The sequence below is a fragment of the Streptomyces venezuelae genome, assembly GCF_008642375.1.
GTDB lineage: Bacteria > Actinomycetota > Actinomycetes > Streptomycetales > Streptomycetaceae > Streptomyces > Streptomyces venezuelae_G.
The window spans coordinates 7,939,504-7,996,659 of sequence record NZ_CP029194.1 but is presented as its reverse complement, the minus strand read 5'-3'; the positions used below and the strand labels follow the sequence as shown (position 1 = coordinate 7,996,659).

47 protein-coding genes (2 of these 47 cut by a window edge) are annotated in these 57,156 nt (G+C 72.5%); 25 read left to right on the top strand and 22 right to left on the bottom strand.

Annotated elements, in window-relative coordinates; genetic code table 11:
* The 6 genes from DEJ46_RS36345 to DEJ46_RS36320 all read left to right on the top strand — a co-directional run.
* Nucleotides 1-751: the 3' portion of an MBL fold metallo-hydrolase RNA specificity domain-containing protein gene (locus DEJ46_RS36345; protein WP_150273269.1), read on the top strand. 677 nt of this gene lie to the left of the window's left edge; the window shows 751 of its 1,428 coding nt (coding positions 678-1,428); the start codon falls outside the window, past its left edge; it ends in the stop codon at nt 749-751.
* Nucleotides 752-817: 66 nt separating this feature from the next.
* Complete coding sequence (locus DEJ46_RS36340; RefSeq protein ID WP_150273268.1) at nt 818-1,471, top strand: CBS domain-containing protein; 654 nt, start codon at nt 818-820, stop codon at nt 1,469-1,471.
* A 53-nt stretch (nt 1,472-1,524) separates the two neighbouring features.
* Nucleotides 1,525-2,859: a nicotinate phosphoribosyltransferase gene (locus tag DEJ46_RS36335; RefSeq protein WP_150273262.1), complete on the top strand. Its 1,335-nt coding sequence runs from the start codon at nt 1,525-1,527 to the stop codon at nt 2,857-2,859.
* A gap of 114 nt (nt 2,860-2,973) precedes the next feature.
* The gene (locus tag DEJ46_RS36330) at nt 2,974-3,879 is read left to right on the top strand and encodes a potassium channel family protein (protein WP_150273261.1); all 906 of its coding nucleotides are present in this window, start codon (nt 2,974-2,976) and stop codon (nt 3,877-3,879) included.
* A gap of 48 nt (nt 3,880-3,927) precedes the next feature.
* Nucleotides 3,928-4,530, top strand: coding sequence for a CBS domain-containing protein (locus DEJ46_RS36325; protein WP_150273260.1), 603 nt, complete (start codon nt 3,928-3,930; stop codon nt 4,528-4,530).
* A gap of 5 nt (nt 4,531-4,535) precedes the next feature.
* Nucleotides 4,536-5,195, top strand: coding sequence for a DUF4389 domain-containing protein (locus DEJ46_RS36320; protein ID WP_150273259.1), 660 nt, complete (start codon nt 4,536-4,538; stop codon nt 5,193-5,195).
* On the opposite strand, the gene DEJ46_RS36315 is transcribed toward DEJ46_RS36320, so the two are convergent.
* The 8 genes from DEJ46_RS36315 to DEJ46_RS36280 form a co-directional block, all read right to left on the bottom strand.
* Nucleotides 5,165-7,906, bottom strand: a complete 2,742-nt coding sequence (locus DEJ46_RS36315) for a cation-translocating P-type ATPase (protein ID WP_150273258.1) — start codon at nt 7,904-7,906, stop codon at nt 5,165-5,167. The genes DEJ46_RS36320 and DEJ46_RS36315 overlap by 31 nt on opposite strands.
* Complete coding sequence (locus DEJ46_RS36310) at nt 7,899-8,489, bottom strand: hypothetical protein (protein ID WP_150273257.1); 591 nt, start codon at nt 8,487-8,489, stop codon at nt 7,899-7,901. The genes DEJ46_RS36315 and DEJ46_RS36310 overlap by 8 nt, the downstream gene beginning before the upstream one ends.
* Before the next feature lie 47 nt (nt 8,490-8,536).
* Nucleotides 8,537-9,040, bottom strand: a complete 504-nt coding sequence (locus tag DEJ46_RS36305; protein ID WP_150273256.1) for a flavodoxin domain-containing protein — start codon at nt 9,038-9,040, stop codon at nt 8,537-8,539.
* Nucleotides 9,040-9,495, bottom strand: coding sequence for an Hsp20/alpha crystallin family protein (locus tag DEJ46_RS36300; protein WP_150273255.1), 456 nt, complete (start codon nt 9,493-9,495; stop codon nt 9,040-9,042). The genes DEJ46_RS36305 and DEJ46_RS36300 overlap by 1 nt, the downstream gene beginning before the upstream one ends.
* 215 nt (nt 9,496-9,710) lie before the next feature.
* The gene (locus DEJ46_RS36295; protein ID WP_150275082.1) at nt 9,711-10,124 is read right to left on the bottom strand and encodes a CBS domain-containing protein; all 414 of its coding nucleotides are present in this window, start codon (nt 10,122-10,124) and stop codon (nt 9,711-9,713) included.
* 103 nt (nt 10,125-10,227) lie between these two features.
* Complete coding sequence (ppsA, locus tag DEJ46_RS36290; RefSeq protein WP_150273254.1) at nt 10,228-12,630, bottom strand: phosphoenolpyruvate synthase; 2,403 nt, start codon at nt 12,628-12,630, stop codon at nt 10,228-10,230.
* Nucleotides 12,631-12,763: 133 nt separating this feature from the next.
* Complete coding sequence (locus tag DEJ46_RS36285; protein ID WP_150273253.1) at nt 12,764-13,774, bottom strand: universal stress protein; 1,011 nt, start codon at nt 13,772-13,774, stop codon at nt 12,764-12,766.
* Complete coding sequence (locus DEJ46_RS36280; protein WP_150273252.1) at nt 13,771-14,676, bottom strand: universal stress protein; 906 nt, start codon at nt 14,674-14,676, stop codon at nt 13,771-13,773. Before DEJ46_RS36280 ends, DEJ46_RS36285 begins: the two co-directional genes overlap by 4 nt.
* A 224-nt stretch (nt 14,677-14,900) precedes the next feature.
* Here DEJ46_RS36280 and DEJ46_RS36275 point away from each other — a divergent pair, with 224 nt between their 5' ends.
* Nucleotides 14,901-15,758 carry a universal stress protein gene (locus DEJ46_RS36275; protein ID WP_150273251.1) on the top strand — a complete coding sequence of 286 codons (858 nt, stop codon included), beginning with the start codon at nt 14,901-14,903 and terminating at the stop codon, nt 15,756-15,758.
* A 59-nt stretch (nt 15,759-15,817) separates the two neighbouring features.
* On the opposite strand, the gene DEJ46_RS36270 is transcribed toward DEJ46_RS36275, so the two are convergent.
* The 3 genes from DEJ46_RS36270 to DEJ46_RS36260 all read right to left on the bottom strand — a co-directional run bounded on the left by DEJ46_RS36270 (nt 15,818) and on the right by DEJ46_RS36260 (nt 20,282).
* On the bottom strand, nt 15,818-18,538 hold the full coding sequence (locus tag DEJ46_RS36270) for a heavy metal translocating P-type ATPase (protein WP_411757803.1): 2,721 nt from the start codon (nt 18,536-18,538) through the stop codon (nt 15,818-15,820).
* Between the two features lie 137 nt (nt 18,539-18,675).
* Complete coding sequence (locus DEJ46_RS36265; protein ID WP_150273250.1) at nt 18,676-19,383, bottom strand: helix-turn-helix domain-containing protein; 708 nt, start codon at nt 19,381-19,383, stop codon at nt 18,676-18,678.
* A complete protein-coding gene (locus DEJ46_RS36260) occupies nt 19,383-20,282 on the bottom strand; it encodes a universal stress protein (RefSeq protein WP_150275079.1) in 900 nt (299 codons plus the stop codon). The genes DEJ46_RS36265 and DEJ46_RS36260 overlap by 1 nt, the downstream gene beginning before the upstream one ends.
* 369 nt (nt 20,283-20,651) lie before the next feature.
* Between DEJ46_RS36260 and DEJ46_RS36255 the strand changes: the two genes are divergently transcribed.
* Entirely contained in the window at nt 20,652-21,251 is a 600-nt protein-coding gene (locus DEJ46_RS36255) for a CBS domain-containing protein (protein ID WP_150273249.1), read from the top strand.
* Here the strand turns inward: DEJ46_RS36255 and DEJ46_RS36250 are convergent.
* Nucleotides 21,238-21,489: a DUF1918 domain-containing protein gene (locus tag DEJ46_RS36250; RefSeq protein ID WP_411757846.1), complete on the bottom strand. Its 252-nt coding sequence runs from the start codon at nt 21,487-21,489 to the stop codon at nt 21,238-21,240. The two genes, DEJ46_RS36255 and DEJ46_RS36250, sit on opposite strands and share 14 nt — an antisense overlap.
* A 232-nt stretch (nt 21,490-21,721) precedes the next feature.
* Between DEJ46_RS36250 and DEJ46_RS36245 the strand changes: the two genes are divergently transcribed.
* The 8 genes from DEJ46_RS36245 to DEJ46_RS36210 are packed head-to-tail and all read left to right on the top strand — an operon-like array spanning nt 21,722 to nt 29,456.
* Complete coding sequence (locus DEJ46_RS36245) at nt 21,722-22,399, top strand: CBS domain-containing protein (protein ID WP_150273248.1); 678 nt, start codon at nt 21,722-21,724, stop codon at nt 22,397-22,399.
* Nucleotides 22,396-24,198 (top strand): acetate--CoA ligase, encoded by a 1,803-nt coding sequence (gene acsA / locus DEJ46_RS36240; RefSeq protein ID WP_150273246.1) that lies wholly within the window; start codon nt 22,396-22,398, stop codon nt 24,196-24,198. The genes DEJ46_RS36245 and acsA overlap by 4 nt, the downstream gene beginning before the upstream one ends.
* Nucleotides 24,198-25,262, top strand: coding sequence for a pyruvate dehydrogenase (acetyl-transferring) E1 component subunit alpha (gene pdhA, locus DEJ46_RS36235; protein WP_223835358.1), 1,065 nt, complete (start codon nt 24,198-24,200; stop codon nt 25,260-25,262). The genes acsA and pdhA overlap by 1 nt, the downstream gene beginning before the upstream one ends.
* Nucleotides 25,259-26,269: an alpha-ketoacid dehydrogenase subunit beta gene (locus DEJ46_RS36230; RefSeq protein ID WP_150273244.1), complete on the top strand. Its 1,011-nt coding sequence runs from the start codon at nt 25,259-25,261 to the stop codon at nt 26,267-26,269. The genes pdhA and DEJ46_RS36230 overlap by 4 nt, the downstream gene beginning before the upstream one ends.
* 1 nt (nt 26,270) lies before the next feature.
* Entirely contained in the window at nt 26,271-27,656 is a 1,386-nt protein-coding gene (locus DEJ46_RS36225) for a dihydrolipoamide acetyltransferase family protein (RefSeq protein ID WP_150273242.1), read from the top strand.
* Nucleotides 27,653-27,922: a phosphopantetheine-binding protein gene (locus DEJ46_RS36220; RefSeq protein WP_150273240.1), complete on the top strand. Its 270-nt coding sequence runs from the start codon at nt 27,653-27,655 to the stop codon at nt 27,920-27,922. Before DEJ46_RS36225 ends, DEJ46_RS36220 begins: the two co-directional genes overlap by 4 nt.
* Nucleotides 27,922-28,602 (top strand): CBS domain-containing protein, encoded by a 681-nt coding sequence (locus tag DEJ46_RS36215; RefSeq protein ID WP_150273239.1) that lies wholly within the window; start codon nt 27,922-27,924, stop codon nt 28,600-28,602. The genes DEJ46_RS36220 and DEJ46_RS36215 overlap by 1 nt, the downstream gene beginning before the upstream one ends.
* On the top strand, nt 28,599-29,456 hold the full coding sequence (locus tag DEJ46_RS36210; RefSeq protein WP_150273237.1) for a universal stress protein: 858 nt from the start codon (nt 28,599-28,601) through the stop codon (nt 29,454-29,456). Before DEJ46_RS36215 ends, DEJ46_RS36210 begins: the two co-directional genes overlap by 4 nt.
* A gap of 10 nt (nt 29,457-29,466) precedes the next feature.
* Here the strand turns inward: DEJ46_RS36210 and fdhF are convergent, their stop codons facing one another.
* The 3 genes from fdhF to DEJ46_RS36195 all read right to left on the bottom strand — a co-directional run bounded on the left by fdhF (nt 29,467) and on the right by DEJ46_RS36195 (nt 34,162).
* A complete protein-coding gene (gene fdhF, locus DEJ46_RS36205) occupies nt 29,467-32,160 on the bottom strand; it encodes a formate dehydrogenase subunit alpha (RefSeq protein WP_150273235.1) in 2,694 nt (897 codons plus the stop codon).
* Nucleotides 32,157-33,764, bottom strand: a complete 1,608-nt coding sequence (locus DEJ46_RS36200) for an NADH-ubiquinone oxidoreductase-F iron-sulfur binding region domain-containing protein (RefSeq protein ID WP_223835357.1) — start codon at nt 33,762-33,764, stop codon at nt 32,157-32,159. The genes fdhF and DEJ46_RS36200 overlap by 4 nt, the downstream gene beginning before the upstream one ends.
* 140 nt (nt 33,765-33,904) lie before the next feature.
* Nucleotides 33,905-34,162: an SHOCT domain-containing protein gene (locus DEJ46_RS36195; RefSeq protein ID WP_150275073.1), complete on the bottom strand. Its 258-nt coding sequence runs from the start codon at nt 34,160-34,162 to the stop codon at nt 33,905-33,907.
* 236 nt (nt 34,163-34,398) lie between these two features.
* On the opposite strand from DEJ46_RS36195, the gene DEJ46_RS36190 reads away from it, so the two are divergent.
* From DEJ46_RS36190 to DEJ46_RS36180, 3 genes are all read left to right on the top strand, one after another.
* Nucleotides 34,399-35,613 carry an MFS transporter gene (locus DEJ46_RS36190; RefSeq protein WP_150273231.1) on the top strand — a complete coding sequence of 405 codons (1,215 nt, stop codon included), beginning with the start codon at nt 34,399-34,401 and terminating at the stop codon, nt 35,611-35,613.
* Nucleotides 35,614-35,733: 120 nt separating this feature from the next.
* Complete coding sequence (locus DEJ46_RS36185; RefSeq protein ID WP_150273230.1) at nt 35,734-36,471, top strand: ABC transporter ATP-binding protein; 738 nt, start codon at nt 35,734-35,736, stop codon at nt 36,469-36,471.
* Between the two features lie 2 nt (nt 36,472-36,473).
* A complete protein-coding gene (locus DEJ46_RS36180; RefSeq protein ID WP_150273228.1) occupies nt 36,474-39,410 on the top strand; it encodes an FtsX-like permease family protein in 2,937 nt (978 codons plus the stop codon).
* Between the two features lie 55 nt (nt 39,411-39,465).
* Here DEJ46_RS36180 and DEJ46_RS36175 read toward each other — a convergent pair whose 3' ends face one another.
* From DEJ46_RS36175 to DEJ46_RS36165, 3 genes are all read right to left on the bottom strand, one after another.
* Nucleotides 39,466-41,199: a sulfate permease gene (locus DEJ46_RS36175; RefSeq protein WP_190623071.1), complete on the bottom strand. Its 1,734-nt coding sequence runs from the start codon at nt 41,197-41,199 to the stop codon at nt 39,466-39,468.
* A 114-nt stretch (nt 41,200-41,313) separates the two neighbouring features.
* A complete protein-coding gene (locus DEJ46_RS36170; protein ID WP_150273226.1) occupies nt 41,314-42,492 on the bottom strand; it encodes an acyl-CoA dehydrogenase family protein in 1,179 nt (392 codons plus the stop codon).
* Nucleotides 42,493-42,635: 143 nt separating this feature from the next.
* Complete coding sequence (locus DEJ46_RS36165; protein WP_150273225.1) at nt 42,636-42,836, bottom strand: hypothetical protein; 201 nt, start codon at nt 42,834-42,836, stop codon at nt 42,636-42,638.
* A gap of 198 nt (nt 42,837-43,034) precedes the next feature.
* Here DEJ46_RS36165 and DEJ46_RS40260 point away from each other — a divergent pair, with 198 nt between their 5' ends.
* Nucleotides 43,035-43,463, top strand: coding sequence for a siderophore-interacting protein (locus DEJ46_RS40260; protein WP_223835356.1), 429 nt, complete (start codon nt 43,035-43,037; stop codon nt 43,461-43,463).
* Here the strand turns inward: DEJ46_RS40260 and DEJ46_RS36155 are convergent.
* Both DEJ46_RS36155 and DEJ46_RS36150 read right to left on the bottom strand, forming a co-directional pair.
* Nucleotides 43,372-43,971, bottom strand: coding sequence for a hypothetical protein (locus DEJ46_RS36155; protein WP_190623069.1), 600 nt, complete (start codon nt 43,969-43,971; stop codon nt 43,372-43,374). The two genes, DEJ46_RS40260 and DEJ46_RS36155, sit on opposite strands and share 92 nt — an antisense overlap.
* Nucleotides 43,964-47,413 (bottom strand): ATP-binding protein, encoded by a 3,450-nt coding sequence (locus tag DEJ46_RS36150; RefSeq protein WP_150273221.1) that lies wholly within the window; start codon nt 47,411-47,413, stop codon nt 43,964-43,966. The genes DEJ46_RS36155 and DEJ46_RS36150 overlap by 8 nt, the downstream gene beginning before the upstream one ends.
* A 35-nt stretch (nt 47,414-47,448) precedes the next feature.
* Between DEJ46_RS36150 and DEJ46_RS36145 the strand changes: the two genes are divergently transcribed.
* On the top strand, nt 47,449-49,533 hold the full coding sequence (locus tag DEJ46_RS36145; protein WP_150273220.1) for a SpoIIE family protein phosphatase: 2,085 nt from the start codon (nt 47,449-47,451) through the stop codon (nt 49,531-49,533).
* 9 nt (nt 49,534-49,542) lie between these two features.
* On the top strand, nt 49,543-50,568 hold the full coding sequence (locus tag DEJ46_RS36140) for a PHP domain-containing protein (RefSeq protein ID WP_150273218.1): 1,026 nt from the start codon (nt 49,543-49,545) through the stop codon (nt 50,566-50,568).
* A 7-nt stretch (nt 50,569-50,575) separates the two neighbouring features.
* Here the strand turns inward: DEJ46_RS36140 and DEJ46_RS36135 are convergent, their stop codons facing one another.
* A complete protein-coding gene (locus DEJ46_RS36135) occupies nt 50,576-51,973 on the bottom strand; it encodes an NADP-dependent succinic semialdehyde dehydrogenase (protein ID WP_150273216.1) in 1,398 nt (465 codons plus the stop codon).
* Nucleotides 51,974-52,158: 185 nt separating this feature from the next.
* Between DEJ46_RS36135 and DEJ46_RS36130 the strand changes: the two genes are divergently transcribed.
* Nucleotides 52,159-52,965 (top strand): class II aldolase/adducin family protein, encoded by an 807-nt coding sequence (locus DEJ46_RS36130; RefSeq protein ID WP_150273214.1) that lies wholly within the window; start codon nt 52,159-52,161, stop codon nt 52,963-52,965.
* Here the strand turns inward: DEJ46_RS36130 and DEJ46_RS36125 are convergent.
* Complete coding sequence (locus DEJ46_RS36125; protein WP_150273213.1) at nt 52,929-53,585, bottom strand: TetR/AcrR family transcriptional regulator; 657 nt, start codon at nt 53,583-53,585, stop codon at nt 52,929-52,931. The genes DEJ46_RS36130 and DEJ46_RS36125 overlap by 37 nt on opposite strands.
* A 102-nt stretch (nt 53,586-53,687) precedes the next feature.
* On the opposite strand from DEJ46_RS36125, the gene DEJ46_RS36120 reads away from it, so the two are divergent.
* Nucleotides 53,688-56,441 (top strand): FHA domain-containing protein, encoded by a 2,754-nt coding sequence (locus DEJ46_RS36120; protein WP_150273211.1) that lies wholly within the window; start codon nt 53,688-53,690, stop codon nt 56,439-56,441.
* 12 nt (nt 56,442-56,453) lie between these two features.
* Nucleotides 56,454-57,156, top strand: partial view of a hypothetical protein gene (locus DEJ46_RS36115; protein WP_150273209.1) — the 5' portion only. Its footprint extends 23 nt past the window's final position; the window shows 703 of its 726 coding nt (coding positions 1-703); the start codon lies at nt 56,454-56,456; the stop codon falls past the right edge of the window.

Below are 57,156 nucleotides of genomic sequence, written 5' to 3'. Positions count from 1 at the left end.
CGACCGCCACCACGACCAGGAGTCGGCCCGGTCGGAGTTCGCCTCCGTCATCGCCCGCACCCTCGCGCGGAACGGCACCGTCGTCATCCCGGCCTTCGCGATCGACCGGACCGAGGTCGTCCTGCACGAACTGGGCCGCCTGCGCGACACCGGCGTCCTGCCCCGCTCGGTCCCCGTGTACGTGGACAGCCCCATGGCCCTCGCCGCGCTGGACGTCTACCAGGACGCCGTACGCGAGCACTCCGCCGAGCTGCGGCCCGAGATCCTCGCACGGGGAGAGGGCGCCCTGAGCCCGGACCCGTTCCTCGCGGCGCGCACGGTTCAGGAGTCCATCGACATCAACAGCACGCACGGGCCCGCCGTGATCGTCTCCTCGGCCGGCATGGCCACCGGCGGCCGGGTCCTGCACCACCTCCACCGCCTTCTCCCCGATCCGCGCAACGCCGTGGTCGTGGTCGGCTTCGCGGCTGCCGGCACCCGGGCGCGCGACCTGGTCGACGGAGTCCGTGCGCTCAAGATGTTCGGCGAGTACGTGCCCGTACGGGCCGAGATCGCCGACGTGCCCCACTTCTCGGCCCATGCCGACGCCGGCCAGATCGTCGACTGGCTCCGCGGCGCTCCTCCCCCGCACACCACCTACCTCGTCCACGGCGAGCCGGAGGCGTCCGAGGCGCTGCGCGATCGCATCGACCGCGAACTGGGCTGGACGGCCGTCGTACCCCGATCCGGGGAGGCCGTCCTGGTCCGCTGACCCGGCCCCGACTCGCAGCCGTTGCGGCAGCGCCGGCTCGCCGATCCCTCAGGTAAGGAAAGAGCGATGACCCCTCAGCCGTTCACTGTCGCCGACGTGATGACCAAGAAGGTCGTCGCCGTCCTGCCCGGCGCGGAGTTCAAGGAGATCGTCGCCGCCATGGAGCGGTGGAAGGTGACGGCCGTACCGGTCGTCGAGGGCGAGGGCCGTGTCGTCGGGGTGGTCTCCGAGGCCGATCTGCTCCTCAAGGAGGAGTTCCACGACCACCGGCTCGGCCTCGTCGAACAGATGCGACGGCTCGACGCCACGGCCAAGGCCGGTTCTCGCCGGGCCGAGGACCTGATGACCTCGCCCGCCGTCACCGTTGCTCCCGAGGCGTCCCTGCCCCAGGCCGCCCGTCTCATGGCCTCCCACCACGTCAAGCGGCTGCCGGTCGTCGACACGAACGGAACGGTCGAGGGGATCGTGAGCCGGTCCGACCTCCTCAAGGTGTTCCTCCGCCCGGACGAAGACCTCGCCGCCGAAGTGCGCCGCGACGTCGTCGAGCACCTTTTCCCGCTCTCTCAGCACCGGGTCGTCGTCCGTGTCGACGCCGGAGTGGTGACGCTGTCCGGTGAGGTCCGCGACAGCGCGCTCATCCCGCTCGCCGCCCGCCTGGCCCGCGCCGTCGAAGGCGTGGTGGACGTGCGGTGCGAGCTCACCGCCGAAGGCCGGACATAGTCATGTCCGGCCGTCCCGGTGCAGGTCACGGGTCCTCCGTGCATGCCCGAAGCATGTCCCAGGTAACCAGCACCGACCTGTACGAGGTCACGATGGTGCTCTCGTACCTGCGGGAGGACATGCGGGCCCCGGCCACCTTCAGTCTCTTCGTCCGCGACCTCCCCCCGGAACGCGGATTTCTCGTCGCGGCGGGACTCGAACCGGCCCTCGACTACCTTTCCCACTTCCTCGTGGGCCGCTCGGACATCCTGGACTTCGGCGAGGCGCTGCACCGTCCGGCCGAGGACCTGGAACCGCTGCACGGCCTGTCGTTCGACGGCCGGGTCCGCGCCGTGCCCGAGGGACGGCTGGTCCTCGCAGGCGAGCCGCTCCTGGAAGTCACCGCGCCCCTGCCGCAGGCCCAGCTCGTGGAGACCTACCTGCTGTCCCTCGTCTGCCATCAGACGGCGGTCGCCTCCAAGGCGGCGCGGTGTGTGCTCGCCGCCGCAGGGCGGCCCCTGGTGGACTTCTCCCTGCGCCGGAACCACGGACCCGAGGCCGGCATGCAGGCGGCACGGCTCTGCGCACTGGTCGGCTTCGCCGGCACCAGCAACGTCGCCGCCGCGACCCGGTACGGCATTCCTGCATCCGGCACCATGGCCCACTCCTACGTCGAGACCTTCGCCTCGGAGGAGGACGCCTTCCGTGCCTTCGCCCGAACCCATCCGGGACCCGTGACCTTCCTGGTCGACACGTACGACACCGACCGCGGGGTCGCGACGGCCGCCCGCGTCCTCAGCGGCCTGGGCCTCGGCCCGGGGTGCGGGATCCGCCTGGACAGCGGCGACCTCGGCGCCCTCGCCCGGCGCGCCCGTACCGCACTCGACGCGGCGGGGCTGAAAGGCGTGCAGATCATCGCGAGCGGCGGCCTCGACGAGTACGCCGTCGACACGCTGGTACGGGGCGGGGCACCCATCGACGTCTTCGCCGTGGGGACGAAGGTCGGCACGGCCGCCGACGCACCGTATCTGGACGCGGCGTACAAGCTGGTCGAGTACCACGGCCACCCCGTCATGAAGCTCTCGTCGGCGAAGGTGACGGCTCCGGCCCCGAAGCAGGTGTTCCGCGGCCCCGGTCTCCGCGACGTCATCGGCCTGGCGAACGAGGAGCCGCCCGCGGGCACGGAGCCACTGCTGCGGACGGTGATGCGCGGCGGGCTCCGCACGGAACCGCCCGACACCCTGGCCGCCGCCCGGGCCCGCTTCGAGGCGGACCTCGCCGCACTGCCGGAGGCCGCGCGCCGCATCGAGGGCCCTGTGCCACCGGTGCCGGTCGTGTCGACCAGGCTGTCGGCTCTGACGACCGTCGTACGACACCGGATGGAGGCGCGGACGCGAGCCGGACGGTAGCACCGGGGACACACAGCGGAGGCTGCGTCCGAAGGGGCGAGCGGGCGCCGCCAGTGGGCTGAGATCGATGCCGGCGGGCGGGACTCCGTCGCCGCTCGTGGGAAAGGTGCATGGATGACGTGGCTAGCGACGCCGGTGGGCGCTGTCCTGGTGCTGTTCATCCTCCGGGACGTGTTCCACACCCTTTGGCACCCGACCCGTCACGGGGGTCTGAGCAGGCTCGTGATGGTGTCTCTGTGGTGGCTGTCCCCGCGCCTCGGCAAGCGCCGGCGGTCGGCCGGTCTCGCGGGCCCGCTTGGCATGGTGACGGTCGTCGCCGCGTGGGCGCTGACCGTGGCCGTGGGATGGGGGCTCATCTACTGGCCCCACATGCCGGAGGAGTTCTCGTACGCTGCGGGGCTCGTCCCGTCCGAACACGCGGGCCCGCTCGACGCCCTCTACATCTCGCTGGTCACCCTGGCCACGCTCGGCCTCGGCGACATCGCACCGGCCTCCGGATGGCTGCGCGTACTCGCCCCCATGGAGGCCCTCGTGGGCTTCGTCCTGCTGTCGGCGACCGTCGCCTGGATCCTCGGCATCTATCCGGCGCTGGCCCGCCGCAGAGCGCTGGCCCTGCGGCTGTCTCACGTGCGCCGCAGCCGGGCCACCGCCCAGGCCCTCGACTCCGACGGCGGCGCCGCGCTCCTCGACGGACTCGCCTCGGGCCTCTCCACCGTCACGGTCGACTTCCTGCAGTACGCCGAGTCCTACTACTTCCACGACGGGGACGAGAACACGTCCCTGCCCCGGCAGCTCCGCTACGCCCTCGGGCTCGCGGACCAAGCCACCGGGGCGCACCACCCGGACGTCAGGCTCTCCGCGTCGGTACTCCGCAGGGCACTGGAAGACCTGGCCGTCGTGCTCGACGAGCGCTTCCTCCGCACGGGAGGAGGACCCGATCGGGTCTTCGTCGCCTACGCCGACGACCACGGGCAGCCACAGGGGCCGGACGGCCCTCCCCAGGACGGCGGCGGCGGGTGATCCTGAACGTGGGGACCGCCGGTCGAACGCGCGAGAAGGTGACGAGCGATGAGGCACCGCAGCGTCGCGGATCTGATGACGCCCACGGCGGTCAGCGTCGTGCCGGACACGACGTTCAAGGAGATCGCCCGGCTCCTGGACGAGTTCGACATCACCGCGGTGTGCGTGGTGGACGATGCGAACCGGCCACTGGGCGTGGTCTCGGAGGCGGACCTGGTACGCCGCCGTGCAGCCGGGACCGGGCCCGGCACGGCGGGTGCGCTCATGTCCAGCCCCGCCGTCGTCGCGCGCCCGGAGTGGAGCGTGGTGCGCGCCGCGCGGGTGATGGAACGGGCCGGTGTCAAGCGTCTGCCCGTCGTCGACGACGGGCGCCTCGTGGGTGTGCTCAGCCGGAGCGACCTCGTCCAGCTCTTCCTGCGCCGGGACCGGGCGATCCAGGAGGAGATCGTCGAAGACGTGGTCACCCACACGCTGGGGCTGAGCCCGTCGGCCCTCTCGGTGGAGGTCGAGGACGGCAGGGTCACCCTCAGCGGCACGGTCCGCCGCCGCAGCCTCGTCCCGGTGCTCCTCAGGCTCTGCAACAGCGTCGACGGCGTCGTGGGGGTCGTCGACCGACTCGGGTACGAAGACGACGACCTGTCGAGGAAGTGACGATCATGGACACCCCCAGCCCCCTGCACAGTCCCGTGGCGGTCTCCGCCGAGCTCGACAGCCGGCTGTCCCGCTGGCTGTGGCTGGTCAAGTGGATCCTGGTGATCCCGCACTGGATCGTGCTGTTCTTCCTGTGGATCGCCTTCTTCGTGGTGACGGTGATCGCGTTCTTCGCCATCCTCTTCACCGAGCGCTTCCCACGAGGTCTTTTCGACTTCAATCTCGGCGTGCTCCGCTGGTCCTGGCGAGTGTCGTACTACTCGTACGGGGCTCTCGGCACCGACCGCTACCCGCCCTTCAGCCTGGGCCCTGAGCCGGACTACCCGGCCCGGCTGGACATCACCTACCCGGAGCGGCTCTCACGCTCGATGGTCCTGGTCAAGTGGTGGCTGCTCGCCATCCCGCACTACCTCGTGATCGCCTTCTTCACCAGCGGCATGCACGCAGGTTGGTGGAGCGGCGGCCTGATCACCCTGCTCGCACTCATCGCGGGCTTCGCCCTCGCCTTCACCGAGCGCTATCCGCGCGACCTGTTCGTCCTGATCGTCGGACTGAACCGCTGGGTCCTTCGCGTCGCGGCCTACGCGAGCCTCATGACGGACGCCTACCCGCCCTTCCGCCTCGACCAGGGCGGTCACGAACCGGGGACGGCCGCCGGCCGCTGACGGCGCCGCCTGGCGCGCCGCAGCTCGTCGGTGCCCCACACCAGGAGCGGGAAGGTCGCGATGAGCAGGACGACGTCCAAGGGAAGCGCGGCTGTGCCGAAGAGGTCCTGGAGCGGGGGCACGTAGACGAGAGCGGCCGTGAACGCGAGCTCGAAGGCGATACCGGCAAGCAGCAGGCGGTTCGAGAACACTCCGATGTCGCGCAATGCCGCGTGATCGGTGCGGGCCGCGAACGCCGTACCGACCTGACAGGTCACGATGCCGGCGAAGGTGGCCGTGGTGGCCGTCACGTAGGCGTGGTGCAAGGGGCTGCCGGTGCCCGTGGGGTCGCCGGGCTGCCAGCCCGCGCGCCACAGCACGTAGAAGAAGCCCGCCATGACGAGAGCCGCCGACGTGAGACCCAGGTAGCCCCAGCTCCGTATGAGCATGTCGCGGGAGATCACACTCTGGTGCCGCGGCCGCGGGGGCCGCTGCATGATGCCGGGCTCGGAGCGTTCCCGGCCGAGGGCGAGGGCGGGCAGTGTCTCGGTGCCGAGGTCGATGGCGAGGATCTGCAGCACGGTGAGGGGGAGCGGTACGGTGCCGGCGGAGAGCGCGAAGACGAGGAAGGGCACGATCTCCGGAGTGGCGTGGGCGAAGATGTAGACGATGAACTTGCGTACGTTGTCGTAGACGCGGCGCCCGGCCTCGACCGCGGTCACGATGGTGGCGAAGTCGTCGTCGGTGAGCACCATGGTGGCGGCCTCGCGGGCCACGTCGGTGCCCGAGCGCCCCATGGCCACCCCGATGTGCGCGCGGTGCAGTGCAGGGGCGTCGTTGACACCGTCGCCGGTCATGGCGACGATCCGGCCGTGTTCCCGCAGGGTGTCGGCCACCCTGAGCTTCGTCTCGGGCGAGGAGCGGGCGAAGACGATCTCGGCGTCGCCTTCCCCGAGGAGCCGGTCCAGTTCGTCGTCGGCCAGCGACTCGGACGCCGCGACCACGTACAGCCGGGGTACTCCGATGCCGACTTCCCTGGCGACGGCCGCGGCGGTGGCGCCGTTGTCGCCCGTGACGACGTGTACCCGGATCCCGGCCTCGTGGCAGCGGCGTACGGCCTCCGCCACCTCAAGGCGCGGCGCGTCGTACAGCCCGACGAGCCCGAGCAGGGTCAACCCCGACTCCGCGTCCTGGCGGCGTGACGGCGGCTCCGCGCCGCTCGGCAGGTCGCGCACGGCGACGGCCAGAACCCGCATGCCGTCCCGGGCCAGCTCGTCAGCCGCCGCCCGGGCCGAGTCCGCCCCCGTTCCGGGCCGGAGGCGGTCCAGCACCGCCTCGGGCGCTCCCTTGACCACGATCCGCGCGGGGCCCCGCGGCTCCCCGCCCCGCATCTCGTCGCCCCGCGCCTCCCCGCCCTGCACGACCGACATGAGCCGCAGCCGCGGATCGAAGCGGAACAGCGCCCGCCGTCCCGCGTCGCGCCGAGCCAGGTCCACCGGAGCCCCGTGGTCGGCAGCCCCGGCGACGAGGGCGGCCTCGGTGGGGTCACCGTGCAGTTCGCCGTCGGCTTCTCGCGTGACGGTGGTGCACAGGGCACCCGCCCTCGCCAACTCCGCTGCCCAGGGGCCCGGCTCCGACCCGTGGTCGACCGTCCACAGCGCCCTGAGGCGCATGGTGTTGCGGGTGAGTGTGCCGGTCTTGTCCGTGCAGATGACGCTCGTGGAACCGAGGGTCTCCACAGCGCTGAGCCGTTTGACCAGGGCACCGCGGCGGGCCAGTGCGCGGACGCCGACGGCCAGGGCCAGCGTGATGGTCGGAAGGAGTCCCTCGGGGACGTTGGCGACGAGGAGCCCGATGGCGAACGTCAGGGAGTCGGTGACCGGAAGTCCGACCGCCACCCCGAGGACGAGAAACACGACGCCCATGCCGGTTGCGAAGCCCGCGATGAGCCACGCGACCCGCTTGACCTGCCGTTCCAGAGGGCTCGTCTCACGCCGCGTCCGCTGGCTGAGTGCGGCGATCCGACCGAGTTCGGTGTGGTGGCCTGTGGCGAACACGACGGCCCGGGCCTGCCCCTCGACACAGGTCGTCCCGCTGAAGACGAGGTTCGGCTCCTCGAGCAGCGGGGCACCGAGAACACCGGCTGAGGCGATCCGTTCAGCCGGCACGGACTCTCCCGTGAGCATCGACAGATCGACCTCGACCCCGCCCTCGGTCACGTGCGCGTCGGCGGGGACCTTGTCGCCCTCCTCCAGGAGGATCAGGTCGCCCGGTACGAGGTCGCGGGCCTCCACGACCTGGGGCTGCCCGTCACGTACCGCGTGGGCGTGCTCGGGGAGATAGCGGGCGAGCGTCTCCACCGCCCGCTCGGCCTGCCGCTCCTGGAGCAGGGCGAAAGCCGCGTTGACGGCGATGACCGCGAGGATCGCCCAACCGAGAACCGCCAGGTCCGCGACGAAGGCAAGAAGGGCGGCAGCCCACAGCAGCAGGGCCAGGGGGTGGATCAGCTGCCCGACCAGCTCGCGTGGGAAGGGGGAGCGCGCCTTGCGCCGCACCTCGTTCGGTCCATGGATGGCGAGGCGTCGGGCGGCCTCGCGGCCCGAGAGACCATCCGGTCCCGTGGCGAGTTCACGACGCAGCCGGGGCAGCGGTTCACTCGGGTCGAAGGGCAAGGCCTCCGTGGAGGGAGCGGTCCGGTGCCGGGTCGCACGGCTGCCGGCACGCTCAGTCATCGCCGTCCCCTGCACCGCTGCCGCGGCGGAGCCGCCCGGACCATACGGGTTCCACCTGCTCCCACTCGCGTTCCCAGGCCGCGAGCCGGTGCCCTTCGGTCCGCCGCCGCACGAGGAAGACCACGGCGCTGCCCGTCACTCCGACCACACCCGCCGCCGCCGTACCGCCCGCGAGGGAGGTGAAGGCGCGGTCTGCGGCACCGCCCGGGGGCCGGGTCGGGGCTCCTTCGTCGTCCACCCAGATCGTCAGAGCGCGGCCCTGGGGTGTCTGCGGCGGAACGTTGATGGTGCCGGTGCGACGGACGTGCTCGGGCTGCTCCCACACAGCCGGTGCGACGGCCTTCGACGTGGAGCCGAACCTGGTGGCGACGGGTGGGTCCTTGGCCGGCCCGGTGGTCGTCGCCGTGACCTGATGACTGTGGACAGCACGCTCTCGGTCGGCCTTGGCTCCGGCCGTCCACAGGCTCCCGGTCGCCACAGCACCGCAGATCAGAGCGATCATCAGTACGAAGACCAGGGCGCCACGCCTTGCGGGTCGCGTGGGCGGGGTGGTCCCGCTCCCCGACGGCTCGTGGTGGAGCATGCCGCACCTCCCGTCGAGGTGGCTCGCCGGCCTGTCAGAGGCCCCGTTCAAGGGGTGGCGTCGAGTTCCGTGCCGATGTGGTGGGCCCATGCCCGGATCCGTTCCGGATTTCGGAAGTCGCCGCCCTTGCCCCGTTCCACCATGTGCCGGGCGACCGGGTCGGACGTCTCGGCGGTCACGGCGCCGCCGAAGGTCATGTGCTCGCGGGCGCCGAGCTTCTTCATCCGCCGGGCGACTCCTCGTACGGGCGGGATGTCGTGCTCTTCCGCGGATCTGTCGACCGGACCGCTGCTGAACAGCCAGAGAGGCCGGTGCCTGAGCTGTTCGGCGTTGCGCCGGGCACACCGCCGCGCCTTGAAGGTCCAGTGCCCGGCGTAGAGGGCTCCGCCGAGGACGACTCCGTCGTAACCGCTCACGTCGGTGACGGTGTCGGCCGGCAGGACGACAGCGTCGAAGCCGTCGTCCCGGAGCGTCTTGCCGATCTCTTCGGCGATGCCGGCGGTCGCGCCGGCCTTGCTGCCGTAGGCGACCAGGACACGCTTGGCGTTCATCACGCCGCTCCCTCGGCCGGCTTGTCGGTCCGCTTCACCGGAATGGTCCGGACAGAGGTGGTCTTCTCGTCGGGCATCGGGACGCGAACGGTGAGGATGCCGTCCGTGTACGACGCCTCGACGTCGTCGGCCGGGATCGTGGCCGGGAGGCGCACGGTCCTACGGAACGATCCGTAGCGGAACTCCGAATGCTCCTTGTCCTCCGTGCTCTCGCTGTGCTCCGCACTCACCGTGATGAGGTTGTCGTCGACGGTGATGCCGATGTCGTCTTCCGGTCCCATCCCCGGCAGCTCGGCCCGCAGCACGTACACGCCGTCACCGCTGGTCACCTCCACGGGAATGGAGTGAGCAGCCGTCGCGGGTCGCCACCCGGGCAGCCCTGGGAACTCCCTGTTGAACCAGTCGTTGAGATCGGGGAAGAGGCTGTGCCTGCGTTCCACCTTGCCTCCGGCCATTTCTCTGCTCCTCGTGTGCGGGGCCCAGGGCGGTCGCCGCGGACCCGAGTCGGTGCGGACGGGCGGATCGGGATACGGAGCTCGGTCCGGGTCCACAACCCACTCTTCACCCGCAAGGTCCCGTGGCGCAGTGTCCAAGGGGTCTGTCCGACGGGGCCGAACGGGCCGCACCGGGAGGGGACCATCCGGCCCATGGCGCCACGGCGCGGGCGCCTTCAGCGGCAGATCTTTTCGACGAAATGGCCCACCCGTTCCTCCGGCAGGTGCCGGGCGAGGTCCGCCTCACTGATCATGCCGACCAGGCGGTGGTCGTCTATCACGGGCACGCGGCGGATGCGGTGGTCCTGCATCGTGCGGAGCACCTCTTCGCTGTCGGCGCCCACGTCCACCGTGACCGGCTTGCCCTGGGCGAGGTACCCGGCCGTCATCTGCTGGGGGTCCTTGCCCTTGGCAAGGCACTTCACCACGATGTCCCGGTCGGTGATGATGCCGTGCAGCCGGTTGTCCGGCCCGCAGATGGGCAGCGCGCCGACATCCAGTTCGCTCATGCGGCGCGCGGCATCCATCAGGCTCTCGTTCTCCTGCACGCAGCTTGCACCGGGATGCATGATCTCCCTTGCGGTCGTCACGGCCACGTCCTCCTTTCCGGGCCCCCTTGCCTACGGTCCAGCCGATCAACCCCCGGTTCAGAGGAAGTTCGTCGACGCCCCGATCGTGTCCTCCTCGGCATGATCACTCCTCCCTTCGTCCGGCGCGGTTCTCGAGCGTCGTCTCCGCGCGGGCCACGTGCCGTTTGACGGCTGCGAAGCTGTCCGGCGCCACGGAGATGGAGTCGAGGCCGGCGTCGACCAGGATCGCGGTGAACGCCGGATCGTCGCTGGGCCGCTGCCCGCACAGTCCGGCCGGCCGGCCGGCCGCGTGGGCGCGGGCGGCGAGAGTCTGGATGCTGCGGACGACGGCGGGGTCCCGCTCGTCGAAGACCTGAGCGAGAGCCTCGGAGTCGCGGTCGACACCCAGGGTGAGCTGGGTGAGGTCGTTGCTCCCGATCGAGAATCCGTCGAAACGTTCCGCGAACTCGCCGGCCAGGATGATGTTGGCCGGAATCTCCGCCATCACATAGACCTGAAGCCCCTTCTCGCCCCGGACCAGTCCCTCGTCCGCCATCACCGCAAGCACGTGATCGGCCTCGCCGAGGGTACGGCAGAAGGGGATCATGACGATCACGTTGGTCAGCCCCATCTCGTCGCGCACGCGGCGCAGCGCGCGGCATTCGAGGGCGAAGCCCTCGCGGTAGCCGTCGCTGTAGTACCGGCTCGCACCACGCCAGCCGATCATGGGATTGGCCTCGTCCGGTTCGAAGGGCCGGCCGCCGAGGAGCTTGGCGTATTCGTTGGTCTTGAAGTCGCTGGTGCGTACGACGACGGGTGCCGGCCATCGGGAGGCGGCGATCCGGGCGATGCCGTGGGCAAGCCGGTCGACGAAGTACTCGCCTCGGTCGAGGTATCCCTCGGTGACCCGCTCGATGACGTGCCGGTCATGAGCATCGAGCCGCTCCGGGTGCAGCAGGGCCATGGGATGGACCTTCACCTGGTGGGCGACGATGAACTCCAGGCGGGCGAGTCCCACGCCGTCGGCGGGCAGTCTCCACCAGCGGAACGCGGCTGAGGGGTCGGCCAGGTTCAGCATCACCCGGGTCCGCGTGGGCGGGAGGTCCGCGAGATCGGTCAGGATCTCCTCGTAGGGGAGCAGCCCGTCGTAGACGCGTCCGCTCGTTCCCTCGGCGCAGGAGACGGTCACCGAGCGGCCGTGCAGCAGGGTCCGAGTCCCGTTGCCGGTACCGACGACGGCGGGAACGCCGAGCTCACGACTGACGATGGCGGCGTGCGAGGTGCGGCCGCCGTGGTCGGTGACGATGGCGGCGGCACGCTTCATGACCGGTTCCCAGTCAGGGTCGGTGACGCCGGTGACGAGGACGCCGCCCTGCGGGAAGAGGTCGAGGTCGACGGGGGCGTCGAGCGCGACCACCCGGCCCTGGCCGATCGCCTCGCCCACGGCGATGCCTTCCACGAGCGGCTCGCCAGGGGTGACCGTCAGCCGGCAGCGGCTCAGTGTCGAGGTGTGCCTGCGTGACTGCACGGTCTCGGGGCGTGCCTGAACGATCCAGAGTTCGCCCGTGAGGCCGTCCTTGGCCCACTCGAGATCCATCGGGCAGCCGTAGTGCTCCTCGACGGCCGCCGCCCATCCGGCGAGCCTGCGGATCTCCGAGTCATCGAGGACCCGCTGGTTCCGCTCGCTGTCGGGGGTGTCCACCGTGCGGGTCAGCCCTGTGTCCGCGTACACGGTCTTCAGCCGCTTGCTGCCGATCCGCACGTCGATCACGGGTTCGAGCGCCGGGTCCTTCATGCTCGGCTTGAACACTGTGTACTCGTCGGGGTCGACCCGGCCGCTGACGACGGTCTCCCCCAGCCCCCAGGCGGCGCTCACCACGATCACGTCGGGGAAGCCGCTCTCGGGGTCGAGGGTGAACACGACTCCGGCGCCTGCGAGATCGGAGCGGACCATGACCTGCACGCCGATGGAGAGGGCGACGGCGAGGTGGTCGAAGCCCATCCGTTCGCGGTAGTCGATCGCGCGGTCGGTGAACAGCGAGGCGTAGCAGCGTGTGCACGCCTCGAGGAGCGCGTCGGCGCCGCTGACATTCAGGTACGTCTCCTGCTGCCCGGCGAAACTCGCTTCGGGCAGGTCTTCCGCGGTCGCGCTGCTGCGCACGGCCACCTCGGGCGACTGTCGGCCGGTTTCCTGGGCCAGCCGCTCGTACGCGGTCAGCACGGCCTCCCGTAGGGGGGCGGGCAGCGGCTCCGCGAGGAGGAGGGCACGGATGGCCGCCCCCACCTCGTCGAGCTGGGCTCCCTCATGCAGCCTGTCGATCTGTGCCTCCACGCGACGGCGGAGGTCCGGGGAGCCGAGCAGCTCCTCGTACGCTTCGGCGGTGGTGGCGAACCCGGGAGGGACGCGGATGCCCGCACCCCCGAGCCGGTTGGTCATCTCGCCCAACGAAGCGTTCTTGCCGCCCACTCGGCTGACGTCGTGCCGCCCCAGTTCCGTGAAGGGTACGACGTGTCGGATCGGTCCCATGGTCTGGTCTCCTCCACGGCTCTCGGGCGTCCTCAGTACGGCAGGGGGCGGCCGGACGGCGTGCGCAGGTCCAGGGGGGCGGGCCTGCGGGGACGCCGGGGCCGGGGGCTGATCCGGATGCGCTTCACGATGCTCACCTCTCCGCAGACCCCTCCGACGGACCGGGGGCGTCCGCTCGCCTCACCGTCCCGCGGGGAGATGGCCGCCTCCCAGTGCCGAGCGGGGCAGCGGACACGGGCCGGTCGGCCGTGCCGGCCCGGGACCGGTCGGTCCATGCCGGGTCGCCGGTCCGGCGCTCGCGTTGCGGGAGGGGGACGGTGATCACCGGACACGGGGCACGGTGCAGCAGGCCGTGAACCGTCGAACCCAACCGCATGCCGGAGTAGCCGCCACGGCCTCTGCGACCGACCACCAGAGACAGGGATTCCTGGGACGTCAGGGCAAGTTGTTCGACCGGGTGTCCCCGCAGGATCTCTTCGGAGATGGCGACATCCGGATACCTCTCCGCCCAGCCCGCCACCGATTCGGCGAGCAGCCGACGCCGCTCGGCCAGACCCTCTTCACCGTCGTCGCGGGTGAGGACGGACCGCGGCCAGACCCAGACGGCCCGCAGCCGCGCCTCGCGGAGGCTCGCCTCCTCGACGGCGAAGGCGACCGCGGCCCGTGAGGACTCGCTTCCGTCCACCCCGACGACGAGGGTCGATGGGTGCACGGCGGTGTGCTCGGGTGCGCGGACCACGACGACGGGACAGTCGGCCCGTGCCGTAAGGGGGACGACCACGGAGCTCTCGCTGAACGTCTCGGCCGCTCTGCCGAGACGGCGCGAGCCCACGACGACGAGTGCGGCGTGCTGCGCCATGTCGCGCAGCACGGTCGCCGGAACACCGTTCACGCGTTCCGTCGCGATCCGCAGGCCGGGGTGCAGTTCCCGGACGAGGTCCTCCGCGTTGGCGACAGCCGACTCCGCGCGGATGGTCAGGGCGCTCTGACGGGCGAGCGCGTCGTACCGGAGCCCGTTGTGGGCGGGCGGTACGGCGACGACCAGCCGGAGCGCCAGTCCTCTTCGTACGGACTCGTCGGCGGCCCAGACGAGAGCGGGGACCGACTGCTCCCGGGGGTCGACTCCGAGCAGTATCTCGTTCACGTCTCCTCGACCCTGGTGGCGAAGGCGGGTGGGACGATCTCCACCGGGCAGTGGGCGTGGTGGAGCAGGACGTGGGCGACTCGCCCCAGGGACGGGCCTGCGCCCAGGGCGCGGTGTTCTCTGCCCACCACCAGCAGATCGGTGTGGGCGCTCGCCTCCACCAGGATCCCGGGCGTGCTCGTGCCCGTCTCCACGTGATGGCTGACGATCAGCTGGGGATAGAACTCACGCACGAGGTCGGCGAGCGACTTGATCTCCTGCACGCGCTGCCGCGCGATCCCGTCGAGATCGTCCAGCATGGTCGCGACGCTGCCGACGTGGGTGAGCACGTTCCACACGCTCACCAGCCGCAACGCCGCTTTGCGGGCGTCGGCCTCGGCGGCCGCGACGAGCAGCCAGCCCAGATCCGAGGCACCGTGCACGGCTGCGGTCACCGAGCCCGCCGCGGGGCGGTCACCGTCTCCACGGACCACGATCACGGGGACTTCGGCGCGGGCCGCCACGCCCAGACCGACAGAGCCGAGCATGAGTGCGGAGAAACCACCGAGCCCGCGGTTGCCCACGACGATGGTGCCCCCGTGGCCGGCGGCCGCACGAAGGCCGGCAACTGCCTCCTGACGGCTCAGCTCCTTCGTGACCGCGAGGTCCGGAAAGAGGTCACGGACCGCGCTCGCGGACTCGGTCAGCAGGTCGCGACCCGCTTCGCGTACTGCCTGAAGCGTCTCGGCATTGGCGAAGAGGGCCCGGCGGTCGGTGTCGGCGGCGTGGACGAGATGCAGCGCCCGCCCCCGTCGGTCCGCCTCGGCGGCGGCCCAGAGCACGGCCGTGCGCCCGGAGGGGGATCCGTCGACTCCCACGACGACGTTGCCGAGCTCCGGTCGGGCGGGGGTCTCGCTGGTCATGGCTCCTCCTCCGGGGTACACCCGAGGCTCGGGAGCGCGTCCCGAGGGGCGACATCTCCCACACTGGCATCGTGGTGGGCCTCCTCGGGATGGGCCGTTCGGCCCCGATCGAGACCTGCCCGGCCCTGCTGCCGGAAGGAAGGGGGTACGAGCCTGAAGGCTGAGTGCCCTGCTCGATCCGGCCCACGGGCGGAACGGATCGGACGCGACTGAGGAGGCACACCATGACAGCCCAGGTCACCGTCGGTCTGGACGGCTCGGAGGAAAGCCGAGCCGCCGTGGGTTGGGCGGCGGCGGAAGCGGTGTTGCGCGAAGTACCCCTCCGGCTGGTGCACGTGGAGGAGTGGCCGAACACCCCGGAGGTGCCCGCACCGCACGCCCGCACCTTGTTCGAGCGGGCCGAGGGCCTGCTGCGGGACGAGGCGGACCGCGTGCGGAGTGACCATCCCGGCCTCGAGGTGCTGACGGAGCGTGTGCGTGGCCGGGCGACCGAGAAACTGACGGCCGCCGCGAACGAAGCCGATCTGACGGTCCTGGGTTCGCGCGGGCTCGGCGGCGTCCGCGGCTTCATCGTCGGCTCGGTCTCGCTCGCCGTCGTCGGCTCGGCGCGACAGCCGGTCGTCCTCGTGCGTCCGGGGCACGACCGCGTGACTCCCGATGACAGGATCGTGGTGGGTGTCGACATCCACCATCCGTGCGAAGCCCTGCTCGCGTTCTCGTTCAACGAGGCCGCCCGCAGGGGCCTGCCGCTGCGGTTCCTGCACAGTTGGACGCTTCCCGCCTCGTACGGTTACGCAGCCATCGTGGACCCGGGGATAGGCGAGGAGCTGGGCGCGCGCCTCCTCGGAGGGCTGGACGACCTGCTGGAGCCGTGGCGGAAGCGGTACGCGGGCGTGGAGGTGGAGGCCAGGTCAGTGGTGGGATCGCCCGCGTACCAGCTGGTCGAGGCGGCGCGGACCGCGCAACTCGTGATCGTGGGACGCCGAAGTCGGAACATCCCCCTCGGCCCTCATGTGGGCCATGTCGCCCACGCGGCCATCCACCACAGCCCCGCACCGGTCGCCGTCGTCCCCTTGATGTGAGCGGACGGTGGCGACTCGGCCATCGACCGCGCACGGATGGATCCCTCGCGCTCGGTCTTCTACGGAAGCCTGCGGCTGGTGGAAGGCAGGTAGCGGTCGGGGTCGGCATCGTAGGCGGTGACGCACCGGGTGGAGCAGAAGTGCAGCGGGCCCACGGGGCCGTCCCGGTGTTCGGGTGCGGTCGCGGGGTCGACTTCCATGCCGCACACGGGGTCGACGGCCGTCTCGCTTCCGTCCGGGCCGTCCTTTCCCCGCGTGGTGTCGGTGGCGGTCTCGACTTCGGGCTGCGCCGGTGTGCCGCCCGCTTCTGGCAGCGGCGAGGCGCGCCAGCGGCGCAAGCGGGAGGCGTTGGTGACCACGGACAGGGAGGACAGGGCCATGGCGGCAGCGGCGATGATCGGGCTGAGGCGGATGCCCCACAGGGGGTAGAGGGCGCCGGCGGCGAGGGGGATGCCGACGGCGTTGTAGACGAGGGCGAAGAACAGGTTCTGCTTGATGTTGCGCATGGTCGCCTTCGAGAGGCGGATGGCGGTGACGACTCCGGTGAGGGAGCCGGAGATGAGGGTGATGTCGGCGGATTCGATGGCGACGTCGGTGCCGGTGCCGATGGCGAGTCCGACGTCGGCCTGAGCGAGGGCGGGGGCGTCGTTGATGCCGTCGCCGACCATGGCCACGGTCCGGCCTTCGGCCTGGAGGCGGCGGATCTCGTCGGTCTTGTGCTCGGGCAGTACCTCGGCCAGGACACGGGGGATGCCGACCTGTGCGGCGATGGCAGTGGCGGTGCGGGCGTTGTCGCCGGTGAGCATGACGACCTCGGCCTCCAGCTGTCGCAGGGCAGCGACGGCCCGGGCGGAGTCGTCCTTGACGGTGTCGGCTACAGCGAGCACCCCTGCGGGGTGGCCGTCGACCGCTGCGAGGACGGGTGTCCTGCCCTCGGCCGCGAGGTTCGCGGCGACGGCGTCGAGAGGGGAGGTTTCGATGCCGGTGCCGCGGAGGAAGCGGGCGGTGCCGACCGTGATGGTGTGGCCGTCGGCCATGGCGCGGACACCCTTGCCGGTGACGGAGTCGAAGGCGGTCGCGGTCGGCAGCCGAAGGCCGCGGTCGCGGGCACCGGAGACGACGGCCTGGGCGAGGGGATGTTCGCTGTCGGTCTCCGCCGCGGCGACCAGCCGCAGGAGCTCGACTTCGTCGACTCCTTCGGTGGGGTGGATGTCGGTGAGGAGGGGCTTGCCGATGGTGACCGTGCCGGTCTTGTCGAGCACGACGGTGTCGAGTTTGTGGGCGGTCTCCAGGGCTTCGGCGGAGCGGATGAGGATGCCTGCCTGCGCGCCTTTGCCGGTGCCGACCATGACCGAGAGCGGGGTGGCCAGGCCGAGGGCGCAGGGGCAGGCGATGATGAGGACGGCGACGGCGGATACCAGGGCCAGGGTGAGCGCCGGTGCGGGTCCGATCGTGTACCAGAGTGCGAACGTCGCGATCGCGATGGCGATGACCGCCGGGACGAAGTAGGCGGAGATCGCGTCGGCGAGACGCTGGATCGGCGCCTTGGACGCCTGGGCCTGCTGCACCAGCCGGATGATCTGGGCGAGCACGGTGTCCGCGCCGACCTTGGCCGCGCGCACCCGCAGGGAACCGGTGGTGTTGACCGTGGCGCCGATGACACCGTCGCCCGCGTGCTTCGTGACCGGCATCGGCTCGCCCGTCACCATCGACTCGTCCACAGCGGACGAGCCCGACAGGACCTCGGCGTCGACAGGGATCTTCTCCCCTGGGCGGATGACGATCTCGTCCCCGACGACCACCTCGTCGACGGGCATCTCGGTCTCGGTGCCGTCGCGCAGGACGCGAGCGGTGCGGGCCTGGAGGCCGATCAGTGCGCGGATGGCCTCGCCCGTGCCGGCCTTGGCGCGGGCCTCCAGAAGACGGCCCAGCAGGATCAGGGTCAGGATGACGCCGACCGCTTCGAAGTACACCTCCCGTACGTCCTCGGGGAGCAGCCCCGGAGCGAGGGTGACGAGCAGGCTGAAGCCGTAGGCGGCGCTCGTGCCCAAGGTGATCAGGGAGTTCATGTCCGCCGACCGGTGGCGCAGGGCCAGCCAGCCGATCAAGTGCACGGGCCAGCCGGTGTAGAGCATCACCGGCGTGATCAGTGCGAGCTGGAACCAGTGGTTCAGCATCCAGCCGGGCACCCAGTCGGCGCCGAACAGCTCGTGCGCCATCACGGCGAACAGCACAGGGGCGGTGAGCACCGCTCCCACGACGACGCGGCGGGTCAGGTCCCTGATCTCCGCCTGCCGCTCGGCGATGTCGGCCGCCTCCGCGTCCTCGGCCGACGTCTCCCCCTCGCTCGGCCCGGCTTCCCCGCCCGACACCGCGCCCGGTTCCGGCGCTCCGCCGTCGGCGGGTTCGACGACGAGGGTCCCGTGGATCATGTTCATGCCGCAGGCGAACCCGTACGTGCCGGGACGGTCGGGGCTCAGCCGCACCGTCGTGCGGGTGTGGGCGGGCAGTCCGGCCCCGACCCTGAGATCAGGGAAGACGACGCGGGAGGTGCATTCGCCGGCCTCCTGCCGATCGAAGACGAGCTCGACCGGTGTGCCCTGGCGGACCTTGATCAGGTTCGGGCTGTAGCCGCCCCGCACGGTCACGTCGACCCGCTGCACGCCTCCCTCCACGCGCACCGTGCCTGCCTTGCGCGGGCCGAAGAAGTACCGGCCCAGCACCGCGATGAGGCCGACGGCGACCACGACGACGATCACGTCCGCGACAGGCACGGCCATTCGCCTCCTCATGCGCTCTGCTGTTCCAGCCTCCCGCGTGGCGTTCACGCCGGCTACCTCAGCCGGCCCCGGCCGGCCCTCAGCGGTGCGTCCGGGGCGAGATCGGTGGCACGGTGTCCAACCTCACCACCAGCGGGCTAGTCAGCGGGCCCGGACAGCGTGCCGGGCGCGCCCGGCACGCGGATGCGCCGTCCGGTCACGCGGCGCGGTGAGAGGATCACCACGGTGTCCCGGCCGTCGCCCGCCCACGGCGCCGAGTGGACAGCGTCCTTGATCCTCCGCACTTCCCTCTCCTCCGACACCGTGCGTGCCGGACCGACAAGGAGCACGCTCCAGCCCTGGCTGAAGGCTTCGTCGATGTGGTCCTCCTCGAAGGCGACCTCCACACCGGCCGTCGAGGCGCGCGCGAGGGCCGAGTCCGCAGCGGTCATGAAGACGACATCCCCGTCGACGACCTGGTAGTTCACGGGGAACACCGTCAGCCCGTCCCGTCCCTCGACGGCGACCCGGCCGACGCCGTGGCCGTCGAGCAGCTCCCAGCACTCGGCCTCGCCGATCTCCTCCATCCGTGCCCGGTACCCGGCGCGGGCTGCTCCCCGCGCGAGGTCCGCCGTGTACCCGGTGAGGTCCTGGACGGTGCTCTCCAGCGCGTTCGCAAGCCGGAGCAGGAACTCGATCCCCGGGGTGGCCGCCTGCTCCTCCACGTAGCCGATGTAGCCGGGCGTCGAGCCGGCCCGCTCGGCCACGTCCTCCCGGGACAGGCCGAGCCGCGTGCGCCTGGCTGCGACGCGGCGGCCGAGGTCGCTCGTGGCGTGCGAAGGATCGGGGGCGCCGGCCGTGTTCATCACCGGCCTCCTTCCGTCGTCTCCGGATCCCGCTGAGGAACGACGGCGACCGGACACGAGGCGTGGTGCAGGGCACGGTGGGCCACCCTGCCGAGTTCCAGGCCGACGAGCCCGTCACGACGCCTGGCGCCGACGACGAGCAGGTCGGCGGCAGCGGAGCGCTCGGTCAGCACTCTGTGGGCCGGGCCTTCGACGGTGCTCCTACGCAGGCGCACGTGCGGATGCTCGGACGCCGCGGCCTCAAGGGCCTTGTCGAGCAGTTCGGAAGCCCCCTCCGTGAAGTACGCCGCCCCGGCACGCCTCATCAGCAGGTGGTCGGCCGGTTCATGGGCCTGCCGTCGCCAGGTGCGGACGACGTCGAGTTCCGCGTCCCGGACGGCCGCCTCGCGGAAGGCGAACCTCACGGCCGGCGAGTCCAGGTCGTACTCGCCGACGCCGAGCAGGACGCGCCCGTGGCGTGCTTCCAGGGCCTGCCGGTCCCCCCGGACGACGACGACCGGACAGAGGGCTCGGGCGGCCACGATGAGGCCGACGGATCCGAGCAGAAGGTCGGCGAGCTCGCTGCGCCCACGTGACCCGACGACGAGGATCGTGCCCTCCTGCCCCTCCCTGAGCAACGCACTGGACGCGTCCTCGGCGACGACGTCCGTGGTGAGGGGGAGGTCGGGCGTCCTGCGCCGGACGCGTTCGGCCGCAGTGCCGACGATGTTCTCGGCGAGGACCTGTCCCGAGGGTCGTTCCGTCGTCCAGGCCGGCACGACTCCCTCGTACCGTTCCCACAGGGAGGCATGGACGATGCGCAGGGGAAGCGCGTGCCGTACCGCTTCGTCGACGGCCCAGTCCAAGGCCGTGAGACTCGCGTCGGACCCGTCGACTCCCACCACCAGGGGGGATTCCATCATGCCCACCGCCCTTTCCGGTCGTGAGGTGGCCTGCTGCCAGGCTCGCACCGGGCGGAAGTGACCGGATAGGGCCGGTCGGTCCCGGGCGCGGCCCGCCCGGACCCGGTGGTGGCGACGCGGAGACACGGCGGGCGGAGGGGCCCCTCCGCTTCTCGCGGATCCTGATCGCGCGGTGCGCGGCTCGAAGCCGCTTCCCCGCGTCCCTCTGCCGGGCCCCCTCCTCACTCACAGGAAGACATCGGCAGTCGGTCCGTGCCAGGGCTGCCCGGGTCCCGGCCTGCCCCTTTCGGCCCCTTGTCGTCCGCCCCGCATGGCGACACCCTCACAGCAACAGGACTCGGGGCGCCGGAGCACCGGAGGCCGGTCATGAAACACCCACGCACCGTCGACGACGTGATGACCCATGCGGTGGTCTCCGCCAGGCTCGACGCGCCGGTCAAGGAGATCGTCCGGTCCATGCGGCGCTGGGGAGTGAGCGCCGTCCCCGTGCTGTCCGCCGAGGGGCGAGTGGTCGGTGTGGTGTCCGAGGCGGACGTTCTCGGCAAGGTTCCGGGAGAGGCCCGGGACGCCGCGGCATCGGTGACGGCGGGCAGCCTGATGTCGGCTCCGCCCGTCACCGTTCCGCGCGGAGCCACGATCGCCGGGGCCGCGCGGCTGATGGCGCAGGGCCGCCTCAAGCGGCTTCCCGTGGTGGACGCGGACGGCCGCCCGGTCGGTGTCGTCAGCCGGGGCGACCTGCTCAAGATCTACCTTCGCTCCGACGCCGAACTCGCCGAGGACGTGCGCCACGAGCTCCTCACCCACCTGATCCCCGAAGGTGACGCGGCACTGACCGTACGGGTCGAGGACGGAGCGGTGACGCTCGCCGGACGCCTGCCACCGTCCGTTCCGGCGGATCTGGCCCTGCGCCTGACCCGGGCGGTGCCCGGCGTGGTGGCCGCGACGGCGGAGTTCACGACCGCGTAGCGGCCTTCACGGGTCGGGGCTCTCTCGTGCCGTGCGGGGGAAAGTGCTGGACGCGCGCGTCGGGGCCCGGGAACACCAGAGTGACCCGGCCCGTGTCCGACCATCGGACGTCGAAGGGCGGAGTGCCGTCCGGATGATGCAGCCCGACGATCTCACCGTCACGTCCCTCGTCCCCGACCGTGGCACCGCCGACGATCAGCCGGTCGCCGACGCGAGCCCACAACCCGGCGCGTGGCATCTCCTGGCCTTGCCGTTCTCCGGTCGCAGTCATGGTGCTCGCCTCCCGGCACGAGGGCGCGGTCACGGTCCTCCCGAGACGGACTCTCTCGCCTTCTCCACCGTGCGTCCCGGCCGGCCGACGTCCATAGGGGCCAACAGTCCCGGAAGGGGACCATTCGGCACTGCCCCGGGTGGGCTTCGCGCAGCAGAGTGAGATCTGAGGCGGCCGCGTCCCGTGAAGGAGGACCGTCATGCAGCATCGTACGGTTTTCGAGGTGATGACCCACGACGTGGTCACCGCGGCCCCTGAGACCCGCTTCAAGCAGATCGCCCGGCTCTTCGCCGACCACGACGTCTCGGCGGTCCCGGTCGTCGACGCCGACCGACGCCTGCTCGGTGTGGTCTCTGAGGCCGACCTGCTGCGGACCACCGCCGAGCTCCCCGACCTGGAGGGCCGTTGGGCGGGTGTCCGGCTGCTGTCCCAGGAGCGAGGGCTGCCCGATGCGGAGACCGCCGCCCAGCTGATGACCTCGCCTGCCGTCACGGCTCAGGCGAACTGGAATCTCGTCGAGACGGCCCGGACGATGCAGCGCAGTGGTGTGAAGAGACTTCCCGTGACCGACGAGACCGGTCGACTCGTCGGGATCATCAGCCGCAGCGATCTGCTGCGGCCCTTCCTGCGCGGTGACACCGCGATCCGTGACGAGATCGAGCACGACGTCCTGGCCGACACCCTGCGCCTTGCCCCCGACACGATCCGCGTCACCGTCGACGACGGGGTCGTCGGGCTGACGGGCCGGGTCGACGAGCGGGCCGACATCCGCGTGATCGTGCGGCTCTGCCGTTCGGTCGACGGGGTCGTCGCCCTGCACGAATCGATCGACTACGTCCACGACAACCGCGCGCTCGACGTGGAGCCACCGCGATGAAGGCCCTGTGGGTGGCCCCGGTCATGCCCGACTACGAGAGTGCCCGGGACACGTTCTCCTGGCGGCGCGAGCGTGCGCGGCTCGCCGGGCTGCCGGACGGCGGCGTCAACATCGGGTACGAGGCGGTCGACCGGCACCTGCGCGAGGGTCACGGGGAACGGGACGCGCTGCGCTGCGTCGCCCGCGACGGATCCGTTCGGACGGTGACCTTCGCCTCGCTCGCGGCCGAGAGCTCCCGCTTCGCGCACGTACTGGAGACGCTCGGTGTGGAACGCGGGGAGCGGGTGTTCACCCTCCTCGGCCGCCGGTTCGAGCTGTACAGCACCGTCCTGGGAACACTGCGGGCCGGACGAGTCCTGTGCCCCCTGTTCACTGCCTTCGGTCCCGAACCCGTCGCCCTGCGCATGGAACTGGGCGGCGCCCGTGCGCTCGTCACGACCCGCGAGCTGTACGAGCGCAAGGTGGCCCCGGTACGGTCCCGCCTCCCTCACCTGCGGTACGTCCTGCTTCTCGACCCCGGGGCCGACCCGCCCCCGGACACCCTCTCCTTCCCCGCGCTCGCGGCCGCCGCGCCGAACACGTACCCGGTCGGACCGACCGATCCCGCGGATCCGGCGCTGCTGCACTTCACCAGCGGCACCACAGGCACCCCCAAGGGTGCGGTACACGTGCACGAGGCGGTCCTCGCCCATCACGTCACCGCCGCCTACGCCCTGGACCTGCACGAAGGCGACGTCTTCTGGTGCACCGCAGACCCCGGCTGGGTCACCGGCATGTCGTACGGCATCATCGCCCCGCTCACCCACGGCGTGACGACCGTCGTCGACGAAGGGGACTTCTCCCCTACCCGCTGGTACGGGATCCTCGCCGACCAGCACGTCACCGTCTGGTACACCGCGCCCACCGCGCTCCGCATGCTCATGCGGGCCGCACCGCGCGGCGGTGAGCCGACACCCCTCGCGCGGCACGACCTCTCATCGCTTCGGTTCGTCGCGAGCGTCGGAGAGCCATTGAACCCCGAGGCTGTGCACTGGGGCCGGAAGGCGCTCGGGATGCCCGTCCACGACACCTGGTGGCAGACCGAGACCGGTGCCATCATGATCGCCAACTTCGCGGCTGATCCCGTGCGACCCGGCTCGATGGGCCGACCGGTTCCCGGAGTCGAGGCCGCCGTACTGGCCTGCGGTGAGGACGGCCGCGCCGCGGTCACCGGCGGGCACGTCCAGGTCCTCCAGGAGCCGGGCTCCCAGGGCGAACTCGCCCTTCGGGCCGGCTGGCCGTCCATGTTCCGCGGCTACCTCCACGAACCGCACCGTTACGAGGCGTGCTTCGCGGACGGCTGGTACCTGACCGGCGACCTCGTCAGCCGCGACACCGACGGCTGGTACTGGTTCGTGGGCCGCGCCGACGACGTCATCAAGTCCGCGGGGCACCTCATCGGGCCGTTCGAGGTGGAGAGCGCCCTCATGGAGCATCCGGCGGTCGCCGAGGCCGGGGTCATCGGACGCCCTGACCCGCTGGCCGGCACGATCGTCAAGGCGTTCGTGCTGCCTCGTCCCGAGTATCCGCCCGACGCCGAACTACGGCGCGACGTCCTGGCGTTCGCCCGACGGCACCTCGGCCCGGCCGTCGCGCCCCGGGAGATCGAGTTCGTCGAGGATCTGCCGCACACCCGCAGCGGCAAGGTGATGCGCCGCCTGCTGCGGGCCCGCGAACTGGGCCTGTCCGAGGGCGATGTGTCGACGCTGGAGTCGCCCGAACCGGCCGGAACGGCCGGGCTCTCCGACAAGGAGCCGTGATGGCTACCGCACACGGCGGTACGTCCGCCGGGACATCGCAGACGAAGCGCCCCCGTCGCGCACACGGACCCGCGACGCCCTCCCGCACTCCTGCGGCGGCCCACGATCTGGACCTGCTGCGGCGGATGCTGCTCATCCGGCGGTTCGAGGAACGGTGCGTCGAGCTGTACAGCGCAGCGACGATCCGGGGCTTCGTGCACCTCTACATCGGCGAGGAAGCGGTGGCGGTCGGCGTGCACCAGGCGCTCGACGAGGCGGACGCGGTCGTCTCCACGTACCGCGAGCACGGCCACGCGCTGGCGCGTGGGATACCGCCCGAGGCCGTAATGGCGGAGATGTACGGGAGGACCACCGGCTGCAGTCATGGCAGGGGTGGCTCCATGCACCTCTTCGACGCAGACCGCCGCTTCTATGGCGGAAACGCCATCGTGGGCGGCGGACTGCCGCTCGCGGCGGGGCTGGCGCTCGCCGACCGGTTGCGCGGCGAGCCGAGGGTCACCTGCTGCTTCTTCGGGGACGGGGCCTTCGCCGAAGGCGAGTTCCACGAGACCGCCAATCTGGCGGCGCTCTGGGGGCTTCCGGTGCTCTTCGTCTGTGAGAACAACCTGTACGCGATGGGAACGGCCCTCGCCCGCGAACACGCCCAGACGGACCTGGCGATGCGGGCGGCGTCGTACGGTATGGCGGCCTGGGCGGTCGACGGCATGGACGTGCACGCCGTGGAGAAGGCCACGCGCGGGGCGGTCGAGTCCGTTCGAGCAGGCAACGGACCCCATTTCCTGGAGATGCGGACGTATCGGTTCCGAGCGCACTCCATGTACGACCCGGACCGCTATCGGCCGAAGGGCGAGATCGAGGAGTGGAAGCGGCACGACCCGGTCACCGGCCTCGCCGACGGCATGCGTGCGGCCGGACTCCTCGACGCCGCCGCGCTGGAGGACTTGGAGCACCAGGTCGCCGAGGAGATCGATCACGCCGTCCGGGCGGCCGAACGGGCCCCCGAGGAACCGGCCGAGGATCTGCTGCTCCATGTCACAGGCCGACACGAGGAGGCTCGGGCATGAGCACGCGTACGCGACCACGGGCGCATCCCGACGACGACACCACCACATACAGGGAGGCCCTGCGCGAGGGACTGCGCGAGGCCCTGGCCTCGGACGACCGAGTGTTCCTGATGGGTGAGGACGTGGGGCGCTACGGCGGCTGCTTCGGGGTGAGCCTCGGTCTCCTGGAGGAGTTCGGCCCCGATCGTGTCCGGGACACGCCTCTGTCGGAGTCCGCGTTCGTCGGAGCCGGTATCGGCGCCGCCCTGGCCGGGATGAGGCCGGTCGTCGAGATCATGACGGTCAACTTCAGCCTGCTGGCCCTCGACCAGATTCTCAACAACGCCGCCACCCTGCGCCACATGTCCGGTGGACAGCTCGGCGTGCCGCTGGTGATCCGCATGACGACGGGTGCGGGACGGCAGCTGGCCGCCCAGCACTCCCACAGTCTCGAAGGCTGGTACGCGCACATCCCGGGTCTCCGTGTCCTGGCGCCGGCCACGATCGACGACGCCCGCCATGTGCTGTCCGCCGCTCTGGACGACCCCGACCCGGTACTCCTCTTCGAGCACGGCAGCCTGTACAACGCGGCCGGAACGCTCGACCCGGCCGTCCAGCAGGTCGACCTGGACCGCGCGGCGGTCCGACGCGAGGGAACCGACGTCACGGTCGTCGCGTACGGCGGTTGCGTGTCCAAGGCCCTCGAAGCCGCGGAGGAACTGGCGGGCGAGGGGATCAGCGCGGAGGTCGTCGACCTGCGGACGCTGCGGCCCCTGGACGACGCCACGTTCGTCGGCTCCGTCCGGCGGACCCACCGGGCCGTCGTGGTCGACGAGGGCTGGCGCAGCGGCAGTCTGTCCGCCGAGATCGAGTCGCGCATCTGCGAGCAGGCCTTCTTCGAACTCGACGCGCCCGTCGAACGGGTGTGCAGCGCGGAGGTCCCCATCCCGTACGCCCGCCGGCTGGAGGAGGCAGCACTCCCCCAGCCGGCAGGGATCGCGGCGGCGGCACGGCGGGTGGTGAGCTGACATGGCCGAGTTCACCATGCCCTCCCTCGGTGCCGACATGGAGGAAGGCACGCTGTCCCAGTGGCTGGTACATCCCGGCGACCGGGTGGCGCGCGGCGACGTCATCGCGGTCGTCGAGACCGCCAAGTCGGCGATCGAGGTGGAGTGCTTCGAGAGCGGTACGGTCGACACCCTCCTCGTCGACGAGGGCACCACCGTCCCGGTGGGCACCCCGCTGGCCCGTATCGGCACGACTTCCGAAAGCAGGCCCACAGCGGACCTGTCCCCGTCGACGCCCCTGGTCCGCCGACTCGCCCAGGACCGGCACGTCGACCTCGCCGCCCTCCATGGTTCGGGACCGGGAGGCAGGATCACACGCGCGGACGTGGAGCACGCGGAACCGGAGCCGAAACCGGAGCACGACAAGACCACCGGCCTCTCCGAGCCCACGCACACCGCGACCGCGCGGCAGCAGGGCACGGAGCCGGGGCGACGGAAGCGGAGCCGAGGCGGGGCCGAGGCGTCCACGCCGACGGCACGGCCGCCGCGGCCGGTGCACAGCGACGACCCGGCCGGGGAGCGTCAGGCTCCGCAGCGCGTGAGGTCCTCACCGCTCGCGCGGCGGCTGGCCACGGAACTGGGCATCGACATCGCCGAGGTGACCGGCACGGGTCGGGGCGGCACCGTCCGTGCGGAGGACGTCCGTTCCGCCACAGCGGCCGGGGACGCAGCGCGGCCGGCCGTCCCGAACGTGGCACGGGCGGCGACCGCCCGGCTCATGAGCCGATCCAAGCGGGAGATCCCTCACTTCTACCTCTCCACGACCGTGGACATGGCAGCAGCCCTGGAGTGGATGCACGCCCGGAACCACGAACTGCCCTTGTCCGGCCGTCTGGTGCCCGCCGCACTTCTCTTCAAGGCCGTCGCGCTGGCGGCGCGGAAGGTGCCCGAGCTCAACGGGCACTGGGTCGACGACGACTTCGTCCCGGCGGAGGACGTACGGCTGGGCGTCGCCGTCTCCCTGCGGGGCGGTGGCCTCGCCGCCCCGGCCCTCGCCCACGCCGACGCGCTCACCGTGGCCGAGATGATGGCCACGCTCAGGGACCTGGTGGCGCGGACGCGGGGCGGACGGCTCCGGGCGTCCGAGACCGCCGACCCCAGCCTCACCGTCACGAACCTCGGCGACCAGGGCGTCGAGGCCGTGTTCGGGGTCGTCTACCCGCCGCAGGTCGCGCTCGTCGGCCTCGGCCGGATCGTCGAGCGGCCGGTGGCCGTGAACGGCCTGCTGGGAGTACGTCCCGTCGTGACGGCCACGCTGTCCGCCGACCACCGAGCCGCCGACGGCGCCACCGGCGCGCGCCTCCTGACCACCATGGACAGGCTCCTGCAACGACCGGAGGAACTGTGAACCACGACGAGGCGAAGGCGTTCGTCCGGCAAGCCGTGCAGCGTGTCGTTCCCGACGCCGACTTCACCGGGCTCGATCCCGGCGTGTCCCTGCGTGACACGTTCGAGCTGGATTCGCTGGACTTCCTCGAGTTCGTCGAAGCTCTCGCCGAACTCAGCGGAACGGAACTCACCGAGGACGACTACCCGGCCCTCGACACCTGGGACGGCTGCGCCGCTCGCCTGGTGGCCGAGGCCGGTGCGTCCGCACAAGGAAGGAGCGGATGATGCGCCACCGCAGGATCGACCAGCTGATGACCCGTGAGGTGGTGAGCGTCCGCGGCGACACCCCGTTCAAGGAGATCGCCCGCACGCTCTCGCAGCACCGGGTGACCGCCGTACCCGTGGTGGAGGGCGACGGCCGGGTCGTCGGGGTGGTGTCGGAGGGCGATCTGCTGCGCAAGACCGCCGACCAGGCCGCCGCACCGAGTGGCCTGCCGGCCGTTCCGGACCTGGAGGCGTGGGAACGGACGAAGGCCGAGGGAACGCGGGCCGAAGAGCTGATGTCCGCCCCCGCGGTGTGCGCCCGCCCGGCATGGACCGTGGCCGAGGCGGCACGGCTCATGGAGGTCCAGAGGGTGAAGCGGCTCGTCGTCGTCGACGCGGACGACCACCTGCTGGGCATCGTGAGCCGCCGCGACCTGCTGGGCGTCTTCCTCCGTGAGGACGACGACATCCGCAGGGAGATCGTCGAGGACGTCCTCGGTGAAACGCTGCGTCTCGGACCGACCGCCCTCGCCGTCGAGGTGCGTGACGGCCGGGTGGAGCTCAGCGGCAGGCTGCCCTTCCGGGGCATGGTCCCGGCGATCGAGCGTATGTGCGCGACCGTCGACGGCGTGGTCTCGGTCTCCTCCACCCGTCTCACGTACGACGTCGACGACATCGAACGAGGAGGTGGACGATCATGACGCGGAGCATCGTGGTCGGCCTGGACGGTACGGAGCAGGCCGACGCCGCTGCGGAGTGGGCGGCCGAGGAGGCGCTGCTGCGCGGCACGGACGTGCATCTGGTACATGCGAAGGAACCGGTACCGGAGGCCGCTCTGTCGCTCGTGGAGTGGGAGTCCGAGGAACGGTGGGCCAGGGAGATGATGGCACGCACCGCCGGTGAGCTGCGCGAGCGCCATCCCGGCCTGTCGGTGACCTCCCGGGTGCTGCCCTCGGGGCCCGTTCCGGGTCTGGTCGCCGCGGCTGAGGAGAGCGATCTGCTCGTTCTCGGCTCGCGGGCACTCGGCAGCGTGGCCGGCTACCTGCTCGGCTCGGTCGGCCTGACGGTCGCCGGCGTCGTCGAGCGTCCTGTCGTGCTCGTACGGGCCGTCAGCGCGGCGAGCACTCCACGAGGCCCTGTCGTGGTCGGGGCCGACGTGCGGCAGCCCGTGGACTCCGTGCTGGGCTTCGCCTTCGAGGAAGCCGCGCGACGGCACACGCGGATCCTCGTCGTGTACGTACAGCAGCTCCCGCTGCACGCGGGAATGGGGCCCGCGATGGTCCCGGACTTCAGGCTCTCCATGGTGCCGGAGATCAAGCGTTCGGTGGAGGTCATGCTGGAACCCTGGCGGGCGAAGTATCCCGACGTCGAGGCGGTCGCCCGCGTGGCGGTCGGATCGGCCGGACTCGAACTGGTGGCGGTCGCCCGGGAGGCCTCCCTCGTGGTGGTGGGCCGGCGTTCCCGCCAATCGGCGCTCGGCGCGCACATCGGCAGCGTGGCCCACGCCGTCCTGCACCACAGCCCGGTGCCCGTGGCACTCGTTCCCCACGACTGATCGGTGCCGGTCAGCTCTCGGGCGCCGCCGGACGCAGCCGTACCGCCGTGACCTTGTACTCCGGACACGAGGTCACGGTGTCGGCGTGCTCCGAGGTGAGGGAGTTGACGCCACTGGCCGGGAAATGGAACGCGCAGAAGACCTGCCCGGGTGCCAGTGCCGTTCCGACGCGGGCGACCAGTCGCGCCTGTCCGTGACGGCTCTCGACGATGACCGGTGTGCCGTCCCGCACGCCGAACCGGGCGGAGTCCTCCGGGTGCAGGTCCAGGCGGTCGGACGCGTCGAGAAGGAGGTTGCCGCCGCGCCGGGTCATGCTCCCGGAGTTGTAGTGGGCCCAACGGCGCCCGGTGACGAGCACCAGAGGGTAGTCGTGATCCGGTTCTTCGCCGGGCGGTAGATAGGGGGCCGCCGACAGATGGGCCCGTCCGTCGGGCGTGGCGAACTCCTCGGCGTACAGGGTGGCTTCGCCCGGCCGGTCCGGTGCGGGGCAGGGCCAGGGCACCGCCCCCTCCCGGTCGAGCCGCTCGTGCGAGAGACCCGCGAAGAGAGGTGTCACACGTCCGCACTCGGCGAGAGCGGCTGCCGGGGTGGGGCAGTCGAGGTCGGCACCGAGGGCCTCGGCGACGGCGTGCACGGCCTCGAAGTCGGAGCGCGCCGCACCGGGCGGAGCCACGGCTGGTCGTACGCGCTGGAAGCGGCGGTCGAAGTTGACGAAGGTCCCGTCCTTCTCCAGCCAGGAGGCCACGGGCAGGACGACATCGGCGTGGTGGGTGGTCTCGCCGAGGAAGAGCTCGCTGACCACGACGAGCGGGCAGACGTCGAGGGCCTCGGCCACGCCCCGGCTGTCGGGGTCGGTCGCGCACACGTCCTCTCCGATGATCCACAGCGCCCGCAGCCGGCCCTCGCGAGCCGCCGCGAACATCTCGGGGATGCGCATACCCGGCCGATCGGGGACCGGTCGGCCCCACACCGCTTCGGCACGGGCGCGGGCCGCGGGGTCGGTCACGCGGCCGTAGCCGGGGAGCAGGTCGGGCAGGGCGCCCATGTCGGAGGCGCCCTGGACGTTGTTCTGGCCGCGCAGGGGGCTGATGCCGAACCCGCGACCGGTGGCTCCGACGGCTCCGCGCAGGATGGGGAGGTTCGCCAGGGTCCGGACGCCGTCGGTGCCGTGCAGGTGCTCGGTGACGCCGAGTCCGTACAGGACGGCCGGCCGCTCCGCGCGGCCGTAGAGCCGGGCGGCCTTCCTGATGTCGTCGGCGGGGACGCCGGTGATCTCGGCGGCGCGCTCGGGCGAGTAGTCGGCGAGCAGGTCGGTGAGTCCGTCCAGTCCGGTGGCCCGGTCGTGGAGGAAGTCCGGGTCGGTCATGCCTTCGTCGACCAGGACGTGGGCGAGACCGTGGAAGAGGGCGACGTTCGTACCGGGGCGCGGACGCAGGTGCACGTCGGCATGGCGGGCGAGGCCCACGGCTCGGGGGTCGGCCACGATCAGGGAGGCGCCCGCGAGTGCCCGCTGGAGGAGGCGGGCACCGACGACGGGGTGGGCCTCGACAGGATTGGCGCCGACGACCATGAGGCAGTCGGAGGTCTCGACGTCGTCGAAGGGGTCGGTGCCGCCGGCTCGTCCGAAGGAGGCGCTGAGGCCGGCGGCGGAAGGGGCATGGCACAGGCGGGAGCAGTTGTCGACGTTGTTGGTGCCGATGACGGTCCGCAGGAACTTCTGGACGAGGTAGTTCTCCTCGTTGGTGGCGCGGGCGGAGGAGATCGCGGCGACCGTGTCGGGGCCACTGTGGAGGACGGCCGCGCGCAGGCCGTCGGCGATCCGGGTCACCGCCTCGTCCCAGGTCGCCGGTCGCAGTTCGCCGTTCTCCCGGATCAGGGGCTCGGTGAGACGTTCGGCGGAGTCGAGGTATCCGTGCGCGAAGCGGCCCTTGACGCAGGCGTGGCCCCGGTTGACCGGTCCGTCCCGAGCGGGGAGTACGGCAGCGACACGATCCTCGCGGACGACGACGTCGAGGGTGCAGCCGACTCCGCAGTAGCCGCAGGTGGTGCGTACGCGGTCGCCGGGGACTCGCCGCGAGGTGAGGCCCTGGCCGGGGCCGGGCCGGCTGATCGCCCCCGTGGGACAGGTGTCGACGCAGCCGCCGCAGGACACACAGTCGGAGTCGGCCCAGGGGCCGCCGGTACCCGGGGCGACGACCGTGTCGGCACCGCGTCCGGTGAGGGTGAGCGCGAAGGTGCCCTGGACGTCCGAGCACATCCGGACGCAGCGCCCGCACGCGATGCACAGGTCGCGGTCGAGATGGACGTACGGATGACTCTCGTCGCTTCCGCGCGTGGGAGCACCGGCCGCCGTGCTCCGGGGGATCCCCAAGGCCCGGCACGCGTCGGCCAGTTCACTGTGCGCGCTGTCGGCGAGGGCGTGCGGCGGGAGCGCCGAGGCGATCAGGGCGACCGCGTCCCGGCGCAGGTTCCGCACGCCGTCGTCGGCGGTGTCGACGGTGAGGCCCGGCAGTGCGGGCGTGACGCAGGCGGCGACGGTCCGGCCGTCGGCTCGGACCAGGCAGGTCCGGCAGGACCCGGCGGGCCGGAGACGGTCGTCGTGGCAGAGGGCGGGCAGTTCGGATCCGGTGGCACGTACCGCGTCGAGCAGTGAGGATCCGTCGGGCAGTTCGACCGGCACGCCGTCGACCTGGAGCCATGTCATCGGTCCCATCCTTCCAGGGCCGGCCCGTAGGCGCGGGCCAGGCTGCGGACGGCTGCGGGCACACGGCGGCCGAACGCGCAGAGGCTCGCCTCGCTCATCAGCCGTGCCAGTCCTTCGTAGGACTCCCCCGGCCCGGCCCGGCCCTGTGCGAGTTCACGCCCTCGCCGGGTGCCGATCCGGCAGGGCGAGCAGGCTCCACAGCTCTCGTCCGCAGCGAACTCCCATATGTGGCGAAGGAGTTCGTACGGATCGGTTGCGGCATCGAAGGCGACCATGCCGGCGTGACCGAGGGCGGCACCATGCTCGGCGAGCGCTGCCGTGGTGAGGGGGACGTCGAGCGCGGTCCCGGCGAGGAAGCCGCCCAGGGGCCCGCCGATCTGGAGGGCGACGAGCTCGCGGCCGTCCTTGAGGCCGCCGCCGAACCGGGTGACGATCTCGTCCACGGGGGTACCGAGCTCGACCTCGTAGGCTCCGGGCCGAGCGAACCGCTCGGACAGGCAGACCAGCTTGGTGCCTGTCTCTTCGCCTACGCCACGTCGGGCGTAGGCCGTGCCGCTGTGGCGCACGATCCAGGGCACGGCCGCCAGCGTCTCCACGTTGTTGACCACCGTCGGTGTGTCCCACAGACCGTGGTCCGTGGGGTAGGGGGGTCTTGGGCGGGCACAGCCGCGAGCGCCTTCGAGGCGGGCGATGAGGGCGGTCTCCTCGCCGGCGACATAGGAACCGGCTCCCTCGACGATCTCGACGAACGGCCGCGGCCCGGCCGTCTCGACCGAACGGGCCAGATCGCCGGACTCCGTCGCACGCTCCACCGCCCTGCGGAGCCGGGCCATGGCTCTCGGATACTCGGAGCGCACCAGGACGATCCCGCGCCGGGCTCCGCAGGCGAAGCAGGCCAGGGCGAGCCCCGTGAGGACGCGCTCGGGGTCCTCCTCCATGAGCAGCCGGTCGGCGTACGACCCCGGGTCGCCCTCGTCCCCGTTGGCGACGACGACCACCTCCGGCATTCCCGCCACCGCGGCCCACTTCTCGGCAACCGGGAAGCCGGCGCCTCCTCGCCCACGCAGTCCCGAGACGGTGATCTCCTCCCGCACCTCCTCGGGCCGCAGCCCGGCCACCGCCTCGTGCCACTCGTCCCAGGCGGACTGCCCTCCCACGATGCCGGCGAGCAGGATGGGAGCCCCCGTGGTGTCGGCCGCGGGGATGGCGGGCGCGCGCGGCTCGGTCCGCCCGCCGAGTTGTTCGGCCAGGTCCGGGCCCGTGCGAGGGAGGGTGCCGTCGAGGGCCGCCGGGCCCGCGTAGCAGTAGCCGAGGCAGTGCACGGTCTGCAGCGAGGTCGAACCCGTTTCGTCGCCCGTGCCCGCCACCACTCCGAGTGCCCGTTCGACCTCCGCCAGGTGCTGTCCACCCCGCGAGGCGAAGCACGCCGTAGCGGTGCAGACCCGGACATGGCGCTCGCCGCGTCGGGCGGCGAGATCGGCGAAGAAGGTGGCGGGGCCGAGACCTGCGGCGGCCGGCAGTCCTGCTGCCGCCGCGACCTGGGGCGCCCAGGCCCCCGGCTCTTCCGCGGTACCCGCCCTTGCACGCTCCAGCGCGGTCGGCAACAGCCCCCCGCGCCCTCCGTGCCGTGCGGTCAGCTCACGGAGCGCATCTGGGCGTCGGCCCGGCTCCCCGGGCGTCCGGCCGGTCATTCTTCCAGGGTGACCGGCCGCGCCCACGCCCGCACCCCGGCCGGTCACGGGGTTCACGGTTCCGCACTGCGCAGGGCGGTCAGGCGCCGGCGGTACTCCTCCTCGTCGATCTCGCCACGCGCCAGTCGCTCGCCCAGGATCTGCTCGGCCGACGTGGCGGGCCGAGACCCCGACGGCCGTTCCGAAGGACGGCCCATGGTGCGGAGGAGCATCACCGCGATGGTGATGAGCAGGCCCCAGAACAGCACCATCCCGGCTGACATGGCGAACCAGCCCCATCCGTTCATGCCGTCGCCGTACCAGAACATCATCGCCACTCACCCTCCCGACGGCCGGGCCGGCAGGAACCGGACGCCCCTGCCTCCGGTCTGTCCGCCACCACCGTGCACCGCCCGGAAGGCCCGGCACAGGGCCGTCCGGCCCCTGGCAGGGGGCCGGACGGGCACGTAAAGGAACAAGCGGCCCCTGGGAGCCGGAATCCCGACGGCCGGAGGCTGGGAGCAGCAGGGCTCCTACGGCCCATGAGGATCACCGCCGGGAGGCCACCATGGTGCGGAACTCGGGGATCCGACCGCTCGCGGATGCGCCGCGCCCGTGGCAGATGCTTCTCCTCGCCACCGTCGGGTTCGCGCTCTGCTTCTGGGCGTGGGCGCTGCTGGCCCCCCTCGGCCCACGGCTCCGGGACGATCTCGGCCTCAGCTCCTTCGAGCAGTCGCTGGTGGTCGCCGTGCCGGTGGTGGTCGGCGCGCTCGGCCGGATCCCGGCGGGAGCACTGACGGACCGCTGGGGGGCACGCCGGGTGTTCCCCCTCGTCGCGGCCCTGACGATCCTCCCCGTGCTGTACCTGGGTCACCTGGCCGACTCGTTGGCCGAGGTGCTCACGGGTGGCTTCCTCCTCGGGCTCGGAGGAACAGCCTTCGCCGTCGGCGTCCCCTTCGTCAACGCCTGGTACCCGCCCGCACGGCGGGGTGTCGCCCTCGGAATCTTCGGGATCGGCACCGGCGGTACCGCCCTGTCGGCGTTCACCACCGTCCAGCTCGCCGACGCCGTCGGACGGGCCTTCCCCTTCGATCTCGTGGCCACCTGCCTCGCCGTGTACGCCGCGGCGGCCTGGTTCCTGCTCCGCGACAGGCCGGGGCGCGCGACGACGTCAGGGTCGCTGTTCTCGCGCACAGCCCTGGCCGTGCGTACACCGGCCACCTGGCAGCTGGCGTTCCTGTATGCCGTCTCGTTCGGCGGATTCGTCGCGTTCAGCGTCTACCTGCCCACCTACCTCACCAGGGCCTACGAGCTGGGGCGCTCCGACGCGGCACTGCGGACTGCGGGATTCGTCGTCCTCGCCGTGGCGATGCGGCCGGTGGGGGGTTGGCTGTCGGACCGTATCCACCCGGTGCCCGTGCTGACGGTTTCGTTCGGGCTCGTTTCGGTGTGCGCTCTGGTCGCGGCGTTCGAAGCGGACCTGGTCCCCGTGGGAACGGCGGCCTTCCACGGCATGGCAGCGGGCCTGGGTGCCGGGTCCGGGGCGGTCTTCGCGCTCGTCGCACGTCTGGTGCCGGCCGAGCGGGTCGGCTCGGTGACGGGCGTGGTCGGGGCGGCGGGCGGTCTCGGAGGCTTCTTCCCGCCGCTCGTGATGGGATTGGTGGACAGCGTCGCGCACGACTACACGTGGGGATTCGTCCTCCTCGCCGTCACCGCGACCGGCGCGGGCACCCTGGCCGCCACCACTGTCCGGCGACGCGCCCGGGCGACCGCGGACGTCTGATCGCGGCTGCGAGACCACCCGTGCAGGCCTCCCGGTTGCCCGGCGATTGGGCCGTTCGGCCCGGTTCGGGGCCTGGGTGGCCGTAGCCGCCGGTTCTCTCCGGAAGCTGGTATGGAAGACATGAACGCCGACCGCGCACTCCTCGTCGCCAGCGGGGTACGCAAGATCTACCGGACGGGCTCCGTCGAGGTCACCGCCCTGATCGACCTGGATCTCCTCGTGCGCCACGGGGAGATGGTGGCGGTCATGGGTCCGTCCGGCTCCGGAAAGACCACGCTCCTGAACTGTCTGTCCGGGCTCGACGACATCGACGCCGGCCGGGTGGAGGTCGACGGCCACGACCTGTTCGCCATGTCGGACGCGGCGCGAACGGAGCACCGGGCCCACACCATGGGGTTCGTCTTCCAGGCGTTCAACCTCATACCGGTCTTCTCCGCGGTGGAGAACGTCGAACTTCCCCTGTTGCTCGTGGGCACGCGGCCGCGTGAAGCGCGTCGCAGGGCTCTGGAGATGCTCGACCGGGTGGGCCTCGGCCACCGGGTCGAGCACCGGCCGAGCGAGATGTCCGGCGGTGAACAGCAGCGGGTGACCATCGCCCGCGCCCTGGCCGGGCGGCCCGCCATCGTGTGGGCGGACGAACCCACCGGCAACCTCGACAGCGCGATGGCCGACCAGGTCATGGACCTGCTGTGCGAGCTCAACCGGGACGAGGGCCAGACGATCGTCCTGGTCACGCATGACAGCGCCATCGGCGCCCGCGTGCCCCGACTGATCCGGATGCGCGACGGGCAGCTGGTCGACGACGTCCGCCAGACAGTCACCGCCCCGGCCACGGTCCGCGACATCCCCATGGGCTGACCATGTACCCGAACCTCCTCATCCCACTGCTCACCGCCCTCGCGCTCGCCCTCGCGGCCCTGGTGGTGGTCGCCGTCCGGCAGCCGGTGTCACGGCGGCTGGCCTTCCGGCAGGTCGCCCGCCGACGCACCGAGGCAGCGCTGGTGATCGGCGGGTCGATGCTCGGCACGGCCATCGTCATCGGGGCCCTGGTCGTCGGCGACACCTTGAACTTCTCCGTACGCCAGGAGGCGTACCGCACCCTGGGACCGGTGGACGAGCGCGTCGTCGCACCCCCCGGGCCGACCGGGCGCGCCGTCACCGAACGGCTGGCCGCTCTGGCGGACGATCCCGACGTCGACGGAGTCCTGAACGCCCAGGCCACCCAGGCATCGGCCGTCAGCACCGCCGACGACCGTACGGCGGCGGAGCCGCGCGTACTGGCCTGGCAGATGGACTTCGACAAGGCCGCACGCTTCGGCGCACCGGGGGGAGACTCCGGTCTCGGCGGGCCGAACCCGAAGCCCGGCCAGGTCGTGGTCAACGAGCCGCTGGCCCAGTCCCTGAGCGTGGGAGCCGGGGATCCGGTCACGGTGTACCTGTTCGGGACACCGCAGACGTACAGGGTCGAGCGTGTCGTGCCGGAGCAGGGTCTGGCCGGCGTGGGCCTGGGCGGCAGGTTGAACCGCGACGTGTTCCTGCCACCGGGGGCCCTGGATTCCGCCGCCCGGGCCGCCGGTGCGGAGCCGCGCTCGGTCACCTTCGTGTCCAACCGCGGCGGCGTCGAAAGCGGCGAAGCCCTGACCGACCGGGTGACCACCGACATCCGGAAGGCCCTGGGCCCGCTCGCCGGGCAGACGGCGGTCGAGACGCCGAAGCAGACGGTCCTGCGCGACGCCAAGCAGGCCGGTGACTCCCTCGGAGCCCTGTTCCTCATGATCGGCAGTTTCAGCATCATCGCGGGCGCCCTGCTCCTGGTGAACATCTTCGTGATGCTCGGCGAGGAGCGGAAGTCCCAGATGGGCATGGTGCGGGCAGTGGGGATGAAGCGCTCGCGGCTCGTCGGGTCGTTCACTCTCGAAGGGGCCGCCTACGCGCTGTTGTCCGCGCTGCCGGGAGTGGCGCTCGGGGTCGCCGTCGGCTGGGGCGTCGCCGTGGTGGCGGCGCAGATCTTCCAGGGCTGGTCGGTCGGCGGAAGCAGCCTCCGCATCGCGTTCGCCATCACTCCCACCAGCGTCCTCAACGGACTGGCCATGGGGCTGCTCATCGCCTTCGCGGCCATCCTGGCGACAAGTGTGCGCATCAGCAGGTTCAACATCATCGCCGCGATCCGCGACCTCCCCGCCACGCCCGGCCGGGGCCCACGCCGCCGTCTCCTCGCGATCTCCACGGCCCTGGCCGTCCTGTGCGCGCTGGTGGCCGTCCCGGCCGTGGCGCGCAGCCAGCCCGACGCGACCTACCTCATGCCGGCACTCGCGCTCGCCTTCGCCACTCCTGCCTTGCTGCGTGTCCTCCCTCGTCACACGGCCACCACCCTGGTCGCGGGAGTCGTCCTCGCCTGGACGCTCCTGGCACCTGTCATCCGCCCCCGGATCTTCGACACCCCCTCGATGTCCGTGTACGTCATCCAGGGCGCCCTGGCCGCCTTCTCCGCCGTGGTGCTCGTCAGCAACAACCAGAAGATCCTGCTGCGCCCCGTACGACGGCTCCTCCAGCGCCCGACAGAGGGCGGCCTGGCGGCGCGGCTCGCGGTCGCGTATCCGCTGGCCAAGCGGTTCAGGACCGGCGCGACGCTGGTGATGTACACCCTCATCGTGTTCGTCCTCGTGCTCCTGACGGAGATCTCGGGCATCATCCGTGCCGGGGTCGACGGAGTCGTCGCCGATGCCACCGCCGGATACTCCCTGCGCCTGGACTACAACCCACAGGTCGCCGGCGACCGCCTCGTCCCCGAACTCCGCAGTGGCCCGTCGGCCGCCGGGATCGCCGCCGTCACGCCGCTGCTCAACGCCACGGGGCGGGCCACCGACCCGGGACACCGCAGCCCTCGGCCGCTGGACGCCGCCGTCGTCGGCGTGCCCGACGAAGCGATCACCGGCATCACGTTCCGGGAACGCCTGCCCGGCCTGAACAACGACGCCGCCGTATGGCAGGCCCTCGCCTCCGACCCCCGCTACGTCGTGCTGGACGGCTTCTTCGGCAGTACCGGCGGCCCGGCCGGCGACTACTACGACCCCGGGGACAGCCTCACCCTGACGGACCCCAGAACGGGCCGCAGCGAACAGAAGGTCATCGCCGGCGTACTCAGCAACGGACTCGTCTTCTACCCCGGCACCGGCGCCAGTTCGACCACCTACCCCGTGGTGCTGAGCGAGCAGGCGACGCGCGAGCTCTTCGGCGCCCAGGCACAGAACGCCTCCGCACTGGTGAGAACCGACCCCGGAACGTCCCCCGACGCCCTGGCGACCCGACTTCAGGGCGAGCAACTCTCGTCCAGCCTGGTCGCCACACCCATAGAGTCGGACATCCGCCGACAGTTCGACTCCAGCACCGCCTTCTTCCGTCTCATGCAGGGCTTCCTCGCCCTGGGCCTCGGTGTGGGCATCACCGGCCTCGGCGTCGTCATGGTCCGAGCCGTACGCGAACGCCGCCGCACCATCGGAATCCTGCGGGCCCTGGGCTTCCGGGCACGGACCGTCCAGCGGTCGTTCCTCTGGGAGAGCGCCTTCATCGCCCTGGAGGGAATCGTCCTCGGATCCCTCCTCGGCGTGCTCACCACCTGGCTGATGTACAGCAACAGCGCCGCGTTCGAGGGCCTCGAAGGAGGTTTCCCGGTCGAATGGGCCAGCATCTGCGCCCTGGCCGCAGCCACCTTCGCCGCGTCGCTCCTCGCCACGATCGGGCCTGCCCGCCGTGCCGCCGCCATCCGCCCGGCACTCGCGGTCCGCGTCACCGAATGAAGGGCCGCGCGAGCCTCACTGCGCTGCGCAGCAACCGGCTGAACGGCGGCGACTCCTACTCCGGAGAAGCGTCTCCTCGGGCGCGGTGCCAGTCCTCGTACGCGGCCACCGCCGTGGGCAGTGTGGGAAAGATCAGATCGTCGCCGACGGACTCGGCCAGCCCGTAGGCGTCGAGATCGTCGAGCAGGTCCTGCTTCACACGTGCCAGCGCGAACACGATGCCGCGCGCGGACAGTTCGCGGCGCAGCTCGTCGACGGAGTCCAGCGCGGTGATGTCCACCTCCACATTGGCCTCGGTGTTGAGCACGAACCAGTGGACCGGCCCAGGCTGCTCTGCGACGGCGGCCAGTGCACGGCGGCGGAAGTTCTCCGCGTTGGCGAAGAACAGCGGCGAGTCGTACCGATAGACAAGCAGCCCGGGAATCGTACGAGCCTCCGGATAGTCGTCGACGTCGTGCATGCCGGCCACGCCCGGGACCAGCCCCTGGACGGCATCGTGCGGGCGCGCCACCCGCGTCAGAAGCTCGGCCACCGACAGACCGACCGCCACCAGCACCCCGTACAGAATGTCCAGGGACAGCACGCCGCACAGGCAGCCGACGGCCAGCAGGAGTTCCCTGCGACGAAAGGAGGCCAGCCGCCGAAATCCCGCCAGGTCGATCATCTTGACGGCGGCGTAGATGACCAGGGCGCCCAGCACGGCAACCGGAGTGAGGCTCAGCAGCGGGCTGAGGAACAGCAGTACGGCGAGAACGACCGCGCCGGCGGTCAGGGAGTACACCTGACTTCGCGCGCCTGTGGAGTCCGCCAGCGCGGTGCGGCTGGCACTGCTGCTCACCGGGAACCCGCTCAGGACGCCCGCGCCGAGATTCGCGGCGCCCAGGGCCAGCAGCTCCTGGTTGGCGTCCAGGCGCCCGACCTCGTCGCCGGTGGCGAAGGCACGCGCGGTGAGGATCACATCCGTGTAGCCCACGAGGAGGATCCCGAGCGCCGGAACCATCAGCCGGGACAGCTCGTCGAAGTCCGGCAGAGCCGGATGGGGCAGTCCCGTCGGCACCGCTCCGATCACGGCGATGCCGTGCTCGTCCAGGCCGAACGCCGCCACGGCCACGGTTCCGAGTCCGACCACCACCAGCGGCCCAGGCACCGCACGGAGGACGAGCGGAAGGGCGACGAGGAGGACGAGGGCGGTGCCAGCGAGGGCGATGGTGGCGGGCTGGGCCTCGGGCAGGTTCTGCGCGAAGGACACCAGCTGCGGAAGGAAGCCCGACCCGGTGGTGCTCACGCCCGTCACCTTCGGCAGCTGATCCACGATCATGATCAGCGCCACACCCGCGAGATAGCCGACCAGGACCGGCCGCGAGAGGAGATCGGCGAGGAAGCCGAGCCTGGCCGCGCACGCCACCAGGCACAGCAGCCCGACCGCGACCGCCAGCGCGGCCGCCAGTACGGCATATCGCACAGGGTCCCCGGCTGCGAGCGGCGCGACAACGGTGGCGGTCATGAGTGCGGTCGTCGACTCCGGCCCGACCGACAACAGCCGCGACGAGCCGAGCACGGCGTACAGCACCAGTGCGGGCAGAATCGCCCACAGCCCTGCGACAGGCGGCAGCCCCGCCACGGTCGCGTATGCCATGACCTGCGGCACGAGATACGCCACGACGGTCACGCCCGCCAGCAGGTCGCCACGCAGCCAGGAGCGCTCGTAGCGGGCGAGGACAGCGATCCCAGGCGCTCCAGGTACCCAACGGCGCCACCCCGGATCGCCGGGTCGGGCGGGCTGCGACACGAGGCTCCTCTCCCCCGCCGCTTCAAGGTCTCACCGACTCTGTCACGGCCGCGGGTGGTGAAGGTCCCACCACGCCGCCACCGCTTCGGGGCGTGACCGCCACCGCGCCCGCTCTCAGCGGCGGACGCGGGGCATGCCCAGGCCGATCCAGGAGATGATCTCGCGCTGGATCTCGTTGTTGCCGCCGCCGAAGGTGAAGATGACGGCCGAGCGGTAGCCGCGCTCCAGTTCGCCGTGGAGGACCGCACCCGCCGAGCCCTCCTTGAGGGCGCCCGCCGCGCCGACGACCTCCATGAGGGCCGCGTACGCGTCGCGGCGGGCCTCGGAGCCGTAGACCTTGACGGCGGAGGCGTCCTGGGGGGTGAGGGTGCCGTGCTGGACGGCGTTGACCATCTGCCAGTTGAGGAGCTTCATCGCGTCGAGCCGGGCGTGGGTGCGGGCGAGCGTGCGGCGGACCCACGGGAGGTCCAGGACGCGCCGGCCGTCGGTGAGCCGGGTGTCGGCGGCCCAGCGCTGTACGTCGTGGAGGGCGCGGATCGCCATCGTGCCATGGGCCGCGAGCGTCACGCGCTCGTGGTTGAGCTGGTTCGTGATGAGGCGCCAGCCCTTGTTCTCCTCGCCGACGCGGCGTGACACGGGGACACGGATGTTGTCGTAGTAGCTCGCGGTCGTGTCGTGCGAGGCGAGGGTGTTGATGATCGTGCAGGAGTAGCCGGGGTCGCTCGTCGGGACGAGGAGCATGGTGATGCCCTTGTGGGGCGGGGCGTCGACGTCGGTGCGGACGGCGAGCCAGACCCAGTCGGCGGTGTCGCCGTTCGTCGTCCAGATCTTCTGGCCGTTGACGACGTACGTGTCCCCCTCCCGTACCGCGCGGGTCTTCAGCGCGGCCAGGTCGGTGCCCGCGTCCGGCTCGCTGTAGCCGATGGCGAAGTCGATCTCGCCGGAGAGGATGCGGGGCAGGAAGTGCGCCTTCTGCTCCTCGGTGCCGTACCGCATGATCGTCGGCCCGACGGTGTTCAGGGCCATGAGCGGCAGGGGTACGCCGGCCTGGGCGGCCTCGTCGAAGAAGATGAACTGCTCCATCGGGGAGAGTCCGCGCCCTCCGTACTCGGTGGGCCAGCCGACCCCGAGCCAGCCGTCCGCGCCGAGCCTGCGCACGGTCTCCCGGTAGAAGCGCTTCTGTGCCGCGGGGTCCTCGTAGCGGGTGTGGACGTCGTCCGGGACGAGCTCGGAGAAGTACGCACGCAGCTCGGCGCGCAGGCTGTTCTGGGCGGGCGTGTACTCGAGGTGCATGCGGGTCCTCCCGTGGCGGCGCGTCTGCGACGGCGGCCACGGTAGAACGTGTTTCACAAATGTGGAAGGCCACGGCCCCGGTTCGGACAAGCCGATCCGGGGCCGAGGGGACAAGAGAGACGAACGGGTGCGGACGTCTTGGCCTAGGGCAGGAGCTCGTCCATGGAGGCACGCCCCTTCTGCTCCATTCGGCGTTCGGCCCAGGCGAGGGTCTTCGGATTCACGTCACGACCGGAGGCGAGGACCAGGTCCTCCGCCGTGAACTCGCCCTCCGACCCGGCATGGAGCAGCCGGTCGGGCGTCGGGCGATCCCCCATGGACGTCTTGTCGGGCTCAGCGTTCATGCCGCCTCCTACGTGTTCTTCCGGCACTCGCCATTCTCGTGTCCGGTCGTCGGGAGCGCATCCGGGACGCTCGCCGCCCTCCCGTGTGGTGCTCCCCGCCCTCCCGTGTGGTGCTCCCCGCCCTCCCGTGTCGGGCGGGTGTCCGTGGCGTGTCGACGGGGCCCGGGAGGGTGGGTCGGGCCGTCCGCCGCGTTCGCGGTGCCCTTCGACCCCGGCGCGGGCGACCGGACGCTCCTGTACGCCGACGCGTGCGCGGTGCCCGCCCTCGCCACGGTCGTCGCCGCGCTCCCGGCGGGCCGGCGGGCCCTCGCGTACGTCCAGGTCGACGACCCGGCGGACGTACAGCCCCTGGCGACGCACGGAGACCTCACCGTGGGGCTGCTGCCTCCCGGTGTGCCGCCGGCCGACGCCGTCCGCGCCGGGGCGCTGCCGCCCGGCAGCCCGTCCGTCTGGCTCGCGGGCGAGGCCTCGGCGGTTCGCGGGCTGCGCCGGCATCTCGTGGAGGAGCGGGGCGTCGACCGCCGGGCGGTCCTCTTCACCGGCTACTGGCGCCGCCGCCTCTCCCAGGAGGACGCCCCTGCCCCCGAGGACCGCGCGGAGGCCCGGGAGCGCCCGGCGGCCGGCTGAGGAGGAACGCGTCCGGCGTGAGGGCGCCGCGCGCCGCGTCCTCCCAGAGCCCGAGCCCGGCGCGCAGGAGGCCGCTCGCTGCGGCCGCCTCCTCGTCCGTCCACGCCGCCGCGCCGCCGGTGCCGAAGAGCTTCTCGTACGCGGCGTCGTGCACGGCGCCCTGCGAGGGGAGCGGGCGGTCCGCCACGACACTGCGCGCGAGGTCCTCGAAGAAGTTCCACGCCTCCAGGAGCGGCCCCGTCGGCGCGGGGCGGTCGCGACGGCCGTCGACCCATGTGCGCACGGCGTCGAGGTCGAGGGAGGCCGGTCCGTCCGGTCCGGACTCCGCCACGAGGTCCCAGCCGCGGTCGGCAGCGTACGTCCCGAGGGTCTCGACGGCGTGGCAGGCGAGGAGCCGTCCGCTCTCGTCGAGGGCGAGCGTGTCGGGGTCGTCGCCTTCTCCGGCCTGCCAGATCACGCTGAGGTCCCCTCGCCGGGACGTGATGCGGTACGGGTGGCGATCAGGCATCGGAATGCGTCACCTCGGGCCGGTGGACGAGGGCCACCGCGGTGTCGAGGGTGAGCTTCGTGCCCTCCGCGTAGTGGCGGGTGTACGCCTCGGGGGTGAGGCGCGCGCGGACCGCCTGCTCGGCGCGGGCGCGGATCGCGGTCTCCGTCTGCGGGGCGAAGGGGCGGAAGCCGCCTCCGGTCGGCGGGCCGATGTGGGTGTCGTACGCGCCGAGGAGCCCGGCTCCGGTCTCCGCGTCGCCCGGTCCGCCCCGGCCGCCGCGGGCCCAGGCGGCCGTCGCGAACTGGGCGACGACGAGGTAGGGCGCGACCAGGTGGGCGAGGGTCTCCAGGTCGACGACGGCGCGGGCCAGGCGCTCCAGGGCCCGGTCGTGGGCGCCGTCCAGGCAGTCGAGCCAGGCCCACATCCCGCCTGCCAGGCCCCAGAAGAGCGTCGGGGTGTGCTCGCCGAACTCCTCCTCCAGCCGGGTGAGCTGCGCGCGGGCCAGGGCCGTGCGCCCGGTGTGGCCGTAGTGCTGGGTGAGGAGCAGCCGGCCGGTGCCGGCGGCCTCGGCTCCCCACTCGCCCGCCTCGTCGGCGGCCTCGGCCAGGAGCCGTTCGGCCGACTCGTCCCCCGGGCCGAGCCGGAGGCGTACGGCCGCGAGGCGCGCGGTGAAGAGCGGCACCTGGGAGCGGGCGCCGACGAGGGCGGCGGCGTGGGCGGCCCGTTCGAAGTCGGCGGCGGCCTCGGGGAGCCGGCCGGCGCGCTCGTAGGCCTCGCCCCGTGCCGAGAGGGACTCCGCGATGCCCCAGGCGTCCTCGGCGGCCTCGAAGAAGGCGAGTGCCTCGTCGGCGTCCTCGGGGCCGTGGCCGAGGAGTTTCCCCCTCATGAGGAGGGCGAAGCCGAGATCCCAGCCGGTCCCGTGGTCGCGGCAGGCCTCGACGGTCAGCGTCAGCGCCTCGTCGAGGCCCGCGAGCTCCCCCGTCATCAGGCGGGCGAAGAACCACATCGCCCCCGGCTGGCGGCAGGTCTGCGGGAGGCCGGGGCGGTACGAGGCGACGAGGGCGGTGAGCCGGGCGCGGGTCTCGGGCCGTTCGAGGGAGGTGGCGCCGTGGCCGCCCTCGGTCGCGAGCGCGTAGAGCCGGCCGCCGCGACGGGCCTCCCGGAGCCGCTCGCCCGTCCAGGGCGGCGGCACGTCCACGCAGCGGCCCTCGAAGGGCTCGGCCGGGCGGACGGGCTCCTGGAACGGGTCGGGGCCGAGCCCGGCGGCCGTCGCCGCCCACGTCCGGGCGTCCGTCCGATGGTTCCGCAGCTGCCAGAACCAGCTCAGGGAGTGGACGAGGCAGAGCGCCTCCTGCTCGTCGCCGACGGCCACAGCGGTGCGCAGGGCGGCCCGCAGGTTGCCGTGCTCGCGCTCCAGGCGCGAGATGGCGGCGACCTGTCCGGAGCCGCGGAGCTCGGGGTCGGTACGGCGGGCGAGCTCGCGGTAGTACGTGAGGTGGCGCCGCTCGGTCGCGGCCCGCTCGCCGGCCTCGTCGAGCCGCTCCCCCGCGTACTCGGCCACCGTCTCCAGGAGGCGGTAGCGCATGCCGGCGTCGCCGGGGGCGGAGACGAGGAGCGACTTGTCGACGAGGGCACCCAGTGCGTCCAGTACGTCCGTGCCCGCGCCCTTCGCCCCCTCGGCGCACACCGCCTCGGCCGCCGCCAGGTCACATCCGCCCGTGAACACCGCGAGCCGCCGCAGCACGGCCCGTTCGGCGGCGTCGAGCAGCTCCCACGACCAGTCCACGACCGCCCGCAGCGTCTGCTGACGCGGCAGCACCGTCCGGGCACCCGACGTCAGCAACCGGAAGCGGTCGTCCAGGCGGTCCGCGATCTGCCGCACCGACAGCATCCGCAGCCGCGCCGCCGCCAGCTCGATCGCCAGCGGCAGTCCGTCGAGGCGGCGGCACACCTCCTCGGCGGCCGCCGCGTCGTCCCCGACCCGGAAGCCCGGCCGCGCCGCCGCGCCCCGCTCGCCGAGGAGCCGCAGCGCCGTCTCCGTCGGCAACGGCCCCAGCGGACTGAGTGCCTCCCCCGGCACCCCCAACGGCTCCCGGCTCGTGGCCAGGACCGTGACGCCGGGGCACCGGGTGAGGAGGGTCTCCGCGAGCTCCGCCGCCGCGGCGATCACGTGCTCGCAGTTGTCGAGGACGAGGAGCATCCGGCGCCCGGCGCAGTACTCGACCAGGTGGGCGAGCACGCCCTTCGGTCCGGCGGCCTCGGCGACGGCCGGACCGTTCCACAGCTGGGTCTCGCGGGCCCCGAGCGCGCTGAGGACGGCCGCCGCGACCGAGGACTCCTCCCGTACGGAGGCGAGTTCGGCGACGTGGACCGGTCCGCCCTCGAAGGTCTCGGCCGCTTCCAGGGCGAGCCGGGTCTTGCCGACGCCCCCCGGTCCCGTGAGGGTGACGAGCCGCCGGTCGGCCCATCCGGCGGCGAGTGCGCCGAGCTCGGCGTCGCGGCCGATGAACGAGGTCAGCCGGGCGGGCAGGCGCCCCCTCCGGTCCGACGGGAGGCCGGGCGCGGGAGTGCGCGCGGGCTCGGGCGCGCCGAGGAGCGCGGCGTGCAGGGCGCGCAGTTCGGGTCCCGGGTCCGTCCCCAGCCGGTCGGCGAGGCCGGCGCGCACCTCCTCGTACGCGGCGAGGGCCTCCGCGGGGCGTCCGGCGGCCCGCAGGGCCCGGATCCGCAGGGCCTGGACGGGCTCGTCGAGCGGGTGTGCGGCCGCGAGGGCCGCGAGCGGCGCGAGGACGTCCTGGGCGCGCCCCAGGGCCAGGTCGGCCGCGTACCGGTCGCGGCGCGCCCGCGCGTGCCGTTGTTCGAGCCGTACGACGAGGGGGTCGGTGTCCCGGCCGGGCAGGTCCGCGAGGGCGGGTCCGCGCCAGAGGCCGAGTGCCTCGTCGAGGAGGGCTGCGGCCCGGACGGCGTCCCCGTCGGCGAGGGCGGCCGAACCTTCGGCGGCGAGCCGTTCGAAGCGGTGCAGGTCGACGGCGTCCGGATCGGCGGACAGCCGGTAGCCGCCGGGCGCGGAGAGGACGGCCTCATGTCCGAGGACCCGGCGCAGGCGGCCCACCAGGGCCTGGAGCGCGGCCGTCCGGTCCAGCCGGGCGGCCGGGTCGTCGTCGGCCCACACCTGGGCGATCAGCGCGCCGGCGCTCAACGCCCTCCCCGCTCCCGCTCCGCCGGTCCGGTCCGTGGCGACCACCCCGCCCGGGGTGTCCGCGGCGCCGGCGGCGAGCGCGGTGAGCAGCGCCCGGAGCCTGGCACCGTTCAGCACGGCCTCCGTCCCGTCGTGGGAACGGAGCGCCTGACAGGGACCGAGAACACGGTAGGACGGCTGCACCGGCCCATTCTGCCCCGCCGCCGGCGGAGCCCCGGCGCCCGGCCTTCGAGGCGAACTTGCGCCACGCCGTGTCACCGCCATGGCGTCCGCGGGGTACGGGTTCGACAATGGGGGGGATGACCGATGACGACCGGCTTACGCGCAGTGGCGAGATCGGGCCCGCCGAGCGGCTCGCCATGAACCGGACCGGCAGCTTCGACTGGGATCTCGACACGGGCACGATCGATGTCGACGAGTCCGGGCTGCTGGTCTTCGGGCTGTCCCCGGACGCCTACGACGGCCGCCCGGCGACGCTGGTCGCGCGCCTGGCGCCCGAGGAGCGGACCCGGCTCGAAGGCATCGTCCGGGAGGCGGTGAAGGGCGGATCGGTGTCGTACAACGCGCACTTCCCGATCCCGCAGGCCGAGGGCGCACCCCATTGGACGCACGTGCAGGCACGGATCCTGCGCAAGCCGGACGGCCGGGCCCAGCGGATCGTCGGGGTCGTGCGGGACACGACCGCCGAGGTGTCGCACACCGCTTTCGTACTGGAACTGGAGAAGCGGCGCGAGGTGCAGACGAGCATCGTCGAGCGGACGACGAACGCGCTGTCGCGTGCGGTGACGGTGGACGACGTGACCGCCGCCCTGACCGGTCCCGGCGGGCTCGCCCGGCTCGGCGCGGAGGGGCTGGCGCTCGGGCTCGTCGAGAACGGCTCGCTCAACGTGATCGCGCTCAGCGGCGAGTCCCTCGACGCCCTGAACGACTTCCGCACGCGGCGGCTGGACCGGGGGCTCCCGCTGGCCGAGGCGGTGCTGAGCGGCCGGCCGCGGTTCGTCTCGTCCTTCCAGTCGCTCGGGCGGGACTTCCCCGAGCTGGCGCCGTACCTGTCCCGGCTGCAGTTCCGGTCCGCCTGTTACCTGCCCCTGGTGGCGCAGGCCCGTTCGCTGGGCGGCATGGCGCTGTTCTACCGGGGCCGTTCGGCCTTCAACCCCGACGAGCGGAACCTCGCGCTCGGTCTCGCGGCGATCGTCGCCCAGTCGCTCCAGCGGGCGATCCTCTTCGACGAGGAGCGGGAGCTCGCGACGGGGCTCCAGGCGACGATGCTGCCGCGCCGGATCCCCCAGTTCACCGGTGGCGAGATCGCCGTGCGGTACCACGCGGCGTGGAGCGGGCGGCAGGTCGGCGGCGACTGGTACGACGTGATCCCGCTGCCCCGCGGCCGGGTCGGGATCGTCGTCGGCGACGTCCAGGGCCACGACACGCACGCCGCCGCCATCATGGGCCAGTTGCGGATCGCGCTACGGGCGTACGCGGGTGAGGGGCACGCCCCGTCGACCGTGCTGGCGCGTGCCTCCCGGTTCCTCGCCGAGCTGGACACCAATCGCTTCGCCACCTGCACGTACGCGCAGGTGGACCTGGGGAGCGGCACGCTGCGTGCGGTACGGGCCGGGCATCTCGGGCCGCTGATCCGGCACACCGACGGCCGCGTCGGGCAGCCCAAGCTGCGCGGCGGGCTGCCGCTGGGGCTCGCGACCGTGTTCGGCGACGAGGAGTTCCCGGAGACACGGCTCGACCTGGTGCCCGGGGAGACGCTCGTGCTCTGCACGGACGGACTCGTCGAGCAGCCCGGCTCGGACATCGAGACCGGTCTCGACGTCCTTTCGGAAGCGATCAGCAGCGGCCCGCCACAGGCGGAGGCGCTCGCCGACCACCTCTCCGAGCGGCTGTGGGAGCGGTGGGGTTCCGGTGACGACGTCGCGCTCCTCGTGCTCCGGCGCAGCCCGGACCCGGGCACTCCCCGGGCTCCGCGGATCCACCAGTACATCCACCAGGCCGACCCGCAGGGGCTCTCGGACGCGCGGGCGGCCGTGGGGCAGGCGCTGCGCGACTGGGGTCTGCCGGAACTGGCCGACGACGCCGAGCTGTTGACGGGCGAACTGCTCGTCAACGTCCTGCTGCACACCGAGGGCGGCGCGGTGCTCACCCTGGAGGTGCTGCCGGAGCCGGTGCGGCGGGTACGGCTCTCGGTGCAGGACCGGTCGAGCGCCTGGCCCCGGCGGCGTACCCCTGGTGAGGCCGCGACGTCGGGGCGGGGACTGCTCCTGCTCGACGCGCTCGCGTCCCGGTGGGGCGTCGAGCCGCGCGGCGAGGGCAAGGCGGTGTGGTGCGAGATCGAGCCGGCTCCGCTCGTGGCGGGTGCCGGGCCGGGCGGCGGCTGAGGGGGCGCCGTGGATCCCGTGGCCGCGCTGAACCGGATCGCGTTCCTGCTGGAGCGCGCTCAGGCGCCGGGCTATCGGGCGCGGGCGTTCCGTACGGCCGCGGCTGCCGTGGGCGCCCTGCCGGAGGGCGAGGCGGCCCGGCGCGCGGCGGCGGGCACCCTGGAGTCGGTGAAGGGGATCGGGCCGAAGACGGCGGCGGTGGTGCGCGAGGCGCTCGACGGCCGGGTCCCCGAGTACCTGGCGGTCCTTGAGGGAGAGCTGGAGGAGTCCCTGCGGTCCGACGGTCCGGCGGTCGGGGGCGAGGCGCTGCGGGCGGCGCTGCGCGGCGACTGCCACCTCCATTCGGACTGGTCCGACGGTGGCGCCACGATCGAGGACATGGGGCGGGCGGCGGCGGCTCTCGGCCACGAGTGGGCGGTGCTCACCGACCATTCGCCCCGGCTCACGGTGGCGCGTGGCCTGTCGCCGGAGCGGCTGCGGGAGCAACTGGACGTGGTGGCGCGGCTGAACGAGGAGTGGGCGCCCTTCCGGCTGCTCACGGGGATCGAGTGCGACATCCTGGACGACGGTTCGCTCGACCAGGAGCCGGAGCTGCTCGACCGTCTGGACCTGGTGGTCGGTTCGGTCCACTCGAAGCTCCGGATGGACGCGAAGGCGATGACCCGCCGTCTCGAACGGGCCGTCCGCAACCCGCTGATGGACGTCCTCGGGCACTGCACGGGCCGTCTGGTGGCGGGCGGGCGGCTGCGGCCGGAGTCGGAGTTCGACGCGGAGCGGGTGTTCGCCGCGTGCGCCGGGTCGGACACGGCCGTCGAGATCAACAGCCGCCCGGAACGGCTCGATCCGCCGCGGCGGCTGCTGCGGCTCGCGGTGGCGGCGGGCACGTACTTCGCGGTGGACACGGACGCCCACGCGCCCGGGCAGCTGGAGTGGCAGATCCTCGGCTGCGCGCGGGCCGAGGAGTGCGGAGTGCCGGAGGAGCGGGTGATCAACACCTGGCCGGCGGACCGTCTGTCGCAGTGGGCACGGTCCTGAGCATGCGTCAGGCGCGCTGCCAGACCGTCGTCGCGTTGCAGAACTCGCGGATGCCGTGGCCGGACAGCTCGCGGCCGTATCCGGAGCGCTTGATCCCGCCGAAGGGCAGGGCGGGGTGCGAGGCCGTCATGCCGTTGACGAAGACGCCCCCGGCCTCCAGGTCGCGGACGAAGAAGGCGATGTCCTCCTGAGAGCGGGTCCACACGTTCGAACTGAGTCCGAACGGGGAGTCGTTGGCCACGGTCACGGCCTCGTCGATGTCGCGGACCGGGTAGACGGTGGCGACCGGCCCGAAGGCCTCCTCGTGGTGGATCCGCATCTCCGGGGTGATGCCGACGAGCACGGTGGGCCGGTAGTACCAGCCGTTCGCGAGCTCCGGGTCCTCGGGGCGCCGGCCGCCGCACAGGGCGGCGGCACCCCGCCGTACCGCGTCGTCGACGAGTTCCTCCAGGTCGGTCCTGCCCTGCTCGGTGGCGAGGGGGCCGACGTCGGTGGACTCGTCGAGGGGATCGCCGACGGTGAGGGCGTTCATGGCGGCAGTGAAGCGCTCGGAGAAGTCGTCGTACACGTTCTGGTGGACGATGAACCGCTTGGCGGCGATGCAGGACTGGCCGTTGTTCTGGACGCGCGCGGTGACGGCCGTCTTCACCGCCGCGACGATGTCCGCGGACGGCATGACGATGAACGGGTCGCTGCCGCCGAGTTCCAGGACGGTCTTCTTCACCTCGTCCCCCGCGACGGCGGCCACGGCCCGGCCGGCGGGTTCACTGCCGGTGAGGGTGGCGGCGACGACCCTGGGGTCCCGCAGGACGCGCTCGACGTCGCCCGAGCCGATGAGGAGGGTCTGGAAGCAGCCCTCGGGGAATCCGGCGCGCCGGAAGAGGTCGCCCAGGTAGAGCGCGGTCTGCGGCACGTTGGAGGCGTGCTTCAGGAGGCCGGTGTTGCCCGCCATGAGCGCGGGCGCGGCGAAGCGGATCACCTGCCAGAGCGGGAAGTTCCACGGCATGACCGCGAGGATCGGGCCGAGGGGCCGGTAGTGCACGCGGGCCCTGTCCGCGCCGGAGTCCTGGACGTCGCTCTCCGCGGGGTGCTCGTCGGCGAGGAGCTTCTCGGCGTTGTGGGCGTACCAGCGCATGGCCTTGGCGCACTTGCCGGCCTCCGCGCGGGCGGCGGCGATCGGCTTGCCCATCTCGACGGTCATGGTGTGCGCGATGTCGTCGGTGTCCTCGTCGAGGAGCGTGGCCGCGGCGCGCAGGAGGCGGGCGCGCTCGGCGAAGGAGGTGGTGCGGTACTGGCGGTACGCCTCGTGTGCGGCGGCGATGCGCCGCTCGACCTCCTCCGGCCCGTGGGCCTCGTAGGTACGCAGCGTCGCGCCCGTCGCGGGGTTCACCGTGGCGATGCCCATGACGTCTCTCCTCCTGCCGTCGACCCCCACGGGCAACCTCCCGCGCCGGGGGCGGCGGCGCAACAGGGGCGGCGCGGTGGGGTGACACCCCGCAGGGGTTCTCGGCCTGTCGATCCGTTGTCGTATCGGATACATCTCTGTATCTTTTGGCGCGCCGTGCCCCGCCCGCTCACCGAGGAGCCGCCATGAGCACCGTGCCGCCCGCTCTCGCCGCCGCTGTCGGGCCGCTGCCCGACGGGGTCGTCCTGCCGCTGCCGCCCACCTTCGACACCGTCGAGGAGGAGCGCCGGTACCGCAAGGAGCAGCTCGCCGCCGGATTCCGGATCTTCGGCCGGTTCGGGTTCTCCGAAGGGGTCGCCGGGCACATCACCGTCCGCGACCCCGGTGACCCGAACGCCTTCTGGGTCAACCCGTTCGGCGTGAGCTTCGGCCGGATCAAGGCCTCGGACCTGATCCTGGTGGACCACGAGGGGACCGTCATCGAAGGCCGCAGCCCCGTGAACCGGGCCGCGTTCGTCATCCACTCGCGCGTCCACGCCGCCCGGCCGGACGCCGTCGCCGCCGCGCACGCGCACTCCCTGCACGGCAAGGCGTTCTCCAGCCTCGGCATCCCGCTGGACCCGATCACCCAGGACGCGTGCGCCTTCTTCGAGGACCACGGGATCTACGACGACTACCGGGGCGTGGTCAACGAGACCGAGGAGGGCGAGCGGGTCGCGAAGGCCCTCGGCGGGCACAAGGCCGTCATCCTCAAGAACCACGGGCTCCTCACCGTCGGCCACTCCGTCGCCGAGGCCGTGTGGTGGTTCGTCACCATGGAGCGGTCCTGCCAGGCGCAGCTCCTCGCGATGGCGGCGGGCACCCCGCAGCTGATCGACCGGGAGACGGCGCTCCTCACCCGTGGCCAGCTGGGCAGTCACCTCGCGGGCTGGTTCCAGGCGCGCCCCCTGTGGGATCAGATCACCGCTTCCGACCCGGACCTGTTCGGCTGACCTTCGGGAGCGGGGAGTTCCCGGGTCGACACCTCCAGGAGCGGGCCGAGGAACTCACGCTCCAGGCTGCCGGGCGGCAGCGCCTCCGGCTCGACGTAGCTCTGCGCGAGTCCGCCCTCGCGCAGGGCGACGATCAGCCGGGCGAACCGGTCCGCGTCCACGGTCAGCTCACGCCCCGCCCGGCGCAGGACGAGCGTGAGGCCGCGGGCGATCTCGGCGCGCAGCCGCTCGTCGTGGCGGGCGAGCACCCAGGCGGCCTGCCGGTCGCGGATCGCGTGCAGGGTGAACTCCGTGGTGACCAGGTACCAGTCACGCTCGTCCGGCTCGATGCGGGCGGCGAGCTCGGCCAGCCGCGTCAACGTGTACTCCTCGGCGGTCAGCGCGTCGATCGCGTCGGCGAGCCGCCGTACGGTCCGGTCGCTGTGCTCGTCGAAGAGCGCGAGGAAGAGCTCCTCCTTGCTGGCGAAGTTCGAGTAGTACGCGCCCCGCGTGTAGCCCGCGCGTTCGCAGACCTGCTCGATCGTCGTCGCGTGGAAACCGTGCTCGGCGAAGGCCTCCAGGGCGGCCTTCAGCAGCGCCGCGCGCGTGCGGGGCCGCCGCCTGGTGACACCTTTCGGCACGGTGGGCCTCCTTCGTCGGGCGCCGCTTCCGGCGGCGGAAGCGCCCACCCTACCGGCGTGCTCCCTCGGGCAGGGATCAGCGCCGACGGTTAGGATTCACGCATGGGAGAGCGGCCCGTCGCGCCCGCCGCGCCCGGTCTGGTCCTCGAGATCGACGGGGACGCGACGCTCATGGACCCGAGTCGCGTCTATCGCATCGGGCGCGACCCCACCAGCGACGTCGTGCTCTCGGACGCACGGGCGTCCTGGCACCACGCGATGCTCCGCGCCGTCGGCGGCCACTGGGACCTGACGGACGAGGGCAGCACGAACGGCACCTTCGCGAACGGGCTGCGGGTGGCCGGGGCCCGGGAGGTCGGCCCCGGGACGGTCGTGCGGTTCGGGCATCCGGAGGACGGCCCGCGCGCGGTGCTCTCGGCCGCGCCCCGGGCCCGCCCGCCGGCGCCCCCGCCTTCGCCCCAGGAACCGCCGGTCCCGGTGCCCCCGCCCGACGTGCCGCCGGTCCCGACGCGGCCGGTCCCCGAGCCGCCTCCCCCCGCACCCCCGCTCCACGAACCGCCGGTGCCGCCGCGCCCCGCCCCGGAGCCGCCGACCGCCGAGCCGGTTGGGCCGGTCGGGCCGGTCGAGCCGGTTGGGTCCGTCGAGCCGGTTGGGTCCGCCGAGCCCGCGCCACCGGTGCCGGCGCCCCCGCTCCCCGTACACCCCGCCCCTTCGTCCCCCGGACCGTCCGCCTCCGCACCGGCGGCCGTCCCCGCACCGCCCCTCCCCGGGCCCTCCGCCGGCGCGCTGCTCCGCCCGCCCTCCGTCTCGCACCCCGCCGCCACCGGCACCTTCCGGGCGCCGACGTCCGTGCGGCCGCTGCCCGCCCACAGCATCCGGATCGGCCGGGCACCCGAGAACGACATCGTCGTCGCCGACCTCGTCGTCTCCCGCCGGCACGCCGAACTGCGCGCCCGGCCCGACGGCACGTACTGGATCCACGACCTCGGCAGCCACAACGGCACCTTCCTCAACGGCCGTCGCGTCGAAGAAGCGCGCGTGACGCCGGACGACATCGTCGGCATCGGACACTGCGCGTTCTGCCTGATCGGCGGGCAGCTCGTCGAGTTCACCGACGACGGCGAGATCTCCCTCGACGTCCAGGCACTCGCCGTCACCGTCGACCACGGCCGCAAGACCCTTCTCGACGAGGTGTCCTTCCCCGTGGGCGAGAAGAGCCTCCTCGCCGTCGTCGGACCGTCCGGTGCCGGGAAGTCCACGCTCCTCAACGCACTGACCGGCCAGCGGCCGGCCGACCGGGGCAACGTGCTCTACGACGGCCGTGACCTGTACCGGGACTACGCCGAACTGCGCCAGCGCATCGGGCTCGTCCCGCAGGACGACATCCTGCACCTCCAGCTCACCGTCCGCCGGGCCCTCGGCTACGCCGCCGAGCTGCGCTTCCCCGAGGACACCGCGCCCGCCGAGCGGCGGGCCAGGGTCGACGAGGTGATCCGCGAGCTCGGTCTCGTGGAGCGGGCGGAGCAGCCGATCCACAGTCTCTCCGGCGGCCAGCGCAAGCGGGTGAGCGTCGCCCTCGAACTGCTCACCAAGCCCTCGCTGCTCTTCCTCGACGAGCCGACGTCCGGCCTCGACCCGGGGATGGACCGGTCCGTGATGCACATGCTGCGCGGGCTCGCGGACGACGGGCGCACGGTCGTCGTCGTCACGCACAGCGTGCTCAGCCTGGACGTCTGCGACCGGCTCCTCGTCCTCGCCCCCGGCGGCCGGGTCGCCTACTACGGGCCGCCGGCCGACACCCTCGACTTCTTCGGCTACACGCAGTGGCCGGAGGCCTTCGAGGCCTTCGAGAACGACCGGGACCGCGACTGGGCAGGCCAGTACCGGGCCTCCCGTTTCCACCGCCGGTACGTCGCCGACGCGACGGCCCGACCCTTCCTGCCCACCGGCGGCTCCCCCGACTCCGGCGCGGCCGGGCAGGGCGGACCGGCGGCCGGGCATGCCGGGAGGGACATCCCCGTACTCGGCCCGCCGCCGAAGGCTCAGAGCTGGGGCTCCCAGCTGCGGACCCTGGTCCGGCGGTACGCCGTCGCGCTCGGCGCCGACCGGACCTTCCTCGTGATCATGATCGCGCTGCCGTTCGTGATGGGCGCGATGGCCCGCGCGCTGTCGGAGGGCCGGTTCACCCCGGAGTCGTCCCTGAACGTCCTGCTCATCCTCTGTGTGGGCGGGGTCCTCACCGGCGCGGCGAACGCCGTGCGCGAGCTGGTCAAGGAACGCTCGATCTACCGCCGCGAGAGAGCCGTCGGCCTGTCCCGCTCGGCGTACCTCGCCTCCAAAGTGGTGGTCCTCGGCACGATCACGATCGTGCAGGCGGTGGTCCTGACCCTGGTGGCGCTGATCGGCATCCCGCTGAACGTGCCCGGCGGCGAGGGGGTCCTGCTGCCGCCGCTCGTCGAGATCACCCTCGCCGTCGCGCTCCTCTCCTTCACCGCGATGATGCTCGGCCTCCTCGTGTCGGCCGTGGTCCGCAAGGAGGAGGTGACGATGCCGCTGCTCGTCCTCCTCGCCATCGTGCAGGTGGTGTTCTGCGGCGCGCTGCTCACCGTGAGCAGTACGCCGGTCCTGGCGCAGCTGGCCTGGCTGGTGCCCTCGCGCTGGGCGTTCGCCGCCATGGGCGCGACCATCGACATCGGGACGGTCGCGCCGAACGAGAAGACCGACGATCCGCTGATGAACCACACCGTGGAGGCCTGGCTGTTCGACATGGGCATGCTGGTCGTGATCTGTCTCGCCCTCGGCGTGGTCGTGGCGCGCCTGCTGCGCCGCCACGAGCCTGTCGTGATGCGCAGGTAGGGAGATGGGACCGTGAGCTTCCCCGTACCCGACGGTGTGCCGGACTTCCGGCCCACCCATGTCGTGCCCCGCTCCGGTCTCCCCGCCTGGGAGGCCCCGGATCCGGGGCTGCCGACGGTGTCCCTCGACGCGTTCCTGCCGGTACGGCTCACGGAGCGGGCCGGGGACTGGGGGCGGGTGCTGTGCTCGAACGGCTGGTCGGCATGGGTCGACGCGCGGCTCCTCGTCACGGTGCCGGACGACCCTCCGGCGGCCGGCCGGCCGCTCACGAGGACGGCCGATCCGCGCCCCCTCCTCGCCCGCGCCGAGGACTCGCTGGGCCGGTACAGGCGGGCGGCCGAGGCGCTGGGCGCGGGCAGCCTGGACGGCGAGGGCTTCCGGCTGCGGACCCGCGGCCTGCGGGTGGGAATGGTCGTCGACGGCGAGTCGGTGTGGCTGTACGACGCGGAGCACGAGCGCTGGGTGTTCTGCGACGGGCTCGGACTCAGTACGTACGCGGCGTCCGCGGCGCCGTCGGCCGCCGCACCGGCCCCCGGATCCCCGAAGTCCCCCGGGTCCCCCGAGTCCCGGGCGGACGACCCGGACTCCGCCGGGCCCGCCCCCGACGACCGGTCGGCGCCCGGACCCCCGGCGTACGAACCGACGCAGGTGGTGCCCCAGGCCGACCCGGTGGCGGCGGCCGGACCGCCGCCGACACAGCTCGTGGAGCGGCCGC

Excerpts from the sequence above, each read along its gene's own strand:
- DEJ46_RS36340 (WP_150273268.1), top strand. The coding sequence starts at position 818 with ATGACCCCTCAGCCGTTCACTGTCGCCGACGTGATGACCAAGAAGGTC.
- DEJ46_RS36335 (WP_150273262.1), top strand. The coding sequence starts at position 1,525 with ATGTCCCAGGTAACCAGCACCGACCTGTACGAGGTCACGATGGTGCTC.
- DEJ46_RS36330 (WP_150273261.1), top strand. The coding sequence starts at position 2,974 with ATGACGTGGCTAGCGACGCCGGTGGGCGCTGTCCTGGTGCTGTTCATC.
- DEJ46_RS36325 (WP_150273260.1), top strand. The coding sequence starts at position 3,928 with ATGAGGCACCGCAGCGTCGCGGATCTGATGACGCCCACGGCGGTCAGC.
- DEJ46_RS36320 (WP_150273259.1), top strand. The coding sequence starts at position 4,536 with ATGGACACCCCCAGCCCCCTGCACAGTCCCGTGGCGGTCTCCGCCGAG.
- DEJ46_RS36315 (WP_150273258.1), bottom strand. The coding sequence starts at position 7,906 with ATGACTGAGCGTGCCGGCAGCCGTGCGACCCGGCACCGGACCGCTCCC.
- DEJ46_RS36310 (WP_150273257.1), bottom strand. The coding sequence starts at position 8,489 with ATGCTCCACCACGAGCCGTCGGGGAGCGGGACCACCCCGCCCACGCGA.
- DEJ46_RS36305 (WP_150273256.1), bottom strand. The coding sequence starts at position 9,040 with ATGAACGCCAAGCGTGTCCTGGTCGCCTACGGCAGCAAGGCCGGCGCG.
- DEJ46_RS36300 (WP_150273255.1), bottom strand. The coding sequence starts at position 9,495 with ATGGCCGGAGGCAAGGTGGAACGCAGGCACAGCCTCTTCCCCGATCTC.
- ppsA (WP_150273254.1), bottom strand. The coding sequence starts at position 12,630 with ATGGGACCGATCCGACACGTCGTACCCTTCACGGAACTGGGGCGGCAC.
- DEJ46_RS36280 (WP_150273252.1), bottom strand. The coding sequence starts at position 14,676 with ATGACCAGCGAGACCCCCGCCCGACCGGAGCTCGGCAACGTCGTCGTG.
- DEJ46_RS36275 (WP_150273251.1), top strand. The coding sequence starts at position 14,901 with ATGACAGCCCAGGTCACCGTCGGTCTGGACGGCTCGGAGGAAAGCCGA.
- DEJ46_RS36270 (WP_411757803.1), bottom strand. The coding sequence starts at position 18,538 with ATGGCCGTGCCTGTCGCGGACGTGATCGTCGTCGTGGTCGCCGTCGGC.
- DEJ46_RS36265 (WP_150273250.1), bottom strand. The coding sequence starts at position 19,383 with ATGAACACGGCCGGCGCCCCCGATCCTTCGCACGCCACGAGCGACCTC.
- DEJ46_RS36260 (WP_150275079.1), bottom strand. The coding sequence starts at position 20,282 with ATGGAATCCCCCCTGGTGGTGGGAGTCGACGGGTCCGACGCGAGTCTC.
- DEJ46_RS36255 (WP_150273249.1), top strand. The coding sequence starts at position 20,652 with ATGAAACACCCACGCACCGTCGACGACGTGATGACCCATGCGGTGGTC.
- DEJ46_RS36250 (WP_411757846.1), bottom strand. The coding sequence starts at position 21,489 with ATGCCACGCGCCGGGTTGTGGGCTCGCGTCGGCGACCGGCTGATCGTC.
- DEJ46_RS36245 (WP_150273248.1), top strand. The coding sequence starts at position 21,722 with ATGCAGCATCGTACGGTTTTCGAGGTGATGACCCACGACGTGGTCACC.
- acsA (WP_150273246.1), top strand. The coding sequence starts at position 22,396 with ATGAAGGCCCTGTGGGTGGCCCCGGTCATGCCCGACTACGAGAGTGCC.
- pdhA (WP_223835358.1), top strand. The coding sequence starts at position 24,198 with ATGGCTACCGCACACGGCGGTACGTCCGCCGGGACATCGCAGACGAAG.
- DEJ46_RS36230 (WP_150273244.1), top strand. The coding sequence starts at position 25,259 with ATGAGCACGCGTACGCGACCACGGGCGCATCCCGACGACGACACCACC.
- DEJ46_RS36225 (WP_150273242.1), top strand. The coding sequence starts at position 26,271 with ATGGCCGAGTTCACCATGCCCTCCCTCGGTGCCGACATGGAGGAAGGC.
- DEJ46_RS36215 (WP_150273239.1), top strand. The coding sequence starts at position 27,922 with ATGCGCCACCGCAGGATCGACCAGCTGATGACCCGTGAGGTGGTGAGC.
- DEJ46_RS36210 (WP_150273237.1), top strand. The coding sequence starts at position 28,599 with ATGACGCGGAGCATCGTGGTCGGCCTGGACGGTACGGAGCAGGCCGAC.
- fdhF (WP_150273235.1), bottom strand. The coding sequence starts at position 32,160 with ATGACATGGCTCCAGGTCGACGGCGTGCCGGTCGAACTGCCCGACGGA.
- DEJ46_RS36195 (WP_150275073.1), bottom strand. The coding sequence starts at position 34,162 with ATGATGTTCTGGTACGGCGACGGCATGAACGGATGGGGCTGGTTCGCC.
- DEJ46_RS36190 (WP_150273231.1), top strand. The coding sequence starts at position 34,399 with ATGGTGCGGAACTCGGGGATCCGACCGCTCGCGGATGCGCCGCGCCCG.
- DEJ46_RS36185 (WP_150273230.1), top strand. The coding sequence starts at position 35,734 with ATGAACGCCGACCGCGCACTCCTCGTCGCCAGCGGGGTACGCAAGATC.
- DEJ46_RS36180 (WP_150273228.1), top strand. The coding sequence starts at position 36,474 with ATGTACCCGAACCTCCTCATCCCACTGCTCACCGCCCTCGCGCTCGCC.
- DEJ46_RS36170 (WP_150273226.1), bottom strand. The coding sequence starts at position 42,492 with ATGCACCTCGAGTACACGCCCGCCCAGAACAGCCTGCGCGCCGAGCTG.
- DEJ46_RS36165 (WP_150273225.1), bottom strand. The coding sequence starts at position 42,836 with ATGAACGCTGAGCCCGACAAGACGTCCATGGGGGATCGCCCGACGCCC.
- DEJ46_RS36155 (WP_190623069.1), bottom strand. The coding sequence starts at position 43,971 with ATGCCTGATCGCCACCCGTACCGCATCACGTCCCGGCGAGGGGACCTC.
- DEJ46_RS36150 (WP_150273221.1), bottom strand. The coding sequence starts at position 47,413 with ATGGCGGTGACACGGCGTGGCGCAAGTTCGCCTCGAAGGCCGGGCGCC.
- DEJ46_RS36145 (WP_150273220.1), top strand. The coding sequence starts at position 47,449 with ATGACCGATGACGACCGGCTTACGCGCAGTGGCGAGATCGGGCCCGCC.
- DEJ46_RS36135 (WP_150273216.1), bottom strand. The coding sequence starts at position 51,973 with ATGGGCATCGCCACGGTGAACCCCGCGACGGGCGCGACGCTGCGTACC.
- DEJ46_RS36130 (WP_150273214.1), top strand. The coding sequence starts at position 52,159 with ATGAGCACCGTGCCGCCCGCTCTCGCCGCCGCTGTCGGGCCGCTGCCC.
- DEJ46_RS36120 (WP_150273211.1), top strand. The coding sequence starts at position 53,688 with ATGGGAGAGCGGCCCGTCGCGCCCGCCGCGCCCGGTCTGGTCCTCGAG.